The following is a 57,671-nucleotide window of genomic DNA, read 5'->3' on the forward strand; positions in this document are numbered from 1 at the left end:
CTGCCGCAGGGCCCGGCGGCCGCATACGACCCGAACGCGGCGACCAGCGTCCTGCCGCACACCCCGCCCGGCGCCGCCGACCCCACCACCGTCCTGCCCACCAACGGGGCCGCCGACCCGACGGCCGTACTGCCGCCCGTACCGCCGCACGGCCCCGGCGGCCGGCCCCGGCAGGAGGAGCCGCACCCCTGGCAGACCCAGCTGCGCGCGGCCCGCGACCGCAACGAGCAGACGCAGGTCCAGGCCTACCTCGACCCCGGCGAGGACCCGCTGCGCCGCCGCCCGCAGCGGCAGGTGGCGCGCCCCCAGCAACCACAGCAGCGCCCGCCGCAGCGGCAGCAGCCCGCGCCGGGGTACGGCTACCCGCAGGGGCAGTCCCAGCAGTACGCGCCCCAGCGGCAGCAGTACGCACCCGCCCCCCAGCAGCAGCCGCAGCGGTACGCGCCCCAGCCTCAGCAGCCCTCGCAGCCGGCGCCCCGCCCGCCGCGCGAGCCCCGTCCGCCGCGGCAGCGCAGCGCGAACCCCATGAGGATCCCGGGGCTCGGCTGCCTCAAGGGGTGTCTGTTCACGATCGTCATCCTGTTCGTAGCCGGGTGGCTGGTGTGGGAGTTCAGCCCGCTGCAGCACTGGATCGGCACGACCGAGTCGTACTGGCAGATGCTGAGCGGCTGGTTCTCGAAGGTGTCCGACTGGATCGGGAAGCTGAACAACAAGGGAAGCTGAGCAACACGGAGCGGTCTGCGGGGCGACCCTCGTGCGCACCGGCTTGGGGATTTGTCGACATCCGACGGGTGATTTCCCGCTCGACGGTGAAGGTTGCCGCTTCGGACGCGTAGTTTTGTCGACCGGGGTCCGGCGCAGGGTCGGCAACACGCGTCCCCAGTAGGAGCAGACTTGGCACGGAAGATCGGCAGCCGGTACACCGCCCACCAGGTCCTGGGGCGGGGGAGCGCCGGCACGGTGTGGCTGGGCGAGGGGCCGGACGGGCCCGTCGCCATCAAGCTGCTGCGGGAGGACCTCGCCTCCGACCAGGAGCTCGTGGGCCGCTTCGTCCAGGAGCGTACGGCGCTGCTGGGGCTCGACCATCCGAACGTCGTGTCCGTACGGGACCTGGTGGTCGACGGCACCGACCTGGCCCTCGTCATGGACCTGGTCCGGGGCACGGACCTGCGCACCCGCCTGGACCGGGAGCGGCGCCTCGCGCCCGCGGCGGCGGTCGCGATCGCCGCCGACGTGGCGGAGGGGCTCGCGGCAGCGCACGCGGCCGGCATCGTGCACCGGGACGTGAAGCCGGAGAACATCCTGCTCGACATGCAGGGGCCGCTGGGCCCCGGCGGGGCGCACCCGGCACTGCTGACGGACTTCGGCGTGGCGAAGCTGATCGACTCGCCGCGGCGGAGCAAGGCCACGAAGATCATCGGCACTCCGGACTATCTGGCGCCGGAGATAGTGGAGGGTCTGCCCCCGAGGGCGGCGGTGGACATCTACGCGCTGGCCACGGTGCTGTACGAGCTGCTCGCGGGCTTCACGCCGTTCGGCGGCGGGCACCCGGGCGCGGTCCTGCGCCGCCATGTCACGGAGACGGTCGTCCCGCTGCCCGGCATTCCGGACGAACTGTGGCAGCTGATGGTGCAGTGCCTGGCGAAGGCGCCGGCGTCCCGCCTGCGTGCGTCGGAGCTGGCCGCCCGGCTGCGGGAGCAGCTGCCGCTGCTGGCGGGGATGCCGCCGCTGGACGTGGACGAACCGGACGCGGAGCCGGCGGAGGAGCCGTACGAGGCGTCCGGGGAGCCGGTGGTGACCCGGACACGGCGAGGAGCGGTACCCCTGGTGCCCGGGGCGACACCGGACTCGAACCGGGACACCCACACCTCGATGCGGGTGCCGGGCCCGGACGAACTGGCGGGTGGCGCCCGCGGCACGGCTCGTGCCCCCCGCACCCCGGGCGCCCCCCGCCCGGGCTCGGCCCGTCACCGCGCGGCGGCCCGGCGCCGCCGGATCACGCTGGCGGTGGCGGCCGCGGTACTGGCGGCGGTGATCGGAGTGGGTGCCTGGTGGGCGACCTCGGACGATGACGCCGGGTCTTCGTCCCCGCCCTCGGGGAACTCGGCTCCGGCGTCGCCCTGAGCCGGGGGCCGGAGGCGCCGTGGCGGCGCCCCTGAAGGGCCGCGGGGAACTGCGGACCAGTCACGGACGGCCCGCCCCCGCGCATCCGCCGATGCCACCGCGGTGCGAGTGCGCCGCCGGCCGTCAGGCCGGCCGGGGCCCCGGACCCCGGCCGTCAGGCCGATCGGGGTCCGGGGTGGAACCCCCGGGGGGGCCGCACCCCGGCTCGGGGCGCCCGGTAACCGCCCGGTCACCCGGCATGGCACGCCCGGCGGAGCCGTTACGCTGGATGCGTGGCAGTCGTCGATGTATCCGAAGAGCTCAAGTCCCTCTCCTCGACCATGGAGTCGATCGAGGCCGTTCTGGACCTCGACAAGATGAGGGCAGACATCGCCGTGCTCGAGGAGCAGGCGGCCGCGCCGTCCCTCTGGGACAACCCGGACGAGGCGCAGAAGATCACCAGCAGGCTCTCCCACCTCCAGGCGGAGGTGCGGAAGGCGGAGGCCCTGCGCGGCCGGATCGACGACCTCGGTGTGCTCTTCGAGCTCGCCGAGGCCGAGGACGACCCGGACACCCGCGTCGAGGCCGAGGCCGAGCTCGCCGCGGTCAAGAAGGCGCTCGACGAGATGGAGGTGCGGACGCTCCTCAGCGGCGAGTACGACGCCCGCGAGGCGCTCGTCAACATCCGTGCCGAGGCCGGCGGTGTCGACGCGGCCGACTTCGCCGAGAAGCTGCAGCGCATGTACCTGCGCTGGGCCGAGCGGCACGGTTACAAGACGGAGGTCTACGAGACGTCGTACGCCGAGGAGGCGGGCATCAAGTCCACGACCCTCGCCGTCCAGGCGCCGTACGCCTACGGAACGCTCTCCGTCGAGCAGGGCACCCACCGGCTCGTCCGCATCTCGCCCTACGACAACCAGGGGCGGCGCCAGACCTCCTTCGCCGGCGTCGAGGTCCTCCCCGTGGTGGAGCAGTCCGACCACGTGGAGATCGACGAGTCCGAGATCCGCGTCGACGTCTTCCGGTCCTCCGGCCCCGGCGGTCAGGGCGTCAACACGACCGACTCCGCCGTCCGGATCACGCACCTGCCCACCGGCATCGTCGTCACCTGCCAGAACGAGCGGTCCCAGATCCAGAACCGGGCCACCGCCATGAACGTCCTGCAGGCCAAGCTCCTCGAGCGGCGTCGTCAGGAGGAGCAGGCCAAGATGGACGCCCTCAAGGGTGACGGCGGCAACTCCTGGGGCAACCAGATGCGTTCGTACGTCCTGCACCCGTACCAGATGGTCAAGGACCTGCGCACCGAGTACGAAGTCGGCAACCCCGAGGCCGTCTTCAACGGCGAGATCGACGGATTCATCGAAGCCGGAATTCGCTGGCGCAAGCAGCAGGAGAAGTAAACCGGCCGCCGTCGGCCCGGCGCCGACGAAAACCGGCCGCACAAAACAGCGTTTTGTCGACAAGGCAACTGCCCCTCGATCGGGGGCAGTTGCCTTGTCTGTCGTCCGGTGTCTGGGTTTTACATCACACTCACAGACCCGCTTCTCCCCTAAAAGACGCGTTATCGGACATCGCGCGCGCAACGGCCTTGACGTTGCTTTGAAAAATCGGAAGGGTGAAGCGCGGCATGCGTATATCCGGGGCGCATGTGAACCGGGGGGCTCGCTCATCAGCACAGCCGTCCCCGAGTGCCGTGGCCCCGGACGCTGCTCCAATGACGATCAGCTACTGGGGGTAGCAGCCTGATGACCAAGAAGACGCGGATCCGGGTGGCGCGGATAGCAGCCGGTGTGGTGATCGCCGCCGGTGCGTCGCTGACCGCCGCGGGTGCCGCTTCGGCCGCCGGTGTCGGCCTGGGTGTGAGCGTGGAAAACGACGGCGCGCAGGTCGGCGTCGGAGTCAACGCCGGTGACGAGCCGAGCGATGAGCCGACCGGCATCCCGACGGACGTCCCGACGGACGTGCCGACGGACGTGCCGACGGACGTGCCGACCGATCAGCCCACCGATCAGCCGACCGATCAGCCGACGAGCCAGCCCACCGACGAGCCCACCCAGCCGACCGGCAACCCGACCGAGCCGACGGAGGAGCCCCCCTCCACCCCGCCGGCCGGTGGCAACGGCAACGGCCACGGCGGCGGAAACGGCCACGGCAACGGTGGCGGCGACAACACCAACCCGGACGGCGGCAACAGCCCCGTCCAGCAGGGCAAGGGCTCCTCGGTCCTGACCGACACGGGCTCCGACAGCGGTACCACCGCCACCTCCGCCCAGGGCGGCGGCAAGCAGCTGGCCGAGACCGGTGCCGGCCAGACCGCGTTCCTGCTGGTGGGTGCCGCCACGATGATCGCGGGCGGTATCGGCTTCCGGATCATGCCGCGCCTGATCAACGGCCGCGGCGGGGTCGCCGCCTGAGCCAGGGGCGTCCAGCCTCAATCGCAGGCGGCCCAGCCTCAACCGCAGCGTTGAGCCACACATGAGAAGGGCCCGGGGCGCTCCGCCCCGGGCCCTTCCCGTACGCCTGTCTCCCCGCCTCCGCTACGCCGTCTGGTGTGCCAGCAGCGCCACCGCCGCGATCAGCACGGCCACCAGGGCGATCAGTGCCGCCGGCGTCAGCCCCGACCAGGGGTTCTCCTGCTGAAGGCGCTCCCGGCTGGCGCGGCACACGGGGCAGCGGCCCTCGCTCACGGGCGCCGCGCAGTTCGCGCACACCAATCGGTCGTACGTCATGCGCCTCGCCCTCCTCGTGCCGCTTACAGGTACACAACGTTTCCGGGAACGCGACAGTTCCCACTCCACTGTGCCAGGTTCCGCGGGCCGCTGCGCGGGCTCGGCCCGTCCCGGGGTCGTGGAGGGCGTCACAACGCGCCTTCCGTACCCCGCAGGGCTATGACAAAACGTGCAACTCTCGCACAACCGTGACCGGCGACTGCGCTCCTGTACCCGGTTCGCGTATGGTCACGCTCACCTACCCCAACGGCCCGTGGTGCATCCGTGATCCGATTCGACAACGTCTCCAAGGTCTACCCCAAGCAGACCCGCCCCGCACTCAGGGATGTCTCCCTCGAGGTGGAGAAGGGCGAGTTCGTCTTCCTCGTGGGGTCCTCCGGCTCCGGAAAGTCCACCTTCCTGCGGCTCATCCTCCGCGAGGAGCGGTGCAGCACCGGACAGGTGCACGTCCTGGGCAAGGACCTCGCACGCCTCTCCAACTGGAAGGTGCCGCAGATGCGCCGCCAGCTGGGGACGGTCTTCCAGGACTTCCGGCTCCTGCCCAACAAGACGGTCGCCGAGAACGTGGCGTTCGCGCAGGAGGTCATCGGCAAGTCGCGCGGCGAGATCCGCAAGTCCGTGCCGCAGGTGCTCGACCTCGTCGGGCTCGGCGGCAAGGAGGACCGGATGCCCGGCGAGCTGTCCGGTGGTGAGCAGCAGCGCGTGGCCATCGCGCGGGCCTTCGTCAACCGGCCCAAGCTGCTGATCGCCGACGAGCCCACCGGCAACCTCGACCCGCAGACCTCCGTCGGCATCATGAAACTGCTCGACCGGATCAACCGGACGGGCACGACCGTGGTGATGGCGACCCACGACCAGAACATCGTGGACCAGATGCGCAAGCGCGTCATCGAGCTGGAGAAGGGCCGCCTCGTCCGCGACCAGGCGCGCGGCGTCTACGGCTACCAGCACTGAGTTCCACGGAAAGGCTTGAGCAGACGCCATGCGCGCGCAGTTCGTTCTGTCGGAGATCGGTGTCGGTCTCCGCCGCAATCTGACGATGACCTTCGCGGTGATCGTCTCGGTCGCCCTCTCCCTGGCCCTGTTCGGCGGGTCCCTCCTGATGAGCGACCAGGTCAACCAGATGAAGGGCTACTGGTACGACAAGGTCAACGTCTCGATCTTCCTGTGCAACAAGAGCGACGCGGAGTCCGATCCGAACTGCTCCAAGGGCGCGGTCACACAGGAGCAGAAGGACCAGATCCTGTCCGACCTGAAGAAGGTGTCGGTCGTCGAGAAGGTCACCTACGAGTCCCAGGACGAGGCCTACAAGCACTACAAGGAGCAGTTCGGCGACTCCCCGCTGGTCAGTTCGCTCACGCCGGACCAGATGCAGGAGTCGTACCGCATCAAGCTGAAGAACCCGGAGCAGTACCAGGTCATCGCGTCCGCCTTCAACGGCCGTGACGGCGTGCAGTCGGTGCAGGACCAAAAGGGCATCCTGGACAATCTCTTCGGCCTGCTCAACGGCATGAACTGGGCCGCCCGCGCGGTCATGGCGATGATGCTGGTCGTCGCGCTGATGCTGATCGTCAACACGGTGCGCGTCTCCGCGTTCAGCCGTCGTCGTGAGACCGGCATCATGCGTCTGGTCGGCGCCTCCGGCTTCTACATCCAGGCGCCGTTCATCATGGAGGCCGCGGTCGCCGGACTCATCGGCGGCACGGTCGCCTGCGGGTTCCTGCTGATCGCGCGGTACTTCATCATCGACCACGGCCTCGACCTGTCCCACAAGCTCAACTTGATCAACTTCATCGGCTGGGACGCCGTCCTGACCAAACTGCCGCTCATACTCGCCACGAGCCTGCTGATGCCGGCGCTGGCAGCGTTCTTCGCGTTGCGCAAGTACCTGAAGGTGTGACGCATGCCAATGGGGGCGTACGGGCAACCGCCCGTACGCCCCCATGCGTTGTCCTAGACTCACCGGCATGTCAGGCCGTGACCTGTTCTGTCAGCCCCGTCGCATCCGCCATGGGGCGGCCCTGACGTTGGTCTTCGCGAGCGTCCTCGTCGCCGGCGCCGCGACCGGCTCGTTCGACGCGGGCGACGCGGGTGACGTGAAGAGGCCCTCCACGGAGTCCGCGCTCCCGGCCGGCCACGACGACGTCACCGAGGCCGCCGAGCGGGCGATGGCCGACGGCAAGTCCCCGATGGAGGCCGCCGAGCGTGCGGTCAGCCGTAGTGGCGACCGGTGGAGCGCGGTGTACTCCCAGGGAGAGTACGAGGAGTTGGAGGAGGCCCTCGACGGTCAGTACACCGGTGTGGGGCTGTCGGCCCGGCGGGAGAGCGACGGGCGGATCGAGGTGACCCGGGTACAGCCCGGCTCGCCCGCGGCCCGCGCCGGGATCCGCGCGGGCGACCTGCTGCGCAGCGTCGACGGCCAGGACGTCACCGGCAGGCCCGTCACCGAGGTCGTCTCCCTGCTGCGCGGCGACGCCGACGACGCGGGGGCCGGCTCCCGGGTGCGGCTCGGACTGCGGCGCGGCACGCGGACCTGGAGCGAGGGGCTGCGCCGGGCCCGGCTGTCCACGGACTCGGTGACCGTGCGCCGGCTCGCCGGGGGGACCACCCTGATCAAGGTCACCGCGTTCACCAAGGGGGCCGGGGACCGCGTACGGGACGCCGTCGACAAGGCGCCCAAGGGGGGCGGGATCGTGCTCGACCTGCGCGGGAACTCCGGGGGTTTCGTCGCCGAGGCCGTCACCGCCGCGTCCGCCTTCCTCGACGGCGGTCTGGTGGCCACGTACGACGTCGACGGCGACCAGCGCGTCCTGCACGCCGAGCCCGGCGGCGACACCACCAGACCCCTGGTCGCGCTCGTCGACGGCGGCACGATGAGCGCGGCGGAACTGCTCACCGGTGCCCTCCAGGACCGCGGCCGCGCGGTGGTCGTGGGCACCCGCACCTTCGGCAAGGGGTCCATCCAGATGCCCAGCCGCCTGCCGGACGGCTCCGTCGCCGAGCTGACCGTCGGGCACTACCGCACTCCCGCGGGCCGCGGTGTCGACGGCCGCGGCATCACCCCCGACCTGGAGGCCGACGACGGGGCGTTGCAGCGGGCCGAGACGGTGCTCGGCGGCCTGGGCCACGCCTCGTAGCGACGCGCCGCACGCCAGGTAATCGACTTTCCCGCACGCCCCCCTGTGGTGCGAAAATGGTCGGCACTATGGCTAAGGAAAAAGGGCGCAAGCTGATCGCGCAGAACAAGAAGGCGCGGCACGACTACCACATCCTCGACACCTACGAGGCCGGTCTGGTCCTCATGGGCACCGAGGTGAAGTCGCTGCGCCAGGGGCGGGCGTCGCTGGTCGACGGCTTCGTGCAGCTCGACGGGCACGAGGCGTGGCTGCACAACGTGCACGTGCCGGAGTACAGCCAGGGCACCTGGACCAACCACAGCGCCCGCCGCAAGCGGAAGCTGCTGCTGCACCGCGACGAGATCGACAAGCTGGAGTCCAAGGCGCAGGAGACGGGTCACACGATCGTGCCCCTGTCCCTGTACTTCAAGGACGGCCGCGCCAAGGTCGAGATCGCGCTGGCGAAGGGCAAGAAGGAGTACGACAAGCGGCAGACGCTCCGCGAGAAGCAGGACCGCCGCGAGGCGGAGCGGGCGGTGTCGGCGGTGCGCCGCCGGCAGCGGGCGTGACCGGGAAGTCGGGCGCGGGCTTGAGCGGCAAGACGGGCGTGGGCCGGGAACACGGGCGCGGGCCGGGAACAACCGGGCACCCGGTGGCGTTGAACCCGGTGCCACGGCGGGGTGACCGCCGGGAATACGCTGGCGACGGGATGCGTTGATCCCGTACGATGGCAGTCACACCGCGCAGCCGGTGCGAGTCTCTCTCCGCGAGAGACGCTGATTGAAAAATCAACATGGGGATGATCGGTTTCGACAGCGGCTGTCGAAGCAGGGGAAGCGTGTCGAGGAAGCGGCCATGATCTCGTAAACCACAGGCCGAAAAAAATAATCGCCAATTCCAAGAGCGATCTCTCCCAGGGCCAGCTGGCCCTCGCCGCCTGATCAGGTAGCGAGCCTCAGCTGCCCTACTAAGGGAGTGTCAGCCCGGGGATGTTCCCGACCCGGATCCTGGCATCAGCTAGGGAACTAAACCTTGATCCCGGTCACGGGGTGAAGAGGGAAATCACACAGTGACTGGGCCCGTCGGAGACTTGTCCGCGTGATCTCCGGGGCCGAGAAAAGCACAGCGGACTGCACACGGAGAAGCCCTGATTCTTCACCGTTGGACGCGGGTTCGATTCCCGCCATCTCCACGATCGGGAGGCCTGTCGGCCTCCTGAACCCCATGTGGGCAAGGCCCCGTCGCTTCCGAGCGGCGGGGCCTTTGCCGTGTCATGGGCGGATACGGGCGACGCGTTCCGGCCAACCTTGGACGTTGTCCCGATACCGGACATCGTCGATCTTCACAGTTGACGCACAGATTCCATGCTGTTTCACCACGTGTGATCACGTGGTCTGTTTTCGGCCATGCATCCTGCGGGGTCTTGCCCGGTTCTGCCTTGACATGTCTATGGTGACTCTCGCGCTCGCGGACCTGACCCCTCCGCCACCGCGCACTCCAACCCGCGGTCGGGGGGAACCGCCGCCACGTCCACTTCTTCGTGGACAGGGCACGCCTCGGCCTGCCCTGTCCACGAAGAAGGATGCTTTTCTTGCCTGCCCGACCACCCGTCTTCCTGAGGCCGATGCAGGGAAGGCACAGACTCCTTGCCCGCTTCCTCGCCCCTCTGAGCGCCGTAGCAGTCCTGGCCACGGCCGCCGTACAGCCCGGCCTGGCGGGACTCCTCGCCGGTGCGACCGCGCCGCGGTCGAGCGACAGGCCGGACGACTGGTACGAGACCACGGCCGACGAGCAGCTGCGGTTCGACCAGTGCCTGATGGGCGACGCGCTGCGGTTGGGCGGGCCGGGCACGTCCCGCTTCGCCCAGGACGCTCTCAACCAGACGCCGCAGAAGCTGCACGAGCTGGCCGCTCTTGACGGCTCGTTCAGTGGCCCCTTGCGTACGGCCTACGACAAGGACAAGAGCGACGACGACGCCAACTGGCAACGCCTGCACGCGCGCGAGGCCGAATGGGAGAAACCGCTCGACGGTCTGGAAACCCCGGGCGGCTTCACCGTCACCGGTTTCCAATGGGCGCCCGGAGTCCACGAGGGCGGCGACTTCTACGACCAGACCGGTCTGGGCAAGTGGGCCGGCTACCCATACTGGAGCGACAAGTTCGACTTCTACGATCCGACCCCGCAGGCCGACGAGAAGACACTCAAGGCCGTCGACGCGTTGGGCACCCCTCTCTACGGGAAGGACCCCAGTCCGGTCGGCCTGTCGAACGACGAGTGGAACCGCGCGCTCGCCGAACGTGATGCGTTCACGTGGCTGCACGGGTTCGCGACGGAGCGCGCGGGCGCCGACAACGCCCGCATCTTCCTCGCCTCCGGCGGTTGGCCCCGCATCGCGCCCAAGCCGGACACCGCGGAGTACCGGATCGCGGTCGAAGACCTCAAGACCCGGTTCGCCTCGTGCGCCTGGCGGGATCCCATCGACCCGGACAAGGCCCTGCGCCAGGTGGAGGACACCGCCGCGTCGGAGTGGCAGCAGGAGATCGCCTCACAGGCGGCTCAGCGGAACCAGATCATCGACGCCGACCGCGACGCCACCGCAGCCCTGAGAAAGGGCGCAGAGACGATGGCCGACCTGCTCGGCCAGTCCTGGATCGCCGATCATCTCGCCCGCTGGCAGAACTACTGGGCCCCCGGCGGCCTGGGCTGGATGGGGGAGTCGCCCGCGGTCATCCAGGTCGAGGCCGCCAAGGGCAAGTGCCTCGACGTCCAGAGCAGCGGGAAGACCAACGGCACCCCCGTGCAGATCTACACCTGCAACGGCACCGCCGCCCAGCAGTGGCAGGTCTTCGGCTACCCCGACGGCTACGCCCTGTACAACGTCGTCGCCCAGAAATGCCTCGACGTCCAGAGCAGCAACTCCGCCAACGGCACGAAGATCCAGATCTGGACGTGCAACAACAGCACGGCACAGCAGTGGAAGTTCGACGTCCGTACCGCGAGCGAGCTGCGCAACGCCGCCACGGACAAGTGCCTGGACCTGCACAGGTTCGACAACGGCTACGACTCCTGGCTGTGGGACTGCAACGGCAGCGATCCGCAGAAGTTCCGGGTCGTCCCGCAGGGCCACGAGGGCACGGAGAAGCTGGCCTATCCGGACAAGGCCCAGTTCGACAAGGCGAAGAAGGGCATCGCCGACGCACAGGCCCAGGCCAAGAAGCAGCTCGGGGTCCTCCAGGCCCAGCTGGAGATCGCGAAGAAGGCAGCCACCGACTCGGATGCCGCCACCCAGGCCGCCTACGCCATCGCCGACGCCAACGGCGCGCCGCGTGGCCGCGGTCTGCTGGTGGGCCAGCAGAAGGATCAGGTCACCAAGGGCGCGGCAGCTGCCCTGCAGGCGCTGGTGAAGGCGGGCCAGACGGCCGAGGCCGCAACCCGCGCCTCCGCCGGTGACAGCCAGACCATCGCCCAGCGGGCGCTGGCGCAGGCCGCGCAGTCGAAAGCGGAGTTCCGCAAGGAGGCCGCGAAGGACGCCGAGTGGCAGGCGAAGGCCGCCGCCGACGCGGCGAAGCTGCACCGGGACAACGCCAAGAAGGACAAGGAGATCGCCGAGGCGAAGCTCGCCGACGCCCTGAAGGCGGAGGGCGACGCGAAGGCGGCCGCTGCCGACGCCCACGCCAAGCGGCTCGCGGCCGAAGCCGAAGCGGCCACGGCCAAGGCGGAGAAGGAGACGGCCGCGGCCAAGCAGGCCGAGGCGGCGGAGCACAGGACGAACGCCGAGGCCGACGCGGCCACGGCCAAGGACGCCGAGGACAGGGCGAAGGCCGCCGAGTCCACCGCGAACGACAAACGCAAGGCCGCCGAAGACGCCAGGGACAGGGCCAAGGCCAAGCGGGACGGCGCGTGGGACGCCGAGCAGAAGGCGAACGCCGCCCGGGCGAAGGCGGACGCGAAGGACGCCTACGCGGACGCCCACGAGTCCGACGACAACGCCAAGGACGCACGGGCTGCGGCGGACGAGGCGGACAAGGCGGCCGACGACGCCGAGTCGGCGGCGAAGTCGGCACGCTCCGAGGCCGACGCCGCCACCCAGGCGGCAGCGGACGCGGACGCGGCGGCCACCCGTGCCGAGGCGGCTGCCAAGCGGGCCCGCTCGGACGCGGACGCCGCACAGGCGGCGAAGCTGAAGGCCGACGCCGCGGTGAAGACCGCGACCAGCGCCGCAGCCGACGCCATCCAGGCCTCCCAGGCCGCCGCGTCCGAGGCGAAGGCGGCGGTGCAACTGGCCGACGAGGCCGAACAGCACGCCAAGGACGCCAAGTCGCAGGCGGACCAGGCGAACACGGAAGCCGGCAAGGCCCTGCAAGCCGCGGCGAAGGCAGCGGGCTACGCCCACGTCACCGCCCAGGCCGCCGTGGACGCCGGTAACGCCGCCGCACAGGTCGCCGACCCCGCCAACGACGCGATCCAGCTCGGCTCCCCCTACGTCACCACCGACACGGCCGCCGGCCTGGTGGTGCTGACCGGGCAGGCGTCGAAGACGATCTCCGACCAGCAGAAGGCCGTCGCCGACGCCCACGCCAAGAACGCCCAGGCACAGGCCGACGCGGCCAAGTCCCTCGCCGAGCAGGCGACGGGAGACGCGAAGGAGGCCTACCAGCACGCGGCGAACGCCGCCCGTTACGCGGCCGACGCCCGCACCTACGCGAAGGACGCCCTGGACTACTCGGCCGACGCCGCCACAGCCGCCGCACAGGCATCGGCGTCCCTGACCCGCACGGTCGAATACGACCGCCGGGCCACCGAGGACGCCGCAGCCGCCGACACGGCGGCCGGGCGGGCCGAGGGCTACGCCAAGGACGCCCGCGACTCCGCCGACCAGGCGGCACTCGACGCGTCAGCGGCCCGCACAGCCGCGTCCGACGCGGAACAGGCCGCGAAGGAAGCCCGATCGGCAGCGGACCGGGCGGACGCCGACGCCACGGCGGCGGAGCAGGCGGCGAAGGACGCCGACAAGTACGCCAAGGAGGCGCAAGAAGCCGCCGAGAACGCGGAAAAGAAGGGCAAGAACGACCAGATCTCTAACGGCACGGCCGGTATCGGCCATGTCTTCTACGTCGTCGACCACATCGAGACGACCGGCGAGCCGGACATCCTCAAGAAGGACAACTGCAACCCGATCATCCACGTCGGTAACTGCACCATCACGGCTGTCATCCACTTCAACGCCGTGGTCGACCTCTACCTGTGCAAGGCGGATGACGTGCCGGCCACCCAGTCCGGGTGTCCATCCTCGGCAACGGTGTACCTGGGCCCGGTCCCTCTCAAGGACCAGTCCAAGAAGGTCACGTACACGCTGACAATGGACGAGTTCAACTCGGGGATCGACCCGGTGAAGATCCTCCTCGGCGACTTCATCGAGTGCGGCAAGTGGATCCTCCCCGGCAACGACGGCGGCAGCGGAACCTCCTGTCTGTGGGCTGCGAGCTGGTTCGTCGGCGGGAAGACCATCCAGGCGATCGCAGACGCGGTACGCGCCGTGGACGCTGCGATCGTCACCGGCGTCGGCATTCGGGACGCCTTCAAGGCGCTCAAGGCCCTCGAAGGCGTGGACGCGGCAACCATCGCGACGATCGAACACGAGATCGACCTCTATGAAGACGTGGTGTCCACGTGTAGCCGCAACAGCTTCCCGGGTGGCACCCAGGTGCTCATGGCGGACGGATCCCATAAGGCGATCCGCGACGTACGCGTCGGTGACCTGGTCCGCGCCACGGACCCGGAGGCCGGCAGGTCGTCTGCTCGACGGGTGACCGACACGATGCGCCACGACACCCGCCGCCTCATCGAGATCACGGTGGCCGGCGGGGTACTGTCCAGCACGGTGGGCCACCGGTTTTTCGTCGAAGGCCGTGGCTGGACCTTCGTCTCCGACCTGCACGTGGGCGAGAGTCTGCGCACCCCGGACAACACCTTCCGTACCGTGACGGCCCTCAAGGAACAGGCCGGCCTGGGGCCTCGCGAGGTCTACGACCTCACTGTGGACGGAATCCACACGTTCTATGTCGCCACCGAGGGAACCCACCCGCAGAACGTCCTCGTCCACAACTGCGACGACATCCTCCTCGACGAGGACATCGAGGGCGCCCACACCCTCCGCGATCATGTCAACAAGACCGACGCCGAGATGGAGGCGAAGGCGCTAGACCCTAAGAACAAGCAAGGCATCGCGACCCGCTGGGCCAGCAAGGAGATCGCCCGCGAAGCCGTCAACAAGGCGATCACACAGTGGCTCGAGCACGATCCGAAGCGTCTGGACGAGCTTCGCGCCTGGGAAAACCAGCAGGCCCAGCGGATCGGGAAGAAGATTGGCTTCGTTCCGCAAAGGGACCTGAAGACGATCACCTGGGATGTGAGAGACATGCAGGGCCCGCTCGGGAAGAAGTGGGTGCGCAGGGGCGACCGTGCGGAGACGAGCGATGTCGAGTCGAATGTGGTCGTCATCCAGCTGAAGTACATCGGCAGGAAGAACCCGGACCACAAGACCGCCAAGTGGGTCGTTTACACCTCCTATCTTCAGGGCTGATCATGACCGACGAAGAAGACAACACCGTCGAGGACGGATTCCTCGAAGACACCTACGTGACGGACGTCGGGCTCACCTGGATGGCCTCACGGTGGGAGATGTCGGATGCTCTCTCTCCGGAGGACGCCCTCCGATATCGTCCGGCAGGTGGACCGGTCGCGGAATGGCTCTGGCTCGCGGAACTGTCGGTCGAGACGTTCGACCGGTCCAAGGCAGCGCAACTGGGCCAGGACGTCCAACGGCTCCTGCGTTCACCCTTGCCGGACGAGACCATCCGCACGGTGTGGCTCGGCGCCACCCACGGCACCTTCGACCCGGCCGAGCACGGCATGAGTGTCCGCCAATGGCTGCAGCGGATCGATGAGGCATGGCTGGCCCGCGTGCACCGGGACGATCCGGCGTTCGTGCCCCTGCCGCCACAGCCAGTGGTGGACGAAGAGCTGCGCCGGGCCGTCGTGCAGGTGATTCGCGCGGTCGCCGAGCAATTGAGCCCAGCCGCCGAGAAGCCGGTGTTCGGTACTCCGGTGACCGGCCTCGTCCCTGCGCTGGAGCGGGTGGTCACCGAGTGCTGTGCGGACCTCGGCTATCGGTTCTTCCTGCGCGCCGTGAAGGCGTACCGGGTGCCGGTGCCGGCCGACGAGGGGACGTACAGGACGCTCGTCGCCCTCGGAGAGCAGTTCGGCTATGCGCAATGGGTGGTACGTGAAGGTCTCAACGACCGAACGGACTGACCAGGAGGCACAGGGGCGGACGGAGCGCGACTCCGCCCGTCCCCCCTACGCGCCGTAGTGCATGGTGCCGCAGTCTTCGGCGATCACTGCTGCCGGTTCATGGAAGGGCGGATGGGGAAGGGGCAGCCGGGAGTTCGAACCACACCGTCTTGCCGATGCCGCCCGGGCGGGGCTCTGCGCCCCAGGCGTCCGCCAGTGCCGCCACCAGGGTCAGGCCCCGGCCGGACTCGTCCTCCGGTGACGCGTCGCGGGGTGTGGGCAGCGTGTCGTTCGCGTCCGTCACCGAGACGTGGAGGCGGTCCGCCTTCAGGACGCAGCGGGCCCGGATCTCGCGGCCCGGGGGGACTTTCGCGTGGCGGTACGCGTTCGTCATCAGCTCGCTGAGCAGGAGTACGGCCGCCTCTGTCACTTCGTCGGGGAGCTTCCAGGAGGTGGCCTGTTCGCGGAGGAGGGTGCGGGCGCGGCTCACGCTGCGGGCGTGGCGGGGGAGGCGCCACTCGATGTCCTTCGGCACGGCGGAGGGGGAGTCAGCCATGCGGCGGGTGGTTCCTTGCGTGTGATTCTCCGTCACTTCGTGCAGTCAGGCTGGTGGTCGGCGCGTAGCCTCCGCGAGTGGCGGAGTGGGTACACAGCGTGTCTGTACACGCTGTGTCGGCGGGAGACCGGTGGGGGTGTCGTGGCGTCGGGGGAGTCCCAGCAGGCGCAGCAGAACTGGCGGTACTGCGGTGGGCAGGTGAAGTTGTGGCGGGAGGAGGCCGGGGTCAGCCGTCAGGCGCTCGCCGAGGAGGCCGGCTACGACTACGAGTACGTCAAGTCGATGGAGTGCGGGAGGCGTCGTCCCACGCTGCGGTTGTTGCAGGTCGCGGATCAGCTGTGCGGGGCGCGGGGGAAGCTGGTGGCTGCCCATGAGTTCCTGAAGCCGGAGCCGTTTCCGCAGAGGGCGCAGCAGTACGTGTTGGTGGAGGCCGAGGCGATCACCGTCCAGTGGTACGAGCCCTTGCTGATTCCTGGCCTGCTGCAGACTCCGGAGTACGCGCGAGCGCTGATCAGCAGCAACTGCCCGCCACTGGACGACGAGACGGTGGAAGAGCGCGTGGCGGCACGACTGAAGCGGCAGGAGAAGCTGACCCGGAAGCCTCCGACGCACTTCAGCTTCGTGGTCCATGAGGCGGCGCTGCGCTCGGTGGTCGGCAGCCAGGACGTTATGCACGGCCAGTGCCACCACCTGCTCGAGGTGGGGAGGCAGCGGCATCTCTCGATCCAGGTGCTTCCCTTCTCAACTGCTCCGACGGCCGCGCTCAGTGGTCCGATGGTGCTCGCGGAAACCACCGACCACGAGCGCTACGCCTTTGTGGACGGACAGTCGACAGGGGCCCTGTACTCCGACGGGGAGAAGCTCAGTACGTTGACGCAGCGCTATGGCATGATCCGCATGCAGGCGCTTAGCGTTGAGGAGTCGGCTCGGTTCATCAGGAAGGTGGCGGGGGAGCTGTGAGCGGCGAACTCTCATGGTTCAAGTCCAGCTATAGCGACTCCGAAGGGAGCGCCTGCCTCGAAGTCGCCCACGCCCACCGCGGATCCAGCCCAACCGTCCACGTCCGTGACTCGAAGCTCGGAGCGCGGAGCCCACGCTTCGCTGTGCGTGTGGAGGTCTGGAACGCGTTCCTCGCGTACGCCTCCCGAGAAGGCTGAGCGTACGGCTCCCAGCCGGAGCCGCACACAAGCGGTGCGCCTGTTGTGGTGTCCCATCCCATATCGGCGGGACGCCTCGGTTCCTACGGTCCCGGCATGACGCACACCAGAGCCGCACGTCGCTTCTTCGTCCTGGCGGGTCTCCTGGTCGCCCTCCTCGCCGCACTCCTCACACCGGGTACGGCCACGGCGGCCTCCCTGGAGGAGGTCACCGGGTTCGGGAGCAACCCCGGTGCGCTGCGCATGTTCCGGTACGTCCCCGGTGGGCTTCCCGCCGGGCGCCCCGTGGTCGTCGCGTTGCACGGGTGTACGCAGGATGCCGCCGGATACGGCACCGGCAGCGGGTGGATGCAGCTCGCCGACCGGTGGGGGTTCTCCGTGGTCCTGCCGCAGCAGCAGAGCAGCAACAACCTCTCGAACTGCTTCGACTGGTTCCAGAGCGGCGACATCGAGCGCGGCCGGGGCGAGGCCGCCTCGATCGCGCAGATGGTCGACCGGCAGCTCGCCGACGTCTCCGGTGACCCCGGGCGGGTGTACGTCACCGGGCTGTCGGCCGGGGGTGGCATGACCGCCGTGATGATGGCGACGTATCCGGAGAAGTTCGCCGCGGGCGGGATCGTCGCCGGGCTGCCGTACGGGTGCGCGCAGGCGGCCGGGTCGCCGTATGTCTGCATGTACGTCGGGGCCACCCGGACTCCCGAGCAGTGGGGCGACCGGGTGCGGGCCGCACGCCCGGGGTACGGCGGGCCCTGGCCGACGCTCTCCGTCTTCCAGGGGACGGCCGACCACACCGTGAAGCCCGTCAACATGACCGACCTGATGAAGCAGTGGACCGACGTCCACGGTGCCGACCAGACGGCCGACGTCAGCGACACCGTCGCCGGGTACCCCCACCAGGTCTTCCGGGACCCGTCCGGGCACGCCGTCGTGGAGACGTACAGCGTCACCGGCATGGGGCACGGCCAGCCCGTCGACCCCGGGAGCGGGACCGAGCAGTGCGGGGCCGCCGGCTCCTACTTCCCGGACGTGAACCTGTGCGCCGCCTACCGGCTCGGGCGGGCCTGGGGGCTCGGCTGAGCCGGTGGATGCGGGTGGCGCGCCAGGCGCAGCAGCGTCCGGGAGTGCAGGCCGTACGCGTCGGCGTGGACCTGGGTGGTGACCCGGTGGAGTGCCGCGATGCCCGTGAGCGCGGCCGGTAGGCCGATGCCCGCCCAGGCGTCGAGCAGCGTTCCCGTGTACGCCGGGCGCACCGGGACCAGGACCGCCCCGGCTGCCCCGGCTCCACGAAGAACCACAGGGTGCGCTTCCCGCGCGGGCGGCAGGACACTTCCGAGGCCTGGGTCATACGGCGCATCGTGCCGTGGTCCGGGCTGTGCGTGCTTCGGTACGCCGCGGCAGTCTTACGGCGATCAACACCGCCGACGCATGGAAAGGACCGAACGCCGGAAGCCATCGCGGAACCGCGCATGCCTGCCGAGCGGTGAACCGGCCGGCACATGACGGGAGTCGTGACGGTACGTTCAGTGGGCGCGCGGCTCCGACCTCTGCGGACATCGCCCCCTCGCCGGGGTCGTCCGCCGCTGACCCCGCTCGGGGATATCCCGTTGTCGGCCCGGGAGCCAGGCCATACGGTCGGCGGCATGACCTTACGTCTTCGCATGCGACAAGCCCTCCCGGAAGCGATGCGCGCCCGCGACAGGGCGGCGGTGAGCGCCCTGCGCGCCACGCTCGCCGCGTTGGACAACGCCGAGGCGGTACCGGTGGGGGAAGCCCGGCTGCGCGGCACAGCCCTCGAGGAGTCGCCGGTCGGTGTCGGCGTCGCGGAGGCGCAGCGCCGTGAGCTGAGTGAGCGAAGTGTGGCGGACATCGTGCGGGCCGAGGCGACCGAGCGACTGGAGGCCGCAGACCGGTTGACCGCTCCTGCGCATGCCGACCGAGTCGCGCGGCTGAGAGCGGAGGCCGCTGTGCTGCTCCGGTTCCTCGAGGATCCGGGGGCCGGGTGAACCGGTGCGGCGCGTACCGGCCGGGTGAACCGGTGCGGCGCGTACCGGCCGGGTGAGCCGGTACGCGGTCCGGTGCGTCGGCGGAGCGTGAACGTCGAGAGCCGTGGCCCCCTGCTCAGCACCAGGTACACGTCCGCACGCCCCCTCGCTCCCGTCAGCGGAGCCGTCACCGTGACGGCTTCAGGGCTTCAGGGCTTCAGGGCGCGGAGCGCGGTGCCGTGCTCGCGCGGAGGGTGAGGTGCGGGACGAGCAGGGTCGCCTCCGGTGCGGCCGACCCGCCCAGCTTCCTCATCAGCAGCTCCACCGCCCGCTCGCCCACCTGCGCGGACGGGATGGCGACGGATGTGACCGGCACCCGGGCGCCCGCGGCCTGCTCCTCCGGGCAGATCGCGGTGACGGAGAGATCGCCGGGTACACGCAGGCCGAGCGACTCGAAGGCGTCGATCAACGGTTCGAGCACCGCCTCGTTGTGCACGACCACCCCGGTCAGCGCGGGCTGCTCGCGCAGCAGCCGCTCGGCGACGCCCCGGGCGGCGGCCGGCGCGGTCTCGCAGGGGTGCACCGACGACACCAGCCGGTGCCGGTCGGCCGCCGCCGTGAACCCCTGCACGACCCGCTGTGCGAACCCGGTGCCCCGCACGTACACCTCCGGCGGGGACCCGACCAGCGCCACCACCCGGTGCCCGAGCCCGGCCAGATGCTCCACGCACAGCTCGCCCGCCGCCATGAAGTCGAGGTCGATGCAGGTCAGGCCCTGCGCGAAGGCCGGGAACCCGATCAGTACGGACGGCCGGTCCAGGGCCCGCAGCAGCGCCAGCCGCGGGTCGTGCAGCTGGACGTCCATCACGATCAGCGCGTCCACGAGTGCCGTGTCCGCCACCCGGCGCAGGCCCTCCTCGCCCTCCTCCTGGGTGAGCAGCAGCACATCGTGGTCGTGGCGGCGCGCGGCCGTCACCACCGACACCGCGAACTGCATCACCACCGGGACGTTGATGCCGGACCTCAGCGGCATCACCAGCGCCAGCACGTTGGAGCGGCTGCTGGCAAGCGCGCGGGCGCCGGCGTGCGGGCGGTAGCCCAGCTCGCGGATGGCCGCCTCGATGCGCTGCCGGGTCTTCCCGGAGATGGGGCGCTTGCCGCTGAGGGCGTAGGAGACGGTGCTGGGGGAGACCCCCGCGCGCCGGGCCACGTCCGTGATCTTCACCATGTCAGTCCAGCTCCTGTGGGGGAAGGAACCATCACGCCGACTCCGACTCCGAGTCCGACTCCGACTCCGAGTCCGACTCCGACTCCAGCGACAGAAACCCGGTGCCGGCCGCCGCACGGGCGATCCGCTCCCCGCTCGCCAGAGCCCAGGGCGCCCGCGGATCACTGCAGGAGGCCCGTAGCGTCCTGCCCTCCCGCACGACGGTGAAGGTCACCTCCCCCACCGGCACCGTCACCTGCGCACCCTGCTCCAGGCCGAACGCGCGCAGGGTGACCCCGTCGGCGTACGGATAGTCGGGGCGGTCGTCCACCGCGCCGACCGGGATCACCGCGCCCGGCCTGACCAGCAGCGGAACGCTGGAGAAGCCGTGCCGCTCGCGCACCCAGCGCGGTCCGGTCACCGTCCGCCCGGTCAGGAGGTGGGTCCACTCGCCCTCGGGCACGTAGTACGAGACGTCGCCGTCGTCGCTGAAGACCGGCGCGACCAGCAGGTCCGGGCCGAGCATGTACTGCCGCTCCAGAAGCGCGCAGCCGGGGTCGTCCGGGAATTCCAGCACCATCGCCCGCATCATCGGCACACCCTCGGCCCGGGCGGTGCGCGCGGCCTCGTACAGGTACGGCATCAGGCGCAGCTTCAGTCCGGTGAAGTGCCGCAGCACGTCCACGGACTCCTCGTCGAACAGCCACGGCACCCGATACGACGACGAGCCGTGCAGCCGGCTGTGCGAGGACAGCAGCCCGAAGGCCAGCCACCGTTTGAACAGCGCCGGGGTCGGCGTGCCCTCGAAGCCGCCGATGTCGTGGCTCCAGAACCCGAAGCCGGACAGGCCGAGGCTGAGCCCACCGCGCAGCGACTCGGCCATCGACTCGTAGGTGGCCTCGCAGTCCCCGCCCCAGTGCACCGGGAACTTCTGGCTGCCCGCGGTCGCCGAGCGGGCGAAGACCACGGCCTCCTGCTCACCGCGGTGCTTGCGCAGCACCTCGAAGACGGTGCGGTTGTACAGGTGGGTGTAGTAGTTGTGCATCCGCTCCGGGTCGGATCCGTCCGCATAGGCCACGTCGACCGGGATGCGCTCCCCGAAGTCGGTCTTGAAGCAGTCCACGCCCTGGTCGAGCAGCGCCTCCAGTTTGGCGGCGTACCAGTCGCGGGCGTCCGGGCTGGTGAAGTCGACCAGCGCCATGCCCGGCTGCCACAGGTCCCACTGCCACACGCTGCCGTCGGGCTTCTTCAGCAGATGGCCGAGCGCCCTGCCCTCGGCGAAGAGCGGGGAGCGCTGCGCGATGTACGGGTTGATCCACACGCACACCCTGAGGCCGCGCTCCTTCAGCCGGGCCAGCATCCCCTCCGGGTCGGGGAACACCCGCGGGTCCCACCGGAAGTCGCACCAGTTGAACTCGCGCATCCAGAAGCAGTCGAAGTGGAAGACGGACAGCGGCAGTTCGCGTTCCCTCATGCCGTCGATGAAGGAGGTGACCGTGGCCTCGTCGTAGGAGGTGGTGAAGGAGGTCGACAGCCACAGGCCGAACGACCAGGCGGGCGGCAGGGCCGGGCGGCCGGTGAGGGCCGTGTACTTGCGCAGGATGTCCTTCGGGGTGGGCCCGTGGATGACGTAGTACGTCAGCTGCTGGCTCTCCACGCTGAACTGGACCCGCGACACCGCCTCCGAGCCGACCTCGAAGGACACCCTGCCCGGGTGGTCGACGAAGACGCCGTAGCCCGCGTCCGTCAGGAAGAACGGGACGTTCTTGTAGGCCTGTTCGGTGGCGGTGCCGCCGTCGGCGTTCCAGATGTCGACGACCTGGCCGTTCTTCACCAGCGGGCCGAAGCGTTCGCCGAGGCCGTAGACCGAGGTCCCGACGCCCAGGTTGAGCTGTTCGCGCAGGTAGTGGGCGCCGGTGGCGTCGCGCATGATGCCCATGTTCTTGGGTCCGCTGGTGGTCAGGGTGCGGCCGTGGGCGAGGAAGTCGACGTGCCAGGGGCCGGTGCGGGCGATGCGCACGGACAGGGCACCCGAGGTGAGGGTGGCGTGCTCCTCGTCGTACGCGGCGTGCGGCACGAAGTCGTCGTCCCGCTGGATCTCGAACCTCGGTCCCCGGGGCTGCTCGCCCTCGAAGTGGGTGAGGGTCAGGCCGATGACGTCCGGCATCGGCGCGTGCGCGCCGATCGTCACGACCGGTCCCTTCAGCAGGTCGCCGCGGTGGCGGATGGGTTGGGTCGGCGCATGGATCTCCAGGGCTCCCGGGGGCGTGGTCACGTCCAGAACCTGCACCGGGTGGGCCGCGGTGACGCCTTCGCGCAGCAGCCAGTAGCCGTCGGTGAACTTCAAGCGTGCCCCCTACTTGACGGCACCCACGGCGATGCCGCGGGTGAGAGTCCGCTGGAAGACGAGGAAGAAGACGAGGGCGGGCAGGACGCCCAGCAGGGCCGCCGCGTTGGTCATCGTGGCGTCCATCAGGCGCTGCCCCTGGAGCACGCCGAGCGCCACGGACACCGTCTGGTTGTCGTTGGAGATCAGCATGACCAGCGGCAGCAGGAACTCGTTCCACGTCCAGATGAAGAAGAAGACGAGCAGCACACCGATCGTCGGGCGGCTCACCGGCACCACGATCCGCCAGAGCACCTGCCACTTGTTCGCCCCGTCGATCCGGGCGGCCTCGATGATCTCGCGCGGGAACTGCCCGAGGACGGAGGAGAGCAGATACGTGCCGAAGGCGGCCTGGACGACGGTGAAGACGATGATCACGCTCAACCGGGTGTCGTACAGGCCGGCCTGCTTGCTCAGGTAGTACAGCGGGTAGACCAGTGCCTCCTGCGGCAGCACGTTCGCGAGCACGAAGAAGGCCAGCACCCAGGTGCGGCCCTTGATGCGGCCGATGCCGATCGCGTACGCGTTCAGCACGGACAGCGCCGCAGCCAGAACGGCCACCGAGCCGCTGATCAGGAACGAGTTGAACAGCTTCCGGCCGAAGTCGACGCGCTGCCAGAACTCCCTCAGCCCGTCCAGGTACACACCCCTCGGCAGGCTCAGCGGCCCGTGCTGGGAGTACTCGGCCGGTGACTTGACCGCGTTGACGGCGACGATCAGGAACGGCAGCACCATGAACAGGGCGCCGATGCACAGCGCGATCAGCACCGGGTAGCGACGTGTCGCGGCGGTCATGCGCGGGTCCCCTCCTCGGCGTCCTCGGCGCGGGTCTGGAGCTTCAGGCCGGCCGTCGCGAGGACGAGGACGATCACGGTGAGCACGGTGGAGATCGCGGCGCCGTACCCGGCCTGGGTCTTCTCGAAGAAGGTGGTGAAGGAGAAGTACGAGGGGACGTCGGTCGCGCCGCCCGGGCCGCCCTTCGTCAGCACGTACACCGCCCCGAACACCTTCAGCGCGGCGACCGTGCACCAGGTCAGCACCACGTGGATCTCCGGCCTGATCTGCGGCAGCGTGAGGTGCCAGAAGCGGCGCCACCAGCCGGCGCCGTCCAGTTCGGCCGCCTCGTACATCTGCGGGTCGACGCGCTGGAGCCCCGCCATGAAGACGACGAGAGGGAAGCCGATCTGCACCCACACCATCACCCCCATGACGCTGTAGAGGGCGACGTCCGGGTCGCCGAGCCAGTCCTGCTGCCAGGAGCCGAGGCCGACCGCCTTCAGCAGCGCGTTCAGGGAGCCGTCGTCGGGAGCCAGGATCCAGCTCCAGACGATGCCGGCGACCGCGATCGGCAGCACCTGCGGCAGGTAGAAGCAGGCCCGCAGGACGGCGGCCGCCTTGCTGCCGAAGTGCTTGCCGATGTAGTCGAACAGCGCGGCGGCCAGGACGAGTCCGATCACGGTCGGGACCACCGCCATGGCGACGACCATGAACAGGCTGTGCCGGAACGACGCCCAGAACTCGCCGTCGTCGAGCAGTCGTCGGTAGTTGGCGAGGCCGGTCCACTTCGGTGAGCCGATACCGCTCCACTCGGTGAAGCTCACCCCGGTGTTCATCAGGAACGGGACGATGATCACGGCGAGGAACGCGAGCACCCCGGGGAGCAGGAAGAGGGCGTACGAGGTGCGGTGCCGGGGGCGGCGCGGGCCGGTGTGCGGGCGCTTGCCGACGGCCCGCGTGCCCCGTTCGACGGTGACCGTCATTGCTTCGGGGCGCCCTGGTCGTACGCCTTCTGCAGTGCGCTGAGATAGGCGTCCGGCTGCTCCCCACCGGTGATCAGCTTCTGCGTCTCGGAGACGAGGGTGTCGTAGAAGCCGGGGACGGGCCAGTCGGGGTAGAAGGCGAGGCCGTCCCGTCCGGAGAGTGTGTCGAAGTCGGCGATGAGGCTCTTGGCCCGAGGGTCGGTGATGGCGTTCGGGTCGGCCGCGACCGGGACGCCGCCCTTGTTGCCCAGCATGTTCTGGATCTTCGGAGACATGGTGATGTCGATGAAGTCGTAGGCGAGGTCCTTGTTGCGGGCGCCCTTGGGGACCACCCAGAGGTTGCCGCCGGAGCCCAGGGTGAGGTTGGAGCCGGGCCAGAGCATGGTGCCCCAGTCGAACTTGTTCTCCGCCTTGAAGCGCCCGTACCACCAACTGCCGGAGAACAGGATCGGGTTCTTGCCCTGGATGAAGGCCACGCCCGCGTCCTCGGCCTTGGTGCCGCTGGACGTCCTGCCGATGTAGCCCTTCTTCACCCAGTCGGCGAAGGTGGTCGCGCCGTACGTCCAGGCCGCGTCGTGGAAGTCGGTCCTGCCCTTGTACAGCTCATACCTGTCGACCCAGGAGCGGTCGGCCTTCGACAGGGCCAGCTGGTACAGGTACTGCTGGGCCATGTACTCGGCGCCCGCGTCGGCGAGCGGGGTGATCCCCTTGGCGACGAACTTGTCCATCGCGGCCGTCAGATCGTCGAACGTCTTGGGCTCGGCGATGCCGTACCTCTTGAACAGGTCCTTGTTGTAGAAAAGCATGGTGTATTCGGCGTAATTGGGTATTCCGTACCACTTGCCGGATCCCATCACGCCGTTCGCGTCGTACTGGCTCGTGGTCCGCACGCCCGCACCGAGCTTCCTGTCCCAGCCGCGTTTGCCGACCTCGGCGGTCAGATCGGTGAGAAGTCCCTGCTTGGACAGCAGGCCCGCCGTCGCGTTGCCCTTGTTGTACTCCATGATGTCGGGCGCGTCGGAGGAGTTGAGCACCATGGGTGCGGTCTTCTGGATCTGTTCGAAGCCCTTCTCCTCGAACTTCACCTTCACGCCCGGGTGCTTGGTCTCGAACTCCTTGATGGCCTCGTTCCAGGCGGCGCCCATCGCGCTGTCCGGGCCCTCGTAGTGCCACAGCCTGAGCGTCCTGCCGTCGGACGAACCGCTGCCCGAGCCACCGCAGGAGGCCAGGAGCAGGGACCCGGACAGGACCACCGCGGCTGTCACCGCCACACGTCGTCGTGTCGTCAACATCCAGTGCCTCCAGGGGAGTCGGATGGGTGTCGGAGGCATCACGCAGGGTTCGTCGAATCGTTTCGAGGCGTGATGTCGAAGCGCTTCGACGCTGGAAGGTATGTGGGGGGCTCGGACGGCGTCAATGGGGGGAGCGGGAATCGGTGCGGATCGCTCGGAGCACCCCGTGGCCCATGGCGATCGTCAGGGCAACGCCCGCGGCGGCCGGAGGGAGGACGAAACCGGTGGTCGCAGACAGGTGCTCCACCGCCCAGCCGCCGGTGGCGGAGCCGCAGGCCACGCCCCCGAGGAGAGCCGTCACGGCGAGGGTCATGCTCTCGTTCGTACGGCCCTCGGGGGTGCGCCGCTGAACCAGGGCCATCGCCGTGACCATCGTCGGGGCGGTGGCCATGCCCGCGAGCAGCAGGGCGGGCGCGAGGGCGAGGAGGGAGCCGGTGGTGCGCGCCGCGAGCAGGGGCAGGGCCATCAGGGCGGTCATCGCCGCGAGGCACCGCACCTGGCGGCGCTCGGCGGGGCCGGCGGGCCGCAGCGTGCCGTAGAGCAGCCCGGCGGCGCACGATCCGGCGGCCTGCAGGGCGAGGATCGGGCCGGCCGCCGCCTTGTGACCCTGTGCGTCCGCGAACGCGACGGTGACGACCTCCATCGCGCCGAAAACCGCGCCGGTGGCCAGGAGACCGAGCAGCAGCGGGGGCATGCCGGGGGCGCGCAGCGGGGGCCGGGTGCCCGGCCGGCGGCTGGGCGGCGGTTCCGTGGCGCGCTGGGCGGTGAAGACCAGCATGCCGGTGAGCAGGAGGATTCCGCCTGCCAGGGTGCCGGCCTCCGGGAAGAGGCGGGTGCAGAGGAAGGCGGCGAGCACCGGGCCGAGCAGGTAGCACAGTTCGTCGGCGGCCTGCTCGAAGGAGTTCGCCGTGTGCAGGGCGTCCGGTGCGTGCCGGAACAGGTGGGCCCAGCGGGCGCGGGACAGGCCGCCGATGTTGGGGGTCGTGGCGGTGGCCGCGTAGGCGGCGAAGAGGGTCCAGTCCGGGGCGCCGTAGTGCACGCACAGCACCAGCGCGAGGCTCCCGAGCAGCGCGAACAGCGCGGCGGGCAGGGCGATCCGGGCCTGGCCGTGACGGTCGACGAGGCGTGCCACCCAGGGCGCGGCCGCGGCCGTGGCCACCAGACCGGTGGCGGTGACGGCGCCGGCGAGGGCGTACGAGCCCCGGGAACCGGCGATCATGATGACGGAGCTCACGCTGAACATGCCCATGGGGAGCCGGGCGATCAGGTTCCCGATCGTGAAGGCACGGGTGCCGGGGTGGGTGAACAGCCGACGGTAGGGGTTGCGCGGGGCGGGCGCCCCGCCGGTCGTGCGCGGGGTGAAGTCGACGGCGACGAGGGTGTCCTGGGCGACGGTGAGCAGCGGGGGTCTGCGGGTGGAGGACTGCGGCATGCGGGAAGCGTCGCCCGCCCGGTGACCTGCGGTCCAACACCTGCTCCCTGGCGATTGACGCACCTGGGTTGTAAGTTCGCGTGGTGCCTGCCGTCTCCGTCGACCCCCGCCTGCTCCGCGCGTTCCTCGCCGTCACGGAGGAACTCCACTTCACCCGCGCCGCGGCCCGCCTCTACGTGGCCCAGCAGGCGCTGAGCCGTGACATCCGCAGGCTGGAGGGGGAGCTGGGCACCGAGCTGTTCGTCCGTACGACGCGGCAGGTCACGCTGACTCCCGAGGGCGAGCGCCTGCTGCCGTACGCGCGCCGGGTGCTGGACGCGCAGGACGAACTCCTCGCCGCCTTCGGGCAGGCCCGTCCCCTGCTGGTCGACCTGAACTCCCCGGGGCTGGCCACCGGGCGCCGGGTGCTGCTGCGGGCCCGCGAACTCGCCCCGGACCAGGAGCTGATGGCCCGCTACGAGAGCGGCCTCACCTACGCCGCGGTCGAGGTGCTGGCGAGCCGGCTGGACGCCTCCTTCGGCCGGTTCGCGGGACTTCCCCCGCGGCTGCGGGCCGGGCTCGCGCAGCAGCCCGTGCGCTACGAACCGATGGCGGTCGTCCTGCCCGAGGACCACCGTCTGGCGTCGCTGGAGGCGGTGCCGCTGTCCGCGCTGGCCGGGGAGACGGTCTACGCGGGCGCCGGGAACCCGCGCACGCCGGAGTGGACCGACCTCGCACACCGTCTCTTCGACGGGCGGCACATCCGGGTCGCGCCACCGGTTCCACTGGCCGTCGGGGACGAGGAGTTCCAGCGGATCATGGCCAGGACGCGCCACCCGATCCTCGCCGTGGTGGACTTCCCCGCCCTGCCCGGGACGGTGCGGCGTCCGCTCGTCGATCCCGTACCGCTCTCGCCGGTCTCACTGGTGTGGCGACAGGGGCTGACGCATCCGGGACTCGATGCGCTTCGACGGGCCTCGGCCCAGGTCGCCGACGCGGAGGGGTGGCTGCGGCGGCCCACGGACGGATGGATTCCGTCCCTTGACGCCGAGGTCATGGGCACCGCGGACTGATACCGCGGGGCACCTGCCCCGACGTCCGCAGGTGCTGCCGGGCTCGCCGTGCGCGGCACTCCCGGCCCGACTTCGGAAGCCGTTCGCGACGTACGCGCCCTCGCAGAACCAGGGCCGCCCGGTGAGCGGGGACGGCACCGGACGGCCCTGGTGTCCCATGGACGGCTACACGGCGAGCCACGCCGCGTGGTCCGGCGCCAGCACACCCCCCTCGACGGGGCCGCTCGCGAGCAGCACCGAGGTGTGGTCCGGCAGCCGGCAGGCCTCGGAGGAGAGGTTGACCACGCAGACGAAGCCGGGATCGCGGCGGAAGGCCAGGACCGAGGCGGGCGCGTCCAGCCAGGCCAGAGTGCCGTCGCCGAGCGCCGGGTGCTCGCGGCGCACGCGCAGGGCGCGGCGGTACAGCTCCAGCATCGACGCCTCGTCGCCCGTCTGCGCCTCCACGCTGCGCTCGCCCCAGTCGGCGGGCTGCGGCAGCCAGGGCGCGGCCGGGGCCCCGTCGGGGCTGAAGCCGAACGGCGCGGTGCGCCCGGACCAGGGGATCGGCACCCGGCAGCCGTCACGGCCGCGCTCGGTGTGCCCGGAGCGTTCCCAGATGGGGTCCTGGAGCACGGACTGGGGAAGGTCCTCGACCTCCGGCAGGCCGAGTTCCTCGCCCTGGTAGATGTAGGCGCCGCCGGGCAGGGCGAGCATCAGCAGGGCCGCCGCCCGGGCGCGCCGGGCGCCCAGTTCCAGGTCCACGGGGCCTTCGGGCTCGTAGCGTTCGTTGGCCAGCCACCGCTTGACGGTTCTGCGGCCGTAGCGGCTGGCGTGACGCATCACGTCATGGTTGGACAGCACCCAGGTGGCCGGTGCCCCCACCGCGCCGAGCATGGCCAGCGAGTCGTCGATGACCGCGCGCAGGTCCTTCGCGTCCCAGCCCGCCATCAGGAAGTCGAAGTTGAACGCGGTGTGCAGGCCTTCCGGGCGGACGTAGGCGGCGAGCCGCTCGGGGGTGTCCGCCCAGGCCTCGGCCACGAAGGACCGGTCGCCGGGGAACTCGTCGGCCACCTTGCGCCACGCCCGGTAGATCTCGTGGACCTCGTCGCGGTCCCAGTGCGGATGGTCGACGTGCTGCCGGATCCGCTCCTCGGTGTCCTCCCGGCGGGAGAGCGGTCCCAGCAGCGCCGGCTCGTGGCGGGGCGGCAGGTCGGGCAGTTCGGGGTGCTTGACGAGTCCGTGCGCCACGTCGATGCGGAAGCCGTCCACGCCCCGGCTGAACCAGAACCGCAGGACCGACTCGAACTCGGCCCGCACCTCCGGGTGTTCCCAGTTGAGGTCGGGCTGCTCGGGGGCGAACAGGTGCAGGTACCACTCCCCGTCGGGCAGCCGGGTCCAGGCGGGGCCGCCGAAGGAGGAGACCCAGTCGTTGGGCGGTTCGGCGCCGTCGGGTCCGCGGCCGGGCCGGAAGACATAGCGCTCCCGCTCGGGGCTGCCCGGTCCGGCGGCCAGTGCCGCCCGGAACCAGGCGTGCTGGTCGGAGGTGTGGTTGGGCACGATGTCGGGGATCACGCGGATGCCGTGCCGGTGCGCCTCCTCGATGAGCTCCTCCGCCTCGGCCAGGGAGCCGAACAGCGGGTCGATCGCCCGGTAGTCGGCCACGTCGTAACCGTGGTCCGCCATCGGCGACTTGTACCACGGGTTGATCCAGACGGCGTCGACGCCGAGCGACTTCAGATAGGGCAGACGGGAGCGGATGCCGGCGATGTCGCCGACGCCGTCACCGTTCCCGTCGGCGAAACTGCGGATGTAGACCTGGTAGATGACGGCGCTGCGCCACCACGGTGCGGTACCGGACATACGGCTGCGTTGCTCCTTCGGAAGTGAGGAAAGCGCGGGTGGGGAAGGCGCGGTCTACTTGGCCGCGCCTGCGGTGAGTCCGGCGACGATGCGGCGCTGGAAGAACAGCACCATGATCACCAGCGGGATGGTGACGACGACGCCCGCCGCCATCTGGCTGCCGAACGGCGTCTGGTAGGTCGTGGCGCCGGAGAACTTCGAGATGGCGACCGTCGCGGTCTGCATCTCGGGCTTGTTGGTCATCGACAGGGCGATGAGGAACTCGTTCCAGGCGGCGATGAAGGTGATGATCGCGGTGGTGAAGATGCCGGGCGCGGCCAGCGGGATGATGATCCTGCGGAACGCCTGGCCACGGGTGCAGCCGTCGACCATGGCGGCGTGCTCCAGCTCGTCGGGCATCTGGCGGAAGAACGTGGTCAGGTTCCACACCGCCAGCGGCAGCGCGAAGGACATGCTCGGCACGATCATGGCCTGGTAGGTGTTGATCCAGCCGATGTCCGTGAACAGCTTCAGCAGCGGGACCACGATCGACACCACCGGGAACATGGAGGTGGCGATGATCAGTGTGAGGATCAGTCGCTTGAACCGGAAGTCCAGCCGGGCCATCGCGTACGCGGTGAACGTGGCCAGCAGCAGCGCCAGCGCCGTGGTGGTGCCCGCGACGACCAGGCTGTTGAGCAGCGCGCGCGAGAACCCCTGGGAGGGGTTGAAGACGGCCCGGTAGTTCTGGAACGACAGCGGCGAGGGAAACAGCGAGGTGCTGAAGATGTCGCCGTCGCGCCGCAGGCTGGAGACCAGCATCCAGTAGAACGGGGCCAGGCAGTAGGCGACCACGGCGGCGACACCCACGTAGGGCAGCCGTCGGCGCCAGGTGGCTGTGAGGGTCATGCCGTCACCTCCGCACGGCGCAGGGCCACGATGCCCCGGCGTCCGGTCCGGCGCTCGCGCCTGCCGCTGAGGCCGCCGTCGCCGACGAGGTCGGCGCCCAGCAGCCGGACGAAGGCGAGCGCGATGAGGAAGACGTAGAGGAAGAGGAGCACCGCGTAGGCGGAGGCCGGTCCGAAGCGGACGTTGGACGCCTCGTTCTGCGCGAGCATCGACAGGGTTTCCACGGAGCCCTTCTGCGCACCGATGAGGATGTAGGGCAGGTCGAACATCCGCAGCGCGTCCAGGCACCGGAACAGCACCGCCACCAGCAGCGCGGGCTTCACCAGCGGCAGGGTGATGTGCCAGAACCGGCCCCAGGCGCCGGCCCCGTCGATCCGGGCCGCCTCGTAGACCTCCTTCGGGATCACCTGCAGACCGGCCAGCACCAGCAGCCCGATGAAGGGGGCGGTCTTCCACACGTCGGCGACGATGACCGCGACCTTCGCCGCGAAGCCGTCGGCGGTCCACAGGACCTGGTGCCCGACGAGGACGTTGGCGATCCCGTCGGCGTTGAAGATCCACCGCCACAGCAGGCCGGAGATGGCCGTGGGGATCGCCCAGGGCACGAGGATGCTCGCCCGCACCATGGCCCGGCCGCGGAACGCCTTGTGCATGATCAGTGCCATGGCCACACCGATCACCGTCTCCAGCACCACCGTGACGACGGTGAAGAGCGTGGTGTTCCAGAAGGCGTTCCAGAACCGGTCCCCGGCCTGGGCGAAGATGCCGGTGTAGTTCTTCAGGCCCACGAACGGCTCGGTGTTGCTGATGAAGCCGGTGCTGGGGTCCAGCCCCTTGGGCCCGTACAGCGACTCGTCGAGCGCCATGAGCGTCGGGTAGAGCACGACGATCGTCAGCACCAGGAGCGTCGGGGAGACCAGCAGCGCCGCCAGCCGGCCCGTGCCCGTGCTCGCCCGGGACCGGGTGCGCCGGCGGCTCAGCAGTGCGGAGGCCCGCCCGGGGCGGCCGGCCGCCCCGGGCTCCCGCGCGGCGGTGCCGGACGAAGTCTTGGTGTCGGCCATGACCCGGTCCCTCACTGCGCCGTCAGCTTCTGCAGGTCCGCCTGCAGGTCCTTCAGGGCCTGCGCGCTGCTCTTGGTGCCGGACAGGGCGGCGTAGGCCTCCTTCTCGATCGCCGACGTCACGTCCCCGTACTGCACGACCCGCGGACGCGGCACGGCGTGCAGGATGGACTGCTTGAGGACGGGCAGGTACGGATACTGCTTGTCCAGCGACGCGTCGTCGTAGAGGTTCGCGTACGGCGGGGCGAGGGAGGCGTTCTTGAGGAAGTAGCTCGCGCTGTCCTCACTGCTGAAGAACTTCATGAAGTCCACGGCCGTCGCCTTGTTCCTGGCGAAGGACGACAGGGCCAGGTTGTGACCGCCCAGGCTGGAGGAGCCGGGCCCGTTCAGACCGGGCAGCGGCGCGACCGCGAACTTCCCCGCGATCGGGCTCTTCTCGGCCAGCGCGTACACGTACGGCCAGTTGCGCAGGAAGACCAGCTTGCCGGACTGGAACGCCTGACGGCCGTCCTCCTCCTGGTAGGTGATGGCCTCCTTGGGGATCGTTCCGTCCTTGACGGAGTCGACCAGGAAGTCCAGGCCCTTCTTGGCCTGCGGGGTGTCGACGTCCGGCTTGCCGTTGGCGTCGGTGACGACTCCGCCCGCGGAGTTCACGGCCTCGGAGAAGTTCACCGTCAGGCCCTCGTACTTCTGGAACTGCCCGGCGTAGCAGGACATGTCCTTGGCCTCGGGGAGCTTCTTCACCTTGGCGCAGTCGGCCGTCATCTGGGACCAGGTGGCCGGAGGGCTGGTGATGCCGGCCTTCTTCAGCAGGTCGGTGCGGTAGTACAGCATGCCGCCGTCCGAGCTGCCGGGGACCGCGTACAGGCCGCCGCGGTACTTCGCGGTCTCCACCACCGGCTTCAGCATGTTCTGCAACGGGAACCGGCTCTCGGGCAGGCGGTCGATCCACTGGTGGGCGGCGAACTCCGACGTCCACACGACATCGAGGGAGAGCACCGTGTAGGCGTCGGACTTCGTCTCCGCGTTCTGGATCATCTGCTGCCGCTGCGAGTCCGCGTCCGTCGGCAGCTGGATGAAGGTGACCTTCTCCTTGGGGTGCAGCTTGTTCCAGCGGTCGATGATCGTCTGGACGGTACCGGTGGTGTCCTTGCCGGACACGTACGTGATGGGGCCGCGACCCTTGAACGACATGCTCTGGGAGTCCTGCCGGGAGCCGTTGCCGCTGCCGCCGGACGAGCCGCAGGCGGTGAGGAGCAGCCCGGCGGCGGCGAGCGTCGCGGAACACTGAAGGGCTCTGGTGGTCCTGGTCATCACTGTCTCTCTCCTGGTCGTGCGGAACCGAAGGCGCGGCTGACAGTGCTGTCACGGGGCGTGTTCCTTCAAACGTGCAGGCAGGAGCCCTATGGGTCGACTCCACGGAAATGTCCTGCACGTCGTCGTGACAACGCTTGCACGCTAGGAGTGACATTGGGGGAAGTCAATCCGTAAGTCGTCGATATCTCGGACAGATTTACGCGGGCATCGCGGGTATTTACGGGGTGAAATGGGGCATATACCCCCATCGTGGGAGAGTGGGACAGCGCTTTCACGGGACAGCAGTCGTATGCATGTTTCTGTGCTAACTTCCGCTCATGTCACCGACTCAGCGGCACCCCACGATGGCTGACGTCGCCGAACGGGCCGGCGTCTCCACGTCCACGGTCTCCCGCACCCTGCGCGGGCTGACGTCCGTCTCGGCGGACGTCCGCGCCCGGGTCGAACAGGCCGCCCGCGAGCTGAACTTCGCCGTCTCGCGGCAGGCGGCGAGCCTGGTCACGGGGAAGACCGGGGTCGTGGCGGTGCTCGTGCCCACGCTCAACTCGTGGTTCATGGGCTCGGCGCTGTCCAGCCTTGCCCCGCTGCTGCGCGCGGCCGGCATGGGCCTGAACGTCTACGTCATCCCGGACATGGCCGAGCGCACCGCCTTCTTCGAGCACCTCCCGGCCCGGCGGAACGCCGACGCGCTCCTCGTCTTCGGGTTCGACCTCGACGACAAGGAGACCGCGCGGCTGGACGACCTCGGGATGCCCGTCATCTACGTCAGCCAGCACGCCGAGGGCCGCCCCAGCGTCTACGTCGACGACGTGGCCGGGGCCTGCAGGGCCACCCGGCACCTGCTCAACCTCGGGCACCGCAGGATCGCCTTCGCGCCCACGGTGGGCGCCAGCGGCTTCAGCTTCAGCTCGCGCGAGCGGCTGCTCGGCTACCAGCAGGCGCTCGTCGAGGCCGGCATCCCGCTGGACGACGACCTGGTGGTCACCATGTCGGTCGAGGACAAACGGGGTCTGAAGGCGGGGATGGGCGCGCTGCTGAGCCTGCGGGAGCCGCCCACCGCACTCTTCGCCGAGCAGGACGAACTGGCCGTGGCCGTCATCCACACCCTGCGCGCGGCGCGGATCCAGGTGCCCGAGCGGATGTCCGTCATGGGCTTCGACGACCACCAGGTGGCCGAGTGGTTCGATCTGTCCACGGTCGCTCAGTCACCCTCGGACATGGGCCGGCTGGCCGGGGAGCTGGCCCTGAAGCTCATCGACGACCCCGAGGCCGACCGCACGCGCCACCTCGTCCTGCCCACCCACCTGATCCCCCGCGCGACCACCGCGCCGCCCGTGCCGCCGGGCGAGTGGGAGGACCTCGACTGATCGGCAGGCGGCTTCGGGCCCCGTGCCGCCGCCGCGCCACGACGACTTCCGGGGCCTGACGACAGGACCTACACCCGCGTCAGCGCCGCCCGCCTGCGGTGGCGGGCCACCCGTTCCCGGTTGCCGCACACCTCGCTCGAACACCAGCGGCGGCGTCGGCCGCGGGACGTGTCCAGGTAGACGATCGGACAGTTGTCACCCTCGCACCGGCGCAGGCTCGCCCGGGCCTTCGGGTCGGTCAGCAGGTCGACGGTCTCACGGGCCACCACCGCCAGCAGTTCCTCGCACAGCGGCAGTGCGCGCAGTCGTCGTACCAGCGCGCCGTCGTCCGTACGGACCGCGCACGGCGCGGGGGGTGCGCTCCGGGCCGCCGTGTTGACCCGGGCCAGCGCCACGTCCGCCGGACGCCCTTCCAGTTCTGCGTTCACCAACCGGCCGATGTCCTCGCGCAGTTCGCGGAACGCCCGCAGCCAGCTCGCGTCGACCCCGGTCAGCGGGGTGCCCGACGGCACCAGGCCGGCCCCGGTGATCCACGCCCGCAACCGGTCCACCGAGTCGAGCCGTTCCCCGGGGTGCGTCGTCGTCAGCAGGTCCAGGCAGATCCGCCCGGAGTCGAACCGCAATGCGCAGGAGGCCGTGACCGTGCCGGATGCCATGTGCCTGTCACCGCCTTGGGGTCGCCGCGGTCGCCCCCTCTACAGTGCCCGCCCGCACCCGCCTCGGGAAGGCCCCGTACGTCCCCTCCTCCGAGGTGAATGCGAAGGCCGCACGTCGGTCACCGCCGGGGCGGCTCACACGTCGGCGTACTTGGAGTCCGCCGCCGGGTCGAGCGCGAGCCGGTAGCCGCGCTTGACCACCGTCTGGATCAGCCTGGGCGCCCCGAGGGCCGTCCGCAGCCGGGCCATCGCCGTCTCCACGGCGTGCTCGTCGCGTCCTGCGCCCGGCAGCGCCCGCAGCAGGTCGGACCGCGCGACCACCCAGCCCGGCCGCCGGGACAGGGCCCGCAGCAGGGACATCCCCGCGGGCGGCACGGGCCGCAGGGCGCCGTCCACCATCACCGCGTGCCCGCGGATCTCCACCCGGTGGCCGGCGATGGGCAGCGTACGGGCCCGGGCGGGCAGCTCCTGGCACAGCAGCTGGACGAGCGGGCCGAGCCGGAAGCGTTCGGGCTGGACCGTGTCGATGCCGCGGGCCTGGAGCGGCAGCGCGGTGACGGGGCCGACACAGGCGGGCAGTACGTCGTGGTTCAGGGCGGCGAGCAGTTCCGGCAGCAGTCCGCGCTCCTCGGCCCGGGAGAGCAGGGACGCGGCGGCTGGCGCGCTGGTGAAGGTCAGCGCGTCCACGCCCCGGGTGACGGCCGCGTCCAGGAGCCGGTCCACGGGCCCGATGTCCTCCGGCGGCATCCACCGGTACACCGGCACCCCCACGACCTCGGCGCCCCCCGCCCGCAGCGCCTCCACGAAGCCGGGCAACGGCTCGCCGTGCAACTGGACGGCGATACGGAGGCCGTCGACGCCCTCATCGAGCAGCCGGTCGAGCACCTCGGCCATGGACTCGGAGGTGGGCGACCACTCCTCGGTCAGCCCGGCCGCCCGAATCGCCCCTTTGACCTTCGGACCGCGCGCGAGCAGCCGCACCCCGCGCAGCCGGGCGAGCAGATCCTCACCGAGCCCCCAGCCGTCGGCGGCCTCGACCCAGCCGCGGAAGCCGATCGCGGTGGTGGCGACCGCGACGTCCGGCGCCTGGTCGATCAACTCCTTGGTGGCGGCCAGCAGTTCCCCGTCGTCGGCGAGCGGCACGATACGCAGGGCCGGCGCGTGCAGCACGCAGGCGCCGCGCCGCTGGAGCAGGGCCCCCAGTTCGTCGGCCCGCCGCGCGGCCGTCACGCCCACGGTGAACCCCGCCAGGGGGCCGTGTTCTGGTCGCTGCTGGTTGTCTTGCATGGCTCTCGTCCCGCACTCGAGTCGGCATACCGGCTGTCACACGCTCGTGAACCCCGGTCGTACGCGTGGTACCTGCATGCCGACCGAGCCTGTCAACGGCTCGTGACAGGCTCGGATCGGCTTCATGTCGCTGGTGTTACGTCACGCCACGGAGTGGCCGGCGTCGCGTCACACTTCCGCGTAGCTGAGCTGCTGCTGCGCCTCGGGGCCGGAAGCCTGTGTCTGCGCCTGCACGGCCGGGCGGCGAAGGTATACGGCCCAGGTGATCACGAAGGCCACGGCGTAGAAGGCGAGGAAGGCGACGAAGGCGCCGGTGCCGGAGCCGTAGGAGAGGAAGGACTGCCGGAAGGCGAGGTTGATGCCGACACCGCCGAGCGCGCCGACCGCCCCGATGAGACCCATGGAGGCCCCGGACAGCCGCCGGCCGTAGGCGGCGGCCTCCTCACCCCCGAGTCCCTTCGCGACGGCCTTGGTCTGGAAGATGCCGGGGATCATCTTGTACGTCGAGCCGTTGCCGATACCGGTCAGCACGAACAGCACCACGAAGGCTCCGGTGAACAGCGACAGCGACTTCTGCATGGAGGCGACGATCAGGACCGCGGCCGCGGCGCCCATGGCGACGAAGTTCCACAGCGTGATCTTCGAGCCGCCGTAGCGGTCCGCGAGCCAGCCGCCGAGAGGCCGGATCAGCGAGCCGAGCAGCGGGCCGACGAAGGTGACGTACGCCGCCTGGAGCGGGGTGCGCCCGAACTGGTTGGTGAGCACCTGCCCGAAGGCGAAGCTGTAGCCGATGAAGGAGCCGAAGGTGCCGATGTAGAGGAAGGACATGATCCAGGTGTGGCCGTCCTTCGCGGCGTCCTTGGCGGCGCCGGTGTCGTTCTTCACGGAGGCGATGTTGTCCATGAAGACGGCGGCGAGGACGGCTGCGGCGACGATGAGCGGGATGTAGATGCCGAGCAGCACCCGCGGTCCGCCGCTGGCCCCGATGATGGCGAGGGCCACGAGTTGGATCACGGCCACGCCGATGTTGCCGCCCCCGGCGTTGAGACCGAGCGCCCACCCCTTCTTCTTGAGCGGGAAGAAGGCGTTGATGTTGGTCATCGAGGACGCGAAGTTGCCGCCACCGATGCCGGCGAGCAACCCGACGACCAGGAAGGTGGAGAAGGAGGTGCCCGGGTGCATCACGACGAAGGCGGCGATCGTCGGGATGAGCAGCAGACTCGCGGAGACGATCGTCCAGTTGCGCCCGCCGAAGAGGGCGACCGCGAAGGTGTACGGCACGCGGACGACGGCGCCGACGAGCGTGACCATGGACGTGAGCAGGAACTTGTCGGCCGGGCTCAGTCCGTACTTCGGGCCCATGAAGAGCACGAGGACCGACCACAGGGTCCAGACCGAGAACCCGATGTGCTCGGAGAAGACGGAGAACCAGAGGTTGCGCCGGGCGATCTTCTCCCCGGTCTCGTTCCAGAACGTCTCGTCCTCGGGATCCCACTGCTGGATCCAGCGGCCTCCCCTGCCGGCGGCGGGGGCTGTGCTCGGGGCTGTCATGACGCCTCCACGGTTCTGCGGTGCCCAGGTGTCGTACGCGGTGATGAGTCCCGAAGGTAGGGAGGACGCGTTTCCGCGCTGTGGCACCGAGTGACCGGAAGGGAACGTTGCTCTCACGGGGCGGGGAGGGGCACGGTGAGGCGGCGGCCGGGCGCAGCCGCATTCGTCCGCCAGGGGACGTTCCGAAAGTCCTGAAAGCCCGGGAACTCCAAAAGGAGTGATGGAAAAGGACACCATCCGTATGGCTCGCCAGAAAAAGGCGACTTGCCGAAAAATGGATGAAACCGGGCAGTGCGCACCCGTCTCTCGACAATTCCTCCACCGAAGTCCAGCCAAATTTTCACACGGCGATCTTGACGACTCCGGGAGTGAAGTGCGGCCACGGTGTGACCTGGGTCTCTCCGTTCCTGCGGACGTATGTCCCCTTGGGGGAGAAATGAGTGCCCAGGAGCGTGGCCTTCCACACCTTCTCCGAGAAAATTCTGCTGTCGCTTTGAACACGGCGACCGCTACGCGCGTACCCGGATGTGAGCGACCGACTGGGGGAACCCCCGGACACCGGAGGTAGGCGTGCGCAAGGATTCCGCCGTGGCTGATGAACGAAAGCGGCCAAGGGCCCGACATCGCATGACCTCGTCCTCGGCGTCCTCGACCGAGCCGGACGAGGAGCTGATGCGTGCCCTCTACCGAGAACACGCGGGACCCCTGCTCGCCTACGTGCTGCGCCTGGTCGCCGGTGACCGGCAGCGCGCCGAGGACGTCGTGCAGGAGACGCTCATCCGTGCCTGGAAGAACGCCGGCCAGCTCAACCGAGCGACCGGTTCGGTACGCCCCTGGCTGGTGACGGTCGCCCGGCGCATCGTCATCGACGGCCACCGCAGCCGGCAGGCCCGGCCGCAGGAGGTCGACCCGTCGCCGCTGGAGGTCATCCCCGCGGAGGACGAGATCGACAAGGCGTTGTGGCTGATGACACTGTCGGACGCGCTGGAAGACCTGACCCCTGCCCACAGGGAGGTCCTGGTCGAAACGTACTTCAAAGGGCGTACGGTCAATGAGGCGGCCGAAACGCTCGGCATCCCCAGCGGAACGGTGCGCTCCAGGGTGTTCTACGCCCTGCGGTCCATGAAGCTGGCACTGGAGGAGCGGGGGGTGACGGCATGAGCAACCTGTACGGGGGCTTCGGCACTGGCGGCCCCGGGGCCGTGAGAGGCGGTCCGCAGGGGCAGGGCGACATCCATGAAACCGTCGGCGCCTACGCCCTCGGCATCCTGGACGACGCGGAGGCGACCGCCTTCGAGGCGCACCTCGCCACCTGTGACTGGTGTGCCCAGCAGCTCGACGACCTGGCCGGCATGGAACCGATGCTGGCCGCGCTCGCCGACATGCCGGGCAGCCACGGCACTTTGGCCATTGGCGAATCCCTGTCCGCGAAACCCAGCCCACGGCTGGTCGAGAGGCTGGTCGACGAGGTCTCCGAGAGGCGCGCCCAGAAGCGACGGCGCGGCTTCTACCTCGTCGCGGCCGCCGCCGCCCTGGTCATCGGCGGCCCGGTCGCCGTGATGGCGGTGAACGGCGGCGGCAGCGACAACGGAAACAACGTGGCGGCGGTCTCGCCCGCCAAGGCCGCCTTCCAGACCATGACCGACAAGGTCTCGGCGACCGACCCGAGCAGCGGGGTCAGCGCCACCGTCGCGATGAAGGCCAAGGACTGGGGCACCAGCGGCGTCATCGAGGTGAAGGGTGTCAAGGGTCCGCTCAAGTGCTCCTGGATCGCCGTCGGCAAGAACGGCGAGCGCGAGACGCTCGCGTCCTGGTCGGTCCCGGAGCAGGGCTACGGCATCCCCACCGCCAGGACGGAGGAGGCGAAGAACCCGCTCTACGTCAGCGGCGGCGCCGCCTTCACGCCGAACCAGATCGATCACTTCGAGCTCATGACGTTCGACGGGAAGAAGCTGGTGGAGGTGAAGGCCTAGGCGTTCCCCTCATCCGCCTGAGCGCTTCCCCGCGGCGTACGTTCCGAGTTACAGAGCCCACGCCGTGGGGCCGACGTGTGCGGGGTCCGGGCGGGCCGTAGCCTCCCCGGGCCCCCTTCGCGTACGGTGGACGGCTGCTCAGCACGTCAGAAGGGGGCCCGGTGGCCGCTCAGGTTCAACAGGAAACCGCGCTCGGCCCGGTCGGCAAGTCCGCACACGACTCGCTCCGTGACCGGGAGATCGGCGTCGAACAGGAACACCTGGACCGGGTGTACCGGCGCCTCGAGGAGAAGATCCACGAGGCGGAGTTCCTGATGAACGACGCCGCCCGGCGCGGCCAGGTCGGCACGCCCGGTGCGCTCGCCGAGCGCGACGCCCAGGTGTACCGGGCCGGAATCCACCTCAACCGGCTCAACAACGAGTTCGAGGACTTCCTCTTCGGCCGGATCGACCTGCTGCTCGGCAAGGACGGCAAGAAGGGGCCCGACGGCGCGTACACGGCCGTCGAGCCCGCCGAGGGCGCGGTGCGCCCCGACAACACCGCCGACATCGCCGAGACCCTGCACATCGGCCGCATCGGCGTCCTCGACCAGGACTACGCGCCGCTGGTCATCGACTGGCGGGCGCCCGCCGCCGCCCCCTTCTACCGCTCCACCCCGGTCGACCCCGGGCGGGTCGTGCGCCGCCGGGTCATCCGCTCCAAGGGGCGCAGGGTGCTCGGCGTCGAGGACGACCTGATGCGCCCCGAGCTGAAGGCGACCCTGGACGGCCGCGAGCTGCCCGTGATCGGCGACGGCGCCCTGATGGCCGCCCTCGGCCAGGCCCGCACCCACACCATGCGGGACATCGTGGCCTCCATTCAGGCGGAGCAGGACCTGGTCATCCGCGCCCCCGCCGCCTCCGTGACCCACGTCGAGGGCGGCCCCGGCACCGGCAAGACCGCCGTCGCCCTGCACCGGGCCGCATTCCTGCTCTACCAGGACCGGCGTCGCTACGCGGGCGGCATCCTGATCGTCTCGCCCACCCCGCTGCTGGTCGCGTACACCGAGGGCGTCCTGCCGTCGCTGGGGGAGGAGGGCCAGGTCGCCATCCGCGCGATCGGCTCGCTCGTCGACGGCGCCGAGGCCACGCTGTACGACTCCCCGTCCGTGGCCCGCGCCAAGGGCTCCTCCCGCATGCTCAAGGTGCTGCGGAAGGCCGCCCGCGGAGCCCTGGAGCGCGCCGACGCACCGGACCGGCTGCGGGTCGTCGCCTTCGGCCGCCGCCTGGAGCTGGAGGCGCAGGAGCTGGAGCGGATCCGGCGCACCGCCCTCACCGGCACGGCGCCCGTCAACCTGCTGCGCCCGCGTGCCCGCAGACTGCTCCTGGACGCCCTGTGGGCGCAGTCCGGAGCGGCGAACCGGCACGCCGACCCGGAGCTGGCCGCCGAGCTGCGGTCCTCCTTCGACGAGGACATCACCTCCGAGGACTCCTTCATCGCGTTCCTGGACGCCTGGTGGCCCGAGCTGACCCCCCGGTCCGTGCTCACCGCGATGGCCGACGACAGGCGGCTCGGCCGCTGGGCGCGGCGCGTCCTCACCCCCGGTGAGGTGCGCAGGGTCGCGCGCTCGCTGAGGCGGGACGGGCACTCCGTGCACGACGTCGCCCTGCTCGACGAGCTCCAGGCGATCCTCGGAATGCCGGCCCGCCCGAGGAAGAGGCGCGAGCTGGACCCGCTCGACCAGCTCACCGGGCTCGAGGAGCTGATGCCCGTACGGGAGGAGTCGCAGCGCGAGCGCGCCGAGCGGCTGGCGCAGGAGCGCACCGAGTACGCGCACGTGATCGTCGACGAGGCGCAGGACCTCACGCCGATGCAGTGGCGGATGGTCGGGCGCCGCGGCCGGCACGCGACCTGGACCGTGGTCGGCGACCCGGCCCAGTCGTCCTGGTCCGACCCGGACGAGGCGACCGAGGCCCGGGACGAGGCCCTGGGCACCCGCCCCCGCCGCCGCTTCACGCTCACCGTCAACTACCGCAACCCGGCCGAGATCGCCGAACTCGCCGCCAAGGTGCTGGCGCTCGCCATGCCGGGCTCCACCGCCCCCACGGCCGTCCGCTCCACCGGCGTCGAGCCGCGCTTCACGGTCGTACGGGACTCCATGGCGCGGACCGTCCGCGAGGAGGCCGCCCGGCTCCTGGACCTCGTCGACGGCACGGTCGGCGTGGTCGTCGCCATGAACCGGCGGGAGGAGGCGGCCCGCTGGCTGGACGGGCTCGGCGACCGGGTGGTGGCTCTCGGCAGCCTGGAGGCCAAGGGCCTGGAGTACGACGCGACGGTCGTCGTCTCGCCCGCGGAGATCGCCGACGAGAGCCCCGCGGGGCTGCGCGTGCTGTACGTGGCGCTCACCCGGGCGACGCAGCAGTTGACGGTGGTCTCCGGAGAGCGGGACGAGCCGGATGCGGCCGGGGTGCCGGACCTGCTGCGGGACTGACGTCCGGCGGCAGGGCGGGCCGTACGGAAGATGGACTCTCGTACGGGAATGGCCTTACGGGATCCGTTTGTTAGCCTGGATGTGACACCGGCCCGATCCAAGCCCCCGGGCCCAACCTTAGTCGCTGCGAGCGACCACTTGCCGCGAGGCGAGCATGGCGGGTCGGTGTCGCTGACCTGCGAAGAGGTCCGCGTCCTTGAGGGACGCGGACCTTTTTCGTCGCGCTGTCCCGTTGCGGGGCATCGTGGGGCGCACCTCTGGGGCCGTCCGCCTGCCTCCCCCGTCTCTCGTATCGCGGAAGTCGCTTTCCGAAAGTAACCCGGGTCGACGAACAAAACGTTCGCAAATACGGGGCGGCTACCACGTACTCTCCGGTAGGTGCGACGATCGGACGGCATATCCGCGACACGGTGAAAGCAGAGGAAGTCGGCCATGGCAACGGCGCCCAGCGTCTCCTACTCGATGACGGTCCGGTTGGAGGTGCCCGCGAGCGGAACCGCCGTCTCGCAGCTCACCACCGCCGTGGAGTCCTCCGGAGGCTCGGTGACCGGCCTCGACGTCACCGCGTCCGGTCACGAGAAGCTCCGTATCGACGTCACCATCGCCGCCACCTCCACGGCGCACGCGCAGGAGATCGTCGAGAAGCTGCGCGGCATCGAGGGCGTCACGCTGGGCAAGGTCTCGGACCGCACGTTCCTCATGCACCTCGGCGGCAAGATCGAGATGGCGTCGAAGCACCCCATCCGCAACCGTGACGACCTGTCCATGGTCTACACGCCCGGGGTGGCCCGCGTCTGCATGGCGATCGCCGAGAACCCCGAGGACGCCCGCCGCCTCACCATCAAGCGCAACTCGGTTGCGGTTGTGACGGACGGGTCCGCCGTGCTCGGCCTCGGCAACATCGGCCCGAAGGCCGCGCTGCCCGTCATGGAGGGCAAGGCGGCCCTCTTCAAGCGGTTCGCCGGCATCGACGCATGGCCGATCTGCCTCGACACCCAGGACACCGACGCGATCGTCGAGATCGTCAAGGCGATCGCTCCCGGGTTCGCCGGCATCAACCTCGAGGACATCTCCGCGCCGCGCTGTTTCGAGATCGAGGCGCGGCTGCGCGAGGCCCTCGACATCCCGGTCTTCCACGACGACCAGCACGGCACCGCGATCGTCGTCCTCGCCGCCCTCACCAACGCACTTCGCGTGGTCGGCAAGGCGATCGAGAACGTCCGCGTCGTGATGTCCGGCGCCGGCGCGGCCGGTACCGCGATCCTCAAACTGCTGCTCGCGGCGGGCGTGAAGAACGCCGTGGTGGCCGACATCCACGGTGTCGTGCACGCCGGACGCGAGGACCTCGTGGACGCCGCGCCGGACTCGGCGCTGCGCTGGATCGCCGACAACACCAACCACGAGGGCCTGACCGGCACGCTGAAGGAAGCGGTGCGCGGCGCCGACGTCTTCATCGGCGTCTCCGCGCCGAACGTGCTCGACGGCGACGACGTGGCGGCCATGGCGGACGGCGCGATCGTGTTCGCTCTCGCGAACCCGGACCCCGAGGTCGACCCCGCAATCGCCCGTCAGACGGCGGCCGTTGTGGCCACCGGACGCTCCGACTTCCCGAACCAGATCAACAACGTGCTGGTGTTCCCGGGCGTCTTCCGCGGTCTGCTGGACGCGCAGTCCCGCACGGTCAACACGGGGATGATGCTGGCGGCCGCGCAGGCGCTCGCCGACGTGGTGACCGAGGACGAGCTCAACCCCAACTACATCATTCCGAGCGTGTTCAACGACAAGGTGGCGGGCGCGGTCGCCGGAGCGGTGCGGGAGGCCGCGAAGGCGGCGGGCGCGTCGGCGACGGCGGTCGACTAGGAGTCCCCGCCCGGGCTGTGACCATTGCCACGGTGGCCCTTGACGGCGCGTCGTGAAACCCCCTGTGCCCGGCCGCCCTCTATGGTTGCGGCCGGGCTCGTACCCCCCGGAACCTGCGATCTGTCGCGGAAAGCGGACGGAGCGTCACCGCGGCAAGGCGGTGGCGCCCTTCGTGTGACTCCCAAGGGTGTTCTCACAACTCCTACGGGTGCCGGATTGGCTTTCCCGCCGCAGGTGGGGGCAGGATGCGTCTTCGGGCGCGAGGGTCTGGCGACGGACCCGGGTCCGGGGACTCACCGGGGACCCTGGCAGCATCGGCTTCGCCGTGCCCGACATGCGGCTCCGCCGCGTGGCACGCCTCAACGGCAAGAAGAACACGGGAGTAACAACATGAACCGCAGTGAGCTGGTGGCCGCGCTGGCCGACCGCGCCGAGGTGACCCGCAAGGACGCCGACGCCGTGCTGGCCGCGTTCGCCGAGACCGTCGGCGAGGTCGTCGCCAAGGGCGACGAGAAGGTCACCATCCCTGGCTTCCTCACCTTCGAGCGCACCCACCGTGCCGCTCGCACCGCGCGCAACCCGCAGACCGGCGACCCCATCCAGATCCCGGCCGGCTACAGCGTGAAGGTCTCCGCGGGCTCCAAGCTCAAGGAAGCCGCCAAGGGCAAGTGATCCTGCCGTTCGTGCGCCACGGGACGGCGTACGACGCCGTAACGCCACGGGACGGCGCAGCAAGGCCGCACCACCACAGGTCGGCACACCAGGGCCGCGCCCGCCGCAGGGCGGCGTGACGAGCGGTACCGCCGTACAGGGCGGCGCAACCGCCGCAGGACGGCGCGAGGAGACGAGGCCCGACAACGCTTGCAGCGACGGCGTACGGGCCCGGTAAGGCCAAAGGGGCGGTCACCCGGAACCGGGTGACCGCCCCTTCGCGTGATCCGGCCCGTCCGGCGTTCGAGGACGAGGCCGACGGGGGCGGAGCCCCCTGGCGGGACTGAAGGAGCGGTGGCGGCTAGCCGAGGGCCTTGCCCGGCAGTTCCACCTTCGCGCCCAGCTCAACCAGCTTCTCCATGAAGTTCTCGTAGCCGCGGTTGATCAGGTCGATGCCGTGGACACGGGACGTGCCCTCGGCCGCCAGGGCCGCGATCAGGTAGGAGAAGCCGCCACGCAGGTCGGGGATGACCAGGTCCGAGCCCTGCAGCTTCGTCGGGCCCGAAACCACCGCCGAGTGCAGGAAGTTGCGCTGGCCGAAGCGGCAGTCGGACCCGCCGAGGCACTCGCGGTAGAGCTGGATGTGCGCGCCCATCTGGTTCAGCGCCGAGGTGAAGCCGAGGCGGGACTCGTACACCGTCTCGTGGATGATCGACAGACCCGTCGCCTGGGTCAGCGCCACGACCAGCGGCTGCTGCCAGTCCGTCTGGAAGCCGGGGTGCACGTCCGTCTCCAGCGCGATCGACTTCAGCTGCCCGCCCGGGTGCCAGAACCGGATGCCCTCGTCGTCGATCTCGAACGCGCCGCCCACCTTGCGGTAGGTGTTCAGGAACGTCATCATCGACCGCTGCTGCGCACCACGGACGTAGATGTCGCCGTTGGTCGCCAGCGCCGCCGACGCCCAGGACGCCGCCTCCAGGCGGTCCGGGAGGGCGCGGTGGGTGTAGCCGCCGAGCTTCTCCACACCGGTGACGCGGATCGTGCGGTCCGTGTCCATCGCGATGATCGCGCCCATCTTCTGCAGCACGCAGATCAGGTCCTCGATCTCCGGCTCCACGGCCGCGTTGGACAGCTCGGTGACCCCCTCGGCGAGCACCGCCGTCAGCAGCACCTGCTCGGTCGCCCCGACGGACGGGTACGGCAGCCGGATCTTCGTGCCGCGCAGCCGCTGCGGCGCCTCCAGGTACTGTCCGTCCGCGCGCTTGTCGATCGTCGCGCCGAACTGCCGCAGCACGTCGAAGTGGAAGTCGATCGGCCGGCCGCCGATGTCGCAGCCGCCGAGACCCGGGATGAACGCGTGGCCCAGACGGTGCAGCAGCGGGCCGCAGAACAGGATCGGGATGCGCGACGAGCCCGCGTGGGCATCGATGTCGGCGACGTTCGCGCTCTCGACGTGCGTCGGGTCGAGCACCAGCTCACCCGGCTCCTCGCCCGGACGGACCGTCACACCGTGCAACTGCAGCAGCCCCCGCACGACGCGTACGTCGCGGATGTCGGGCACGTTGCGCAGTCTGCTCGGGGCACTGCCCAGCAGAGCGGCGACCATGGCCTTCGGTACGAGGTTCTTCGCACCGCGGACACGGATCTCGCCCTCGAGCGGGGTGCCGCCGTGGACAAGGAGGACATCGTCGTTGACGGTCATGAATCTCGCGTTCCGTGGAGTGGGGCAGGGGCCGAAGACGTAAGCGTAATGGCCGCGTACCCCCCTTCAGTAAGCCCAAGTGGCCCTGGGGAAGGTCATGGCTTTGCCACAACACGAACCGTGCGGGGGTGGACGCGAGGGGTTACCGGGGCCGCCCGTACGCCCGCAGCGCCTCCCAACGAGCCCGCCCGTCTTCCCACCACCACCCTCGAACGGGGCCTCACCAGGCCGCCTGTCGCATTCACGGCCGCATTCACCCGCGTACCGCATAGCCTCCCCATCCGAAGGCAAGATGCGGGATCATGTCTGGCATGACCGAGGTGTCCTCGCTCACAGGGCGGCTGCTCGTGGCCACCCCCGCCCTGGCGGACCCGAACTTCGACCGCGCTGTGGTGCTGCTCCTCGACCACGACGAGGAGGGCTCGCTCGGTGTGGTCCTCAACCGCCCCACGCCCGTCGACGTGGGGGACATCCTGGAGGGCTGGGCGGACCTCGCGGGCGAGCCCGGTGTCGTCTTCCAGGGTGGACCCGTGTCGCTGGACTCGGCGCTCGGTGTAGCGGTGATCCCCGGTGGCGCGTCCCCGGAGCACGCCCCGCTCGGCTGGCGGCGGGTGCACGGCGCGATCGGCCTGGTCGACCTGGAGGCCCCGCCGGAGCTGCTCGCCAAGGCGCTCGGCTCGCTGCGCATCTTCGCCGGATACGCCGGCTGGGGCCCGGGACAGCTGGAGGACGAGCTGGTGGACGGGGCGTGGTACGTCGTCGAGTCGGAACCCGGCGACGTGTCGTCCCCGGCCCCGGAGAAACTCTGGCGCGACGTGCTGCGACGCCAGCGCAGCGAGCTGGCGATGGTGGCGACGTACCCGGACGACCCTACGCTCAACTGATATCGGCGAGCTTCAGTACGCTTGGCCCTATGAGCACTCTTGAGCCCGAGCGCGGTACCGGTACGGGAACCCTCGTAGAGCCGACGCCGCAGGTGTCGCACGGCGACGGCGACCACGAGCGCTTCGCCCACTACGTCCAGAAGGACAAGATCATGGCGAGCGCCCTGGACGGCACGCCCGTCGTGGCGCTGTGCGGCAAGGTGTGGGTCCCGGGGCGCGACCCGAAGAAGTACCCCGTCTGCCCGATGTGCAAGGAGATCTACGACTCCATGGGCAGCGGCGGCGAAGGCAAGGACGGCGACAAGTAGCCGACCGCTCGGCTGCCTGACGACTGCGGGGACCCGGGACGTGTGGTGGCCGTCCCGGGAGCTTTTGTGCCTTTTGCCGGATACCTCGTGCCGGGACGGGGCCTCTAGCCGGATACCTCGCGCCGGGACGGGGCCTCCCGGCCACGGGCCGCGCGGTGAAGACTGGCGGCATGCCTGAGTTTCCGCACTCCCTCCACCCGGGGCTCGACGCGCACCTGGTCCCCGCCCCCGTCCGGATGTCCCCCTCGACCGGTGGCGGCGTGGGTCACGTCATCGACGAGGAGACCGGGATCGAGGCGACGGGTCCCGGTGCCGAGCGCGTCGCGCGCTGGCTGCGGGCGACCGTCGGTGCCGCGACCGGGCTGCCGCTGCCGCCGGCCGGCGACGACCGCAACCGGGTGCTCCTGCGTGTCGTCCCCGGGCTGGAGGAGGAACTGGGCGGCCCCGAGGCGTACCGCTTCACCGCCGACGGCCACGTCGTCGCCGTCGACGGGGCGAGCGAGGCCGGCCTGTTCTGGGGTGTCCAGACCTTCCGCCAGCTGCTCGGGCCGGAGGCCTTCCGCCGTGCGCCGGTGAGCGGGAAGCGGGAGTGGAAGGTGCCCGCGGTGACGATCCGCGACGCCCCCCGCTTCGGCTGGCGCGGCCTCCTGCTCGACGTGGCCCGGCACTTCATGCCCAAGGACGGTGTCCTGCGCTATCTGGACCTGATGGCCGCGCACAAGCTCAACGTCCTCCACCTGCACCTCACCGACGACCAGGGATGGCGGCTGGAGATCAAGCGCCACCCGGGGCTCACGGAGGTCGGATCCTGGCGGGCGCGCACCAGATTCGGCCACCGCGCCTCGCCGCTGTGGGAGGAGAAGCCGCACGGCGGTTTCTACACCCAGGACGACATCCGCGAGATCGTCGCGTACGCGGCCGAGCGGCACATCACCGTCGTCCCCGAGATCGACATCCCCGGGCACAGCCAGGCGGCGATCGCCGCGTACCCGGAACTCGGCAACTCCGACGTCATCGACACGACCTCCCTCACGGTCTGGGACGACTGGGGCATCAACTCGAACGTACTCGCCCCCACCGACACCACCCTGCGCTTCTACGAAGGTGTGTTCGAGGAGGTTCTGGAACTCTTCCCGGCACCCTTCGTCCACATCGGCGGTGACGAGTGCCCCAAGGACCAGTGGCGGCGCTCCCCGGCCGCGCAGGCGCGCATCAGGGACCTGGGGCTCGCGGACGAGGACGAGCTCCAGGCGTGGTTCATCCGCCACTTCGACACCTGGCTCACCGCGCGCGGCCGCCGGCTCGTCGGCTGGGACGAGATCCTGGAGGGCGGTCCGGCCGGCGGCGTGACGGTGTCGTCCTGGCGCGGGTACGCGGGCGGGGTCACGGCGGCGAAAAGCGGCCACGACGTCGTCATGTGCCCCGAGCAGCAGGTGTATCTGGACCACCGTCAGGACGGCGGCGCCGACGAGCCCGTGCCCATCGGGTACGTGCGCACGCTGGAGGACGTCTACCGCTTCGAGCCGGTTCCGCCGCAGCTGACGCGGGATGAGGCGCGGCGCGTTCTCGGCGCCCAGGCCAACGTCTGGACGGAGGTGACGGAGGATCAGGGGCGCGTGGACTACCAGGCGTTTCCCCGGCTCGCGGCGTTCGCCGAGGTCGCCTGGAGCGCCCTTCCCGTCCCCGCCGAGCGCGACTTCGCGGACTTCGAGCGGCGCATGGCGGCCCATTACCGCCGGCTGGACGCCCTGGGAGTCGCCTACCGGCCGCCCGCGGGCCCGCTGCCGTGGCAGCGGCGACCCGGGGTGCTCGGACGCCCGATCGAGGGTGCGCCCCCGAACGTGTGAGGTGGCGGCCGGAGGGCGGGCGGGGCGCCGGGTCGGCTGGAAACGTACCCCCGCAGGGGAAAAGCAGTGCAAGGAACGTCGAAGAGTCGCAATGCGCCCTCATCGGGGATGTCATGGCAAAACGGTTCATCTCCCTGGTCGGAGGGGCGAATGCCTCCTAGCGGACCCCCGCGCCGGAGGCCGTGAAAGATGTGCCAGAGTTGCCACGTCCGCCCTGTGAGCACGTACGGTACGGCCACACAGGTGGGACCAGGTGGGGCAGCGGGAAGGGGCAGCCGGTTTGACCACGCACGCACCGCAGGCGGCGCAGGCCGTGACGCTGCCCGCCTCGCTGGACGAGGCCGTGGCGGCCCTCGCCGCCCATCCGGCCGCCGTTCCCGTGGCGGGCGGCACCGACCTCATGGCCGCGGTGAACTCCGGGCAGCTGCGGCCCGCCGCGCTGGTCGGCCTCGGCCGCATCAGCGAGATCCGCGGCTGGCAGTACCAGGACGGCCACGCGCTGCTCGGCGCCGGCCTCACCCACGCGCGCATGGGGCGCCCCGACTTCGCGGCCCTCATCCCCGCCCTCGCGGCGGCGGCGCGCGCGGCCGGCCCGCCGCACATCCGCAACGCGGGCACCCTGGGCGGCAACATCGCGTCGGCCGCCCCCACCGGGGACGCGCTCCCGGTGCTCGCCGCCCTGGAGGCCACGCTGATCATCGCCGGCCCGGGCGGGGCACGCCGGGAGATCCCGGTCTCGCACCTGCTGGCCGGCGTCGAGATGCTCCGTGCCGGTGAACTGATCGGCTACGTGCGCGTGCCGCTGCTGCACGCCCCCCAGGTCTTCCTGAAGGCGACCGGCCGCACGGGCCCCGGGCGGGCGATGGCGTCGGTGGCGCTGGTCCTCGACCCGGCCCGGCGCGGGGTGCGCTGCGCCGTCGGGGCCATCGCGCCGATGCCGCTGCGCCCGCTGGAGGCCGAGCAGTGGGTCGCGCAGCTCATCGACTGGGACAGCAACCGCACCGTCGTCCCGGAGGCCATGAACGCCTTCGGCGAGTACGTCGCCGCGGCCTGCATCCCCGACCCGGCCCCCGCGGAGGACGGCACCGTGCAGCAGCTTCCGCCCGCCGTACTGCACCTGCGGCGCACCGTCGCCGCGCTGGCCCGACGAGCACTGGGGAGGGCACTGTCGTGACGGACGACCAGCACCCGGAGGGCGCCCACCAGCAGGGCGCGGGCGGCTCCTGGGAGCGGCTGCCGCAGGGGGACTACGACGACGGGGCCACCGCGTTCGTCCAGCTGCCGGAGGGCGGGATCGACGCACTCCTCGCCTCCGACAGCCCGCTGGCCGCGCCGGGCCACGGCTATGTGCCGCCGACGTTCACCCCGCAGGAGGGCACGGGCGCCGAGGGGCACGGCGGGAACTGGGGGGCGACCGCCGAGGGCGCCCACTGGCCGGCCGCCGCGCAGGACGGCACGGCGGACCGGTTCACGTACAACCCGGGCGCGACCGGGCAGTGGAACTTCGAGGAGGCCCGGGCCGCGCGGGAGCCCGCGCCCGGGCACGACGTCACCGGGCAGTGGTCGATCCCGGTCGCGGACGGCGATCTGCCGGACGAGTCGGGCGAGTTCAGCACGTCGTCGCTCGTCGAGCAGTGGGGCGGCACCCCGCCCGCGACCCTGCCGGGCGGCGCGCCCGCGCCCTGGGCGACGGAGGCGGCCGGACAGCAGTGGCCGGGCCAGGAGCAGGACACCTCCGCGAAGGCGCCCGAGGAGGCCCCTGGAGAGCCGTCCGACGGGTCGTACGAGGAGGAGCGGGCCGACGGTGCGCATGAGGCGCCCGAGGCCGCCCAGGGGCCGCCGGAGGCCGCCGACGCCGCCGGCACCGAGGAGGCACCGGCTTCCGAAGGGGCCCGGCCCCCCGAGCCCGCCGACGCCCAGGAACCGCCTCCGGAGCAGACCCCCGGAACCGAGCCCGCACCCCCGCACGACGAGCACCCCCTGGCCTCGTACGTCCTGCGGGTCAACGGCGCCGACCGGCCCGTCACCGAGGCATGGATCGGCGAGTCGCTGCTGTACGTGCTGCGCGAGCGGCTCGGCCTCGCCGGCGCCAAGGACGGCTGCTCGCAGGGCGAGTGCGGAGCCTGCAACGTGCAGGTCGACGGGCGGCTCGTCGCCTCCTGCCTGGTGCCCGCGGTCACCGCGGCCGGCAGCGAGGTCCGTACGGTCGAGGGACTCGCCGCCGACGGACAGCCCTCCGACGTGCAGCGGGCGCTCGCCCGGTGCGGCGCCGTGCAGTGCGGCTTCTGCGTGCCCGGCATGGCGATGACCGTGCACGACCTGCTGGAGGGCAACCCGGCGCCGACCGAGCTCGAGTCCCGCCAGGCGCTGTGCGGCAACCTGTGCCGCTGCTCCGGCTACCGGGGCGTCCTGCAGGCCGTCCAGGAGGTCGTCGCCGAGCGGGAGGCGCACCACGCCGAGGGCGACCCGGCGGCGGACGGCGACGAACCGCGCATCCCGCACCAGGCGGGCCCCGGAGAGGGCGGCGTCCACCTCGACGCCTTCGGCAACGTGACCCCGAACGACCACCCGTACGGCCAGGACGGAGGCCAGGCGTGAGCAACGAAGCCGCCACCGCGACCACCGCGGCGGGCGCGGCCGCCCCCGAGCCGCTGCCGCACGGCATCGGAGCCTCCCTGCCGTCCGCCGACGCCCAGGCCAAGACCGAGGGCACGTTCCCGTACGCGGCCGACCTGTGGGCAGAGGGCCTGCTCTGGGCCGCCGTCCTGCGCTCCCCGCACCCGCACGCGCGCATCCTGTCCGTCGACACCCGGCACGCGCGCGAGATGCCCGGCGTGCGGGCCGTCCTCACCCATGAGGACGTGCCCGCGGGCGCGCTGCACGGCCGCGGCACCGCGGACCGCCCCGTCTTCGCCTCCGACGTCGTACGCCACCACGGGGAGCCCATCGCGGCCGTCGCCGCCGACCACCCCGACACCGCGCGCATGGCCGCCGCCGCCGTCATCGTCGAGTACGAGGTGCTCGACCCGGTCACCGACCCCGAGCAGGCCTTCGAGGCCGAACCGCTGCATCCCGACGGCAACCTGATCCGCCACATCCCGCTGCGCCACGGCGACCCGGACGCGGTCGGCGAGATCGTCGTCGAGGGCCTGTACCGCATCGGCCGCCAGGACCCCGCACCGATCGGCGCGGAGGCCGGACTCGCCGTGCCCCGGCCCGACGGCGGGGTCGAGCTGTACCTCGCCTCCACCGACCCGCACACCGACCGCGACCGCGCCGCCGCCGTCTTCGGGCTGGCACCGGAGCAGGTGAAGGTCGTGGTCACCGGCGTGCCCGGCGCCACCGCCGACCGCGAGGACCAGGGCTTCCAGCTCCCGCTCGGACTTCTCGCCCTGACGACCGGCTCCCCGGTGAAGCTGACCGCGACCCGGGAGGAGTCCTTCCTCGGCCACGTCCACCGCCACCCCACGCTGCTGCGCTACCGCCACCACGCGGACGCCGAGGGCAGGCTGGTGAAGGTCGAGGCGCAGATCCTGCTCGACGCAGGACCCTACGCGGACACCTCCTCGGACGCGCTCGCCGCCGCGGTCTCCTTCGCCTGCGGCCCCTACGTCGTCCCGAACGCCTACATCGAGGGCTGGGCCGTGCGCACCAACAACCCGCCCTCGGGACATGTGCGCGGCGAGGGCGCGATGCAGGTGTGCGCCGCGTACGAGGCGCAGATGGACAAGCTCGCCAAGAAGCTGGGGCTCGACCCCGCGGAGCTGCGGATGCGCAACGTCATGGCGACCGGCGACGTCCTGCCGACCGGCCAGACGGTGACGTGCCCGGCGCCGGTGGCGGAACTGCTCGAGGCCGTCCGGGACCATCCGCTGCCCCCGCTGCCCAAGGACCTTCCCGAGGAGGAGTGGCTGCTGCCGGGCGGCCCCGAGGGCGCGGGCGAGCCGGGCGCGGTCCGGCGGGGCGTGGGCTACGGCCTCGGCATGGTCCACATGCTCGGCGCGGAGGGCGCGGACGAGGTCTCCACGGCGACCGTGAAGGTCCAGGACGGCGTGGCGACGGTGCTGTGTTCGGCCGTGGAGACGGGCCAGGGCTTCACGACCCTCGCCCGCCAGATCGTCCAGGAGACCCTCGGCGTCGACGAGGTGCACGTCGCCCCGGTCGACACCGACCAGCCGCCGGCGGGCCCTGGCTGCCGTGGCCGCCATACCTGGGTCTCGGGCGGCGCGGTGGAACGGGCGGCGAAGATGGTCCGCACCCAGCTACTCCAGCCCCTCGCCCACAAGTTCGGCATGTCCACGGAGCTGCTCCAGATCACGGACGGCAAGATCACGTCGTACGACGGAGTCCTGTCCACGACCGTGACGGAGGCGTTGGACGGCAAGGAGCTGTGGGCCACCGCGCAGTGCCGCCCGCACCCGACCGAACCGCTGAACGAGACGGGCCAGGGCGACGCCTTCGTGGGGCTCGCCTTCTGCGCGATCCGCGCGGTGGTGGACGTGGACATCGAGATCGGCTCGGTACGGGTCGTGGAGCTGGCCGTGGCCCAGGACGTGGGCCGCGTACTGAACCCGGCCCAACTGGCGGCGCGGGTCGAGGCCGGAGTGACCCAGGGTGTGGGCATCGCGCTCACGGAGAACCTGCGCACGGCCCGCGGCGTGGTCCGCCACCCCGACCTGACGGGCTACTCCCTGCCGACGGCCCTGGACGCCCCCGACATCAAGATCGTCAAACTGGTCGAGGAACGGGACGTGGTCGCCCCCTTCGGAGCGAAGGCGGTCAGCGCGGTACCGGTGGTGACATCACCGGCGGCGATCGCGTCGGCGGTCCGCGCGGCGACGGGCCGCCCGGTCAACCGCCTGCCGATCCGGCCGCAGGCCGCGGTGGTCACGGCACAGTGATCGCCGGGCGCCCGCGGTGGTCGGTGCGGTCCTCGTCACCGGTGTGACGGCCGCCGGCCAGTCGGCGGCGGCCCCAGGAGCCGGCGGAGAGACTGCCGCGCGCGGCACCTGGGCGCGGTGACGTCTTCCGGCGCATGATCGTCCCCGCCGCGCGCAGGACCGGCCCCGGCCGGGCGGCGAGGCCCTGGCCCGGCTCCGGCTGCGCCACCGGCTGCCGGCGGCGGCGGACGGGTACGCGCGCGGGTTTCACGGCGGTGGTGCAGGACGGGGTGCAGACGGGTGGGCAGCCGGCGGAGCAGGTCGCCCTCGTCCGTACGCGCCCGCTGCACGCCGTGGCGCCCGCACCCCGGCCGAGACCGTCGCGGCACGCGAGGCGGCGCGGCCGAAGACCGGGTACGGGGCATGGACGGTTGCGGACCCGGACGAGGCGTCGCGGGCGCAGACCCCGCGGATCGGGCTGTGGCCGGACACCTCCGGCCCGACCGTGCCGCGGACGGTCGAGACGATCGGGGCGGGGCGGGCGCGGGCGCGGGTCGGGTGACGGCGGGACGGGCGTGCGCCGCCGCGGCGTTGTCAGTGCTGCCGCGTAGGGTTCTCGGCGTTGGGGAGAGCCGCTCGACAGGACGAAGTCTCCTGCCCTGCGGCGGCTCCGGGACGGGGACGAAGCACACGGGGGAAGCCATGGGCACGACCGACACCGGTGGTGTGATCATGCTGGACGAGACGGATCCGGATCCGCTGCCGTCCGACAGCGCACCGCCGGGGTTCCGCCTCCTGGGCGGGCGGCCGGCGCTGCGGCGGGTGGAGGAGCTGGTCGACGACGCGGAGAGGTTCGCCGAGACCCTGCGCGACCAGCTGGTCATCGGGGCGCTGCGCACCGTCGACCGCGACCTCCAGTCGCTCCTGGACGGCGCCGGCACGCACGCCCTCCCGCGCAACCCGTGCCTGATGGACCCCTGGCCACTCGCACCCTCCTTGAAGCACCTGCTGCGGTTCGCGGCGGCGACGCCCGAACCGACGGACGACCGGGCGCCGAACCGGCGGACGGTCGCCCCGATCCGCCTCCTGACCCGGATCGCCCGGCCCGGCGCGGGCCTCGCCCTGGACCTGCCGTCACGGCTGCTGGACGAGGAGTTCGGCACCGCCGCGGTCGTCCACTTCGAGGACGTCGACTTCCCCGCCACCCTCACCCACGAGCCGACCCGCCGCTTCCTGCGCGAGGTGGGCCTGCCGGAGAACGGCCACTGGTACGAACTGGACACGGACGTGCCGCTGCCGACGCTGGCGGAGCACTACGCGGACGACGAGGTCTTCCCGGAGGACGGCCTCCCGGAGGCCGCGGCCCGCCTGATACGCCTCGGCCACCTGCCGGACGACACCAGCCTGCTCCTGGACGGCGCCGACGGGGCGCTCCTGTGCTGGAGCGAACAGGACACGACCCTGCGCCCGCTGAACGCGGACATCTCGACCCTGGCCTTCACGGTGTGGCTGGCCCACCGCGAGAAGACCCTGAGGGGGTCGGGGAAGTAGAGGCCCGGGGCGGGAACCGAGCCCGCGTGACTCCCTGCGGGCGGAGCCCGCTGACGGATGCTGCGCAGGCGAGCCCCTGAACGACTCGGGCACACGGCCGGGATCAGGGGTGGCACGTTCGTCCGCGCCGCCCCGATGCACTGGCGGTAGGAGTCGGCGGATCACCGGCTCAGGAGCATCGGCCGCCCCGCAACGGGACTGCCGTACGGACTGCCGTACGCCGTTCATGAGTCCTGGCCCGGACCTACGACCAAGGTCCCGGCCCGGCACCGTCTCCTGACAGGGGCCAATGCCCGCCGAGCCCCTTACGCTGATCTGCATGACCGCCCTGGACCCCCGCGACACCGACGTCGCCGCCGCACCTCCCACGCCTTCCGACGCCACCGGCGGCGTGCTGAGCCGTCCCTACCGGGCCCTCAGCATCGGGATCGTCTCCGTCGTCCTGCTCATCGCCTTCGAGGCGACGGCGGTCGGTACGGCGATGCCGGTCGCCGCGCGGGAGCTGGACGGGCTGTCCCTGTACGCCTTCGCCTTCTCCGGGTACTTCACGACCAGCCTGTTCGGCATGGTGCTCGCGGGGCAGTGGTCGGACCGCAGCGGCCCCCTGTCCTCGCTGACCTGCGGCATCGCCGCCTTCGCGGCCGGGCTGCTGGTGTCCGGGACGGCGACCGCGATGTGGGTGTTCATCCTGGGCCGGGCCGTGCAGGGGCTCGGCGGCGGACTGGTCATCGTCGCGCTGTACGTCCTCGTCGGCCGGGCCTACCCGGAGCGGCTGCGCCCGGCGATCATGGCGGCGTTCGCGGCGAGCTGGGTGGTCCCCTCGGTGGTCGGCCCGCTGGCGTCGGGAGCGGTGACCGAACAGCTCGGCTGGCGGTGGGTGTTCATCGGCATACCGGTGCTCGTGGTGTTCCCGCTGGCGCTCGCTCTGCCGCAGATACGGCGGCGGGCGGGCGGTCCCGCCACGGACGCCGCCGTCCCCTTCGACGTCCGTCGCATCCGCCTGGCGTTCGGGATCTCCCTGGGCGCGGGACTCCTCCAGTACGCCGCGCAGACCGTGTCCGATCCAAGTGGCCGGTGGGTCTCCCTCGTGCCCGGTGCCGCGGGGGCCGCCCTGCTCGTCCCGGCGGTGCTCGGCCTGCTGCCCCGCGGCACCTGCCGGGCGGCGCGCGGTCTGCCGTCCGTGGTGCTGCTGCGCGGTGTCGCGGCGGGCGCCTTCATCTCGGCGGAGAGTTTCATCCCGCTGATGCTCGTCACCGAGCGCGGGCTGTCGCCGACCCTGGCCGGGTTCTCGCTGGCACCGGCCGGCGCGACCTGGGCGCTGGGCTCGTACATCCAGTCCAGGCCCCGGCTGGAGCCGTACCGGGAGCGGCTGATGACGCTCGGCATGCTCGTCGTCGCGGCCGCGATCGCCACCGCCCCCAGCGTGCTGATCCACGCCGTGCCCCCGTGGATCGTCGCCGTCGCCTGGGGTTTCGGCTGCTTCGGCATGGGCCTGGTCATCTCCTCGACCAGCG

47 protein-coding genes and 1 other RNA gene (2 of these 48 cut by a window edge) are annotated in these 57,671 nt (G+C 71.0%); 30 read left to right on the forward strand and 18 right to left on the reverse strand.

The genetic code is table 11. The features are described from left to right. From AC5WS8_RS07245 to AC5WS8_RS07260, 4 genes are all read left to right on the forward strand, one after another. A protein-coding gene (locus AC5WS8_RS07245; protein ID WP_496102463.1) for a serine/threonine-protein kinase crosses the window boundary here: on the forward strand, positions 1-723 show its end. It extends 951 nt beyond the left edge of the window; only the last 723 of its 1,674 coding nucleotides appear in the window; its start codon lies beyond the left edge, outside the window; the stop codon is at positions 721-723. A gap of 171 nt (positions 724-894) precedes the next feature. After that, complete coding sequence (locus AC5WS8_RS07250; RefSeq protein ID WP_496102464.1) at positions 895-2,124, forward strand: serine/threonine-protein kinase; 1,230 nt, start codon at positions 895-897, stop codon at positions 2,122-2,124. A 272-nt stretch (positions 2,125-2,396) separates the two neighbouring features. Next, positions 2,397-3,503, forward strand: coding sequence for a peptide chain release factor 2 (gene prfB, locus AC5WS8_RS07255; RefSeq protein WP_103841086.1), 1,107 nt, complete (start codon positions 2,397-2,399; stop codon positions 3,501-3,503). Positions 3,504-3,848: 345 nt separating this feature from the next. Further along, complete coding sequence (locus AC5WS8_RS07260; RefSeq protein ID WP_496102465.1) at positions 3,849-4,517, forward strand: PT domain-containing protein; 669 nt, start codon at positions 3,849-3,851, stop codon at positions 4,515-4,517. A gap of 123 nt (positions 4,518-4,640) precedes the next feature. Here the strand turns inward: AC5WS8_RS07260 and AC5WS8_RS07265 are convergent, their stop codons facing one another. Continuing rightward, on the reverse strand, positions 4,641-4,832 hold the full coding sequence (locus tag AC5WS8_RS07265) for a hypothetical protein (RefSeq protein ID WP_200417705.1): 192 nt from the start codon (positions 4,830-4,832) through the stop codon (positions 4,641-4,643). Positions 4,833-5,096: 264 nt separating this feature from the next. On the opposite strand from AC5WS8_RS07265, the gene ftsE reads away from it, so the two are divergent. From ftsE to AC5WS8_RS07300, 7 genes are all read left to right on the forward strand, one after another. After that, the gene (gene ftsE / locus AC5WS8_RS07270; RefSeq protein ID WP_103841080.1) at positions 5,097-5,786 is read left to right on the forward strand and encodes a cell division ATP-binding protein FtsE; all 690 of its coding nucleotides are present in this window, start codon (positions 5,097-5,099) and stop codon (positions 5,784-5,786) included. A 28-nt stretch (positions 5,787-5,814) separates the two neighbouring features. Then, positions 5,815-6,732 (forward strand): permease-like cell division protein FtsX, encoded by a 918-nt coding sequence (ftsX, locus tag AC5WS8_RS07275; protein ID WP_496102466.1) that lies wholly within the window; start codon positions 5,815-5,817, stop codon positions 6,730-6,732. Positions 6,733-6,799: 67 nt separating this feature from the next. Continuing rightward, positions 6,800-7,969: a S41 family peptidase gene (locus AC5WS8_RS07280; RefSeq protein WP_496102467.1), complete on the forward strand. Its 1,170-nt coding sequence runs from the start codon at positions 6,800-6,802 to the stop codon at positions 7,967-7,969. Between the two features lie 68 nt (positions 7,970-8,037). Further along, positions 8,038-8,517 (forward strand): SsrA-binding protein SmpB, encoded by a 480-nt coding sequence (smpB, locus tag AC5WS8_RS07285; protein WP_496102468.1) that lies wholly within the window; start codon positions 8,038-8,040, stop codon positions 8,515-8,517. 226 nt (positions 8,518-8,743) lie between these two features. After that, positions 8,744-9,143, forward strand: a transfer-messenger RNA (tmRNA) gene (gene ssrA / locus AC5WS8_RS07290). Positions 9,144-9,572: 429 nt separating this feature from the next. Then, positions 9,573-14,531, forward strand: coding sequence for an RICIN domain-containing protein (locus AC5WS8_RS07295; protein ID WP_496102782.1), 4,959 nt, complete (start codon positions 9,573-9,575; stop codon positions 14,529-14,531). Beyond that, entirely contained in the window at positions 14,498-15,262 is a 765-nt protein-coding gene (locus AC5WS8_RS07300; protein WP_496102469.1) for a hypothetical protein, read from the forward strand. The genes AC5WS8_RS07295 and AC5WS8_RS07300 overlap by 34 nt, the downstream gene beginning before the upstream one ends. Positions 15,263-15,359: 97 nt before the next feature. Here the strand turns inward: AC5WS8_RS07300 and AC5WS8_RS07305 are convergent, their stop codons facing one another. After that, on the reverse strand, positions 15,360-15,797 hold the full coding sequence (locus tag AC5WS8_RS07305; RefSeq protein WP_496102470.1) for an ATP-binding protein: 438 nt from the start codon (positions 15,795-15,797) through the stop codon (positions 15,360-15,362). Positions 15,798-15,938: 141 nt separating this feature from the next. On the opposite strand from AC5WS8_RS07305, the gene AC5WS8_RS07310 reads away from it, so the two are divergent. From AC5WS8_RS07310 to AC5WS8_RS07320, 3 genes are all read left to right on the forward strand, one after another. Further along, complete coding sequence (locus AC5WS8_RS07310; RefSeq protein WP_496102471.1) at positions 15,939-16,757, forward strand: helix-turn-helix domain-containing protein; 819 nt, start codon at positions 15,939-15,941, stop codon at positions 16,755-16,757. Beyond that, positions 16,754-16,954: a DUF397 domain-containing protein gene (locus AC5WS8_RS07315; RefSeq protein ID WP_496102472.1), complete on the forward strand. Its 201-nt coding sequence runs from the start codon at positions 16,754-16,756 to the stop codon at positions 16,952-16,954. Before AC5WS8_RS07310 ends, AC5WS8_RS07315 begins: the two co-directional genes overlap by 4 nt. 96 nt (positions 16,955-17,050) lie before the next feature. Further along, on the forward strand, positions 17,051-18,031 hold the full coding sequence (locus AC5WS8_RS07320; protein WP_496102473.1) for an extracellular catalytic domain type 1 short-chain-length polyhydroxyalkanoate depolymerase: 981 nt from the start codon (positions 17,051-17,053) through the stop codon (positions 18,029-18,031). Here the strand turns inward: AC5WS8_RS07320 and AC5WS8_RS07325 are convergent. Beyond that, positions 17,998-18,249, reverse strand: coding sequence for a hypothetical protein (locus AC5WS8_RS07325; RefSeq protein ID WP_496102474.1), 252 nt, complete (start codon positions 18,247-18,249; stop codon positions 17,998-18,000). The two genes, AC5WS8_RS07320 and AC5WS8_RS07325, sit on opposite strands and share 34 nt — an antisense overlap. 387 nt (positions 18,250-18,636) lie before the next feature. On the opposite strand from AC5WS8_RS07325, the gene AC5WS8_RS07330 reads away from it, so the two are divergent. Continuing rightward, the gene (locus AC5WS8_RS07330; RefSeq protein WP_496102783.1) at positions 18,637-18,957 is read left to right on the forward strand and encodes a GatB/YqeY domain-containing protein; all 321 of its coding nucleotides are present in this window, start codon (positions 18,637-18,639) and stop codon (positions 18,955-18,957) included. Between the two features lie 196 nt (positions 18,958-19,153). Here the strand turns inward: AC5WS8_RS07330 and AC5WS8_RS07335 are convergent, their stop codons facing one another. The 6 genes from AC5WS8_RS07335 to AC5WS8_RS07360 all read right to left on the reverse strand — a co-directional run bounded on the left by AC5WS8_RS07335 (position 19,154) and on the right by AC5WS8_RS07360 (position 27,013). Beyond that, entirely contained in the window at positions 19,154-20,164 is a 1,011-nt protein-coding gene (locus AC5WS8_RS07335; RefSeq protein ID WP_496102475.1) for a LacI family DNA-binding transcriptional regulator, read from the reverse strand. Between the two features lie 31 nt (positions 20,165-20,195). Continuing rightward, the gene (yicI, locus tag AC5WS8_RS07340; RefSeq protein WP_496102476.1) at positions 20,196-22,490 is read right to left on the reverse strand and encodes an alpha-xylosidase; all 2,295 of its coding nucleotides are present in this window, start codon (positions 22,488-22,490) and stop codon (positions 20,196-20,198) included. A 9-nt stretch (positions 22,491-22,499) separates the two neighbouring features. Continuing rightward, positions 22,500-23,324: a carbohydrate ABC transporter permease gene (locus AC5WS8_RS07345; protein WP_496102477.1), complete on the reverse strand. Its 825-nt coding sequence runs from the start codon at positions 23,322-23,324 to the stop codon at positions 22,500-22,502. After that, the gene (locus AC5WS8_RS07350) at positions 23,321-24,289 is read right to left on the reverse strand and encodes a carbohydrate ABC transporter permease (RefSeq protein WP_496102478.1); all 969 of its coding nucleotides are present in this window, start codon (positions 24,287-24,289) and stop codon (positions 23,321-23,323) included. Before AC5WS8_RS07350 ends, AC5WS8_RS07345 begins: the two co-directional genes overlap by 4 nt. Continuing rightward, entirely contained in the window at positions 24,286-25,581 is a 1,296-nt protein-coding gene (locus AC5WS8_RS07355) for an ABC transporter substrate-binding protein (protein ID WP_496102479.1), read from the reverse strand. The genes AC5WS8_RS07350 and AC5WS8_RS07355 overlap by 4 nt, the downstream gene beginning before the upstream one ends. A gap of 121 nt (positions 25,582-25,702) precedes the next feature. Beyond that, complete coding sequence (locus AC5WS8_RS07360) at positions 25,703-27,013, reverse strand: MFS transporter (RefSeq protein ID WP_496102480.1); 1,311 nt, start codon at positions 27,011-27,013, stop codon at positions 25,703-25,705. A gap of 83 nt (positions 27,014-27,096) precedes the next feature. Here AC5WS8_RS07360 and AC5WS8_RS07365 point away from each other — a divergent pair, with 83 nt between their 5' ends. Further along, positions 27,097-28,065 carry a LysR family transcriptional regulator gene (locus AC5WS8_RS07365; RefSeq protein ID WP_496102481.1) on the forward strand — a complete coding sequence of 323 codons (969 nt, stop codon included), beginning with the start codon at positions 27,097-27,099 and terminating at the stop codon, positions 28,063-28,065. Between the two features lie 165 nt (positions 28,066-28,230). On the opposite strand, the gene AC5WS8_RS07370 is transcribed toward AC5WS8_RS07365, so the two are convergent. From AC5WS8_RS07370 to AC5WS8_RS07385, 4 genes are read right to left on the reverse strand one after another with little or no spacing between them, the layout of a single operon-like run. Next, positions 28,231-29,904 carry a glycoside hydrolase family 13 protein gene (locus tag AC5WS8_RS07370; protein WP_496102482.1) on the reverse strand — a complete coding sequence of 558 codons (1,674 nt, stop codon included), beginning with the start codon at positions 29,902-29,904 and terminating at the stop codon, positions 28,231-28,233. 54 nt (positions 29,905-29,958) lie between these two features. Continuing rightward, entirely contained in the window at positions 29,959-30,792 is an 834-nt protein-coding gene (locus AC5WS8_RS07375; RefSeq protein ID WP_496102483.1) for a carbohydrate ABC transporter permease, read from the reverse strand. Continuing rightward, positions 30,789-31,853, reverse strand: coding sequence for a carbohydrate ABC transporter permease (locus AC5WS8_RS07380; protein ID WP_496102484.1), 1,065 nt, complete (start codon positions 31,851-31,853; stop codon positions 30,789-30,791). Before AC5WS8_RS07380 ends, AC5WS8_RS07375 begins: the two co-directional genes overlap by 4 nt. A gap of 11 nt (positions 31,854-31,864) precedes the next feature. Continuing rightward, positions 31,865-33,166, reverse strand: coding sequence for an ABC transporter substrate-binding protein (locus AC5WS8_RS07385; protein WP_496102485.1), 1,302 nt, complete (start codon positions 33,164-33,166; stop codon positions 31,865-31,867). A gap of 320 nt (positions 33,167-33,486) precedes the next feature. Here AC5WS8_RS07385 and AC5WS8_RS07390 point away from each other — a divergent pair, with 320 nt between their 5' ends. Then, entirely contained in the window at positions 33,487-34,536 is a 1,050-nt protein-coding gene (locus AC5WS8_RS07390; protein WP_496102486.1) for a LacI family DNA-binding transcriptional regulator, read from the forward strand. A 68-nt stretch (positions 34,537-34,604) separates the two neighbouring features. Here the strand turns inward: AC5WS8_RS07390 and AC5WS8_RS07395 are convergent, their stop codons facing one another. From AC5WS8_RS07395 to AC5WS8_RS07405, 3 genes are all read right to left on the reverse strand, one after another. Then, entirely contained in the window at positions 34,605-35,192 is a 588-nt protein-coding gene (locus AC5WS8_RS07395; RefSeq protein WP_496102487.1) for a CGNR zinc finger domain-containing protein, read from the reverse strand. A 135-nt stretch (positions 35,193-35,327) separates the two neighbouring features. After that, positions 35,328-36,479: a uroporphyrinogen-III synthase gene (locus AC5WS8_RS07400; RefSeq protein WP_496102488.1), complete on the reverse strand. Its 1,152-nt coding sequence runs from the start codon at positions 36,477-36,479 to the stop codon at positions 35,328-35,330. A 168-nt stretch (positions 36,480-36,647) separates the two neighbouring features. Continuing rightward, positions 36,648-38,030, reverse strand: a complete 1,383-nt coding sequence (locus tag AC5WS8_RS07405; protein WP_496102489.1) for a nitrate/nitrite transporter — start codon at positions 38,028-38,030, stop codon at positions 36,648-36,650. 570 nt (positions 38,031-38,600) lie between these two features. Between AC5WS8_RS07405 and AC5WS8_RS07410 the strand changes: the two genes are divergently transcribed. The 5 genes from AC5WS8_RS07410 (at position 38,601) to AC5WS8_RS07430 (ending at position 45,006) form a co-directional block, all read left to right on the forward strand. Beyond that, positions 38,601-39,191, forward strand: coding sequence for a sigma-70 family RNA polymerase sigma factor (locus AC5WS8_RS07410; protein ID WP_103841015.1), 591 nt, complete (start codon positions 38,601-38,603; stop codon positions 39,189-39,191). Continuing rightward, complete coding sequence (locus AC5WS8_RS07415) at positions 39,188-40,003, forward strand: anti-sigma factor family protein (RefSeq protein WP_496102490.1); 816 nt, start codon at positions 39,188-39,190, stop codon at positions 40,001-40,003. Before AC5WS8_RS07410 ends, AC5WS8_RS07415 begins: the two co-directional genes overlap by 4 nt. Positions 40,004-40,164: 161 nt before the next feature. Then, entirely contained in the window at positions 40,165-42,474 is a 2,310-nt protein-coding gene (locus AC5WS8_RS07420; protein ID WP_496102491.1) for a HelD family protein, read from the forward strand. A 432-nt stretch (positions 42,475-42,906) separates the two neighbouring features. Continuing rightward, positions 42,907-44,334 carry an NAD-dependent malic enzyme gene (locus tag AC5WS8_RS07425; RefSeq protein WP_496102492.1) on the forward strand — a complete coding sequence of 476 codons (1,428 nt, stop codon included), beginning with the start codon at positions 42,907-42,909 and terminating at the stop codon, positions 44,332-44,334. A gap of 390 nt (positions 44,335-44,724) precedes the next feature. After that, a complete protein-coding gene (locus tag AC5WS8_RS07430) occupies positions 44,725-45,006 on the forward strand; it encodes an HU family DNA-binding protein (protein WP_007498188.1) in 282 nt (93 codons plus the stop codon). Between the two features lie 340 nt (positions 45,007-45,346). On the opposite strand, the gene murA is transcribed toward AC5WS8_RS07430, so the two are convergent. Beyond that, positions 45,347-46,687 (reverse strand): UDP-N-acetylglucosamine 1-carboxyvinyltransferase, encoded by a 1,341-nt coding sequence (gene murA / locus AC5WS8_RS07435; RefSeq protein WP_496102493.1) that lies wholly within the window; start codon positions 46,685-46,687, stop codon positions 45,347-45,349. A gap of 311 nt (positions 46,688-46,998) precedes the next feature. On the opposite strand from murA, the gene AC5WS8_RS07440 reads away from it, so the two are divergent. The 6 genes from AC5WS8_RS07440 to AC5WS8_RS07465 all read left to right on the forward strand — a co-directional run bounded on the left by AC5WS8_RS07440 (position 46,999) and on the right by AC5WS8_RS07465 (position 54,627). After that, complete coding sequence (locus tag AC5WS8_RS07440; RefSeq protein ID WP_200417816.1) at positions 46,999-47,571, forward strand: YqgE/AlgH family protein; 573 nt, start codon at positions 46,999-47,001, stop codon at positions 47,569-47,571. A 29-nt stretch (positions 47,572-47,600) separates the two neighbouring features. Beyond that, positions 47,601-47,879, forward strand: coding sequence for a DUF3039 domain-containing protein (locus AC5WS8_RS07445; protein ID WP_496102494.1), 279 nt, complete (start codon positions 47,601-47,603; stop codon positions 47,877-47,879). A gap of 170 nt (positions 47,880-48,049) precedes the next feature. Then, positions 48,050-49,726, forward strand: a complete 1,677-nt coding sequence (locus AC5WS8_RS07450) for a beta-N-acetylhexosaminidase (RefSeq protein WP_496102495.1) — start codon at positions 48,050-48,052, stop codon at positions 49,724-49,726. Between the two features lie 280 nt (positions 49,727-50,006). Continuing rightward, the gene (locus AC5WS8_RS07455) at positions 50,007-50,900 is read left to right on the forward strand and encodes an FAD binding domain-containing protein (RefSeq protein WP_496102496.1); all 894 of its coding nucleotides are present in this window, start codon (positions 50,007-50,009) and stop codon (positions 50,898-50,900) included. Next, entirely contained in the window at positions 50,897-52,324 is a 1,428-nt protein-coding gene (locus AC5WS8_RS07460) for a (2Fe-2S)-binding protein (protein ID WP_496102497.1), read from the forward strand. The genes AC5WS8_RS07455 and AC5WS8_RS07460 overlap by 4 nt, the downstream gene beginning before the upstream one ends. Beyond that, positions 52,321-54,627: a xanthine dehydrogenase family protein molybdopterin-binding subunit gene (locus tag AC5WS8_RS07465; RefSeq protein WP_496102498.1), complete on the forward strand. Its 2,307-nt coding sequence runs from the start codon at positions 52,321-52,323 to the stop codon at positions 54,625-54,627. The genes AC5WS8_RS07460 and AC5WS8_RS07465 overlap by 4 nt, the downstream gene beginning before the upstream one ends. On the opposite strand, the gene AC5WS8_RS07470 is transcribed toward AC5WS8_RS07465, so the two are convergent. Further along, positions 54,614-54,877, reverse strand: a complete 264-nt coding sequence (locus AC5WS8_RS07470; protein WP_496102499.1) for a hypothetical protein — start codon at positions 54,875-54,877, stop codon at positions 54,614-54,616. The genes AC5WS8_RS07465 and AC5WS8_RS07470 overlap by 14 nt on opposite strands. Positions 54,878-55,308: 431 nt before the next feature. Here AC5WS8_RS07470 and AC5WS8_RS07475 point away from each other — a divergent pair, with 431 nt between their 5' ends. Both AC5WS8_RS07475 and AC5WS8_RS07480 read left to right on the forward strand, forming a co-directional pair. Continuing rightward, positions 55,309-56,157 carry an SUKH-4 family immunity protein gene (locus AC5WS8_RS07475; protein WP_496102500.1) on the forward strand — a complete coding sequence of 283 codons (849 nt, stop codon included), beginning with the start codon at positions 55,309-55,311 and terminating at the stop codon, positions 56,155-56,157. 319 nt (positions 56,158-56,476) lie between these two features. Beyond that, on the forward strand, positions 56,477-57,671 hold the 5' portion of the coding sequence (locus AC5WS8_RS07480; protein WP_496102501.1) for an MFS transporter. 302 nt of this gene lie beyond the right edge of the window; the window shows 1,195 of its 1,497 coding nt (coding positions 1-1,195); its start codon is at positions 56,477-56,479; its stop codon lies beyond the right edge, outside the window.

This window comes from Streptomyces sp. PTL18 (assembly GCF_059510295.1).

What these genes read in the sequence shown, in the direction of transcription:
- AC5WS8_RS07355 (WP_496102479.1), bottom strand. Translation starts at nt 25,581, where the DNA reads ATGTTGACGACACGACGACGTGTGGCGGTGACAGCCGCGGTGGTCCTG.
- AC5WS8_RS07360 (WP_496102480.1), bottom strand. Translation starts at nt 27,013, where the DNA reads ATGCCGCAGTCCTCCACCCGCAGACCCCCGCTGCTCACCGTCGCCCAG.
- AC5WS8_RS07385 (WP_496102485.1), bottom strand. Translation starts at nt 33,166, where the DNA reads ATGACCAGGACCACCAGAGCCCTTCAGTGTTCCGCGACGCTCGCCGCC.
- AC5WS8_RS07440 (WP_200417816.1), top strand. Translation starts at nt 46,999, where the DNA reads ATGACCGAGGTGTCCTCGCTCACAGGGCGGCTGCTCGTGGCCACCCCC.
- AC5WS8_RS07375 (WP_496102483.1), bottom strand. Translation starts at nt 30,792, where the DNA reads ATGACCCTCACAGCCACCTGGCGCCGACGGCTGCCCTACGTGGGTGTC.
- AC5WS8_RS07335 (WP_496102475.1), bottom strand. Translation starts at nt 20,164, where the DNA reads ATGGTGAAGATCACGGACGTGGCCCGGCGCGCGGGGGTCTCCCCCAGC.
- AC5WS8_RS07475 (WP_496102500.1), top strand. Translation starts at nt 55,309, where the DNA reads ATGGGCACGACCGACACCGGTGGTGTGATCATGCTGGACGAGACGGAT.
- AC5WS8_RS07345 (WP_496102477.1), bottom strand. Translation starts at nt 23,324, where the DNA reads ATGACCGCCGCGACACGTCGCTACCCGGTGCTGATCGCGCTGTGCATC.
- AC5WS8_RS07265 (WP_200417705.1), bottom strand. Translation starts at nt 4,832, where the DNA reads ATGACGTACGACCGATTGGTGTGCGCGAACTGCGCGGCGCCCGTGAGC.
- AC5WS8_RS07450 (WP_496102495.1), top strand. Translation starts at nt 48,050, where the DNA reads ATGCCTGAGTTTCCGCACTCCCTCCACCCGGGGCTCGACGCGCACCTG.
- AC5WS8_RS07405 (WP_496102489.1), bottom strand. Translation starts at nt 38,030, where the DNA reads ATGACAGCCCCGAGCACAGCCCCCGCCGCCGGCAGGGGAGGCCGCTGG.
- AC5WS8_RS07415 (WP_496102490.1), top strand. Translation starts at nt 39,188, where the DNA reads ATGAGCAACCTGTACGGGGGCTTCGGCACTGGCGGCCCCGGGGCCGTG.
- AC5WS8_RS07280 (WP_496102467.1), top strand. Translation starts at nt 6,800, where the DNA reads ATGTCAGGCCGTGACCTGTTCTGTCAGCCCCGTCGCATCCGCCATGGG.
- AC5WS8_RS07390 (WP_496102486.1), top strand. Translation starts at nt 33,487, where the DNA reads ATGTCACCGACTCAGCGGCACCCCACGATGGCTGACGTCGCCGAACGG.
- ftsX (WP_496102466.1), top strand. Translation starts at nt 5,815, where the DNA reads ATGCGCGCGCAGTTCGTTCTGTCGGAGATCGGTGTCGGTCTCCGCCGC.
- AC5WS8_RS07380 (WP_496102484.1), bottom strand. Translation starts at nt 31,853, where the DNA reads ATGGCCGACACCAAGACTTCGTCCGGCACCGCCGCGCGGGAGCCCGGG.
- AC5WS8_RS07320 (WP_496102473.1), top strand. Translation starts at nt 17,051, where the DNA reads ATGACGCACACCAGAGCCGCACGTCGCTTCTTCGTCCTGGCGGGTCTC.
- smpB (WP_496102468.1), top strand. Translation starts at nt 8,038, where the DNA reads ATGGCTAAGGAAAAAGGGCGCAAGCTGATCGCGCAGAACAAGAAGGCG.
- AC5WS8_RS07445 (WP_496102494.1), top strand. Translation starts at nt 47,601, where the DNA reads ATGAGCACTCTTGAGCCCGAGCGCGGTACCGGTACGGGAACCCTCGTA.
- AC5WS8_RS07370 (WP_496102482.1), bottom strand. Translation starts at nt 29,904, where the DNA reads ATGTCCGGTACCGCACCGTGGTGGCGCAGCGCCGTCATCTACCAGGTC.
- AC5WS8_RS07425 (WP_496102492.1), top strand. Translation starts at nt 42,907, where the DNA reads ATGGCAACGGCGCCCAGCGTCTCCTACTCGATGACGGTCCGGTTGGAG.
- AC5WS8_RS07305 (WP_496102470.1), bottom strand. Translation starts at nt 15,797, where the DNA reads ATGGCTGACTCCCCCTCCGCCGTGCCGAAGGACATCGAGTGGCGCCTC.
- AC5WS8_RS07350 (WP_496102478.1), bottom strand. Translation starts at nt 24,289, where the DNA reads ATGACGGTCACCGTCGAACGGGGCACGCGGGCCGTCGGCAAGCGCCCG.
- AC5WS8_RS07400 (WP_496102488.1), bottom strand. Translation starts at nt 36,479, where the DNA reads ATGCAAGACAACCAGCAGCGACCAGAACACGGCCCCCTGGCGGGGTTC.
- AC5WS8_RS07330 (WP_496102783.1), top strand. Translation starts at nt 18,637, where the DNA reads ATGCGCGCCCGCGACAGGGCGGCGGTGAGCGCCCTGCGCGCCACGCTC.
- AC5WS8_RS07260 (WP_496102465.1), top strand. Translation starts at nt 3,849, where the DNA reads ATGACCAAGAAGACGCGGATCCGGGTGGCGCGGATAGCAGCCGGTGTG.
- murA (WP_496102493.1), bottom strand. Translation starts at nt 46,687, where the DNA reads ATGACCGTCAACGACGATGTCCTCCTTGTCCACGGCGGCACCCCGCTC.
- AC5WS8_RS07430 (WP_007498188.1), top strand. Translation starts at nt 44,725, where the DNA reads ATGAACCGCAGTGAGCTGGTGGCCGCGCTGGCCGACCGCGCCGAGGTG.
- AC5WS8_RS07395 (WP_496102487.1), bottom strand. Translation starts at nt 35,192, where the DNA reads ATGGCATCCGGCACGGTCACGGCCTCCTGCGCATTGCGGTTCGACTCC.
- AC5WS8_RS07295 (WP_496102782.1), top strand. Translation starts at nt 9,573, where the DNA reads ATGCAGGGAAGGCACAGACTCCTTGCCCGCTTCCTCGCCCCTCTGAGC.